Annotated in this window: 44 protein-coding genes; 26 read left to right on the top strand and 18 right to left on the bottom strand. The window is 64.4% G+C overall.

Annotated features, from left to right (window positions below; all coding sequences use genetic code 11):
- Window positions 1–19: 19 nt before the first annotated feature.
- Together ACP151_RS16650 and ACP151_RS16645 are read right to left on the bottom strand one after the other, a co-directional pair.
- Window positions 20–1,324 carry an HlyD family type I secretion periplasmic adaptor subunit gene (locus ACP151_RS16650; protein ID WP_424978016.1) on the bottom strand — a complete coding sequence of 435 codons (1,305 nt, stop codon included), beginning with the start codon at window positions 1,322–1,324 and terminating at the stop codon, window positions 20–22.
- Window positions 1,321–3,054, bottom strand: a complete 1,734-nt coding sequence (locus ACP151_RS16645) for a type I secretion system permease/ATPase (RefSeq protein ID WP_424978024.1) — start codon at window positions 3,052–3,054, stop codon at window positions 1,321–1,323. Before ACP151_RS16645 ends, ACP151_RS16650 begins: the two co-directional genes overlap by 4 nt.
- 230 nt (window positions 3,055–3,284) lie before the next feature.
- On the opposite strand from ACP151_RS16645, the gene ACP151_RS16640 reads away from it, so the two are divergent.
- Window positions 3,285–5,291 (top strand): glycosyltransferase family 2 protein, encoded by a 2,007-nt coding sequence (locus ACP151_RS16640; protein WP_424980024.1) that lies wholly within the window; start codon window positions 3,285–3,287, stop codon window positions 5,289–5,291.
- Here the strand turns inward: ACP151_RS16640 and ACP151_RS16635 are convergent, their stop codons facing one another.
- Window positions 5,292–6,008, bottom strand: a complete 717-nt coding sequence (locus ACP151_RS16635) for a sulfotransferase (protein WP_424980023.1) — start codon at window positions 6,006–6,008, stop codon at window positions 5,292–5,294.
- Between the two features lie 680 nt (window positions 6,009–6,688).
- Here ACP151_RS16635 and ACP151_RS16630 point away from each other — a divergent pair.
- A complete protein-coding gene (locus ACP151_RS16630; RefSeq protein ID WP_424980022.1) occupies window positions 6,689–8,524 on the top strand; it encodes a beta strand repeat-containing protein in 1,836 nt (611 codons plus the stop codon).
- A gap of 137 nt (window positions 8,525–8,661) precedes the next feature.
- On the opposite strand, the gene ACP151_RS16625 is transcribed toward ACP151_RS16630, so the two are convergent.
- Genes ACP151_RS16625 through ACP151_RS16615 form a run of 3 tightly spaced genes read right to left on the bottom strand, consistent with a single transcriptional unit; the run spans window position 8,662 to window position 11,560 of the window.
- Entirely contained in the window at window positions 8,662–9,624 is a 963-nt protein-coding gene (locus ACP151_RS16625; RefSeq protein WP_424980021.1) for a hypothetical protein, read from the bottom strand.
- Between the two features lie 7 nt (window positions 9,625–9,631).
- The gene (locus tag ACP151_RS16620; protein ID WP_424980020.1) at window positions 9,632–10,432 is read right to left on the bottom strand and encodes a hypothetical protein; all 801 of its coding nucleotides are present in this window, start codon (window positions 10,430–10,432) and stop codon (window positions 9,632–9,634) included.
- A gap of 12 nt (window positions 10,433–10,444) precedes the next feature.
- Window positions 10,445–11,560 (bottom strand): polysaccharide biosynthesis/export family protein, encoded by a 1,116-nt coding sequence (locus tag ACP151_RS16615; RefSeq protein ID WP_424980019.1) that lies wholly within the window; start codon window positions 11,558–11,560, stop codon window positions 10,445–10,447.
- Between the two features lie 126 nt (window positions 11,561–11,686).
- On the opposite strand from ACP151_RS16615, the gene ACP151_RS16610 reads away from it, so the two are divergent.
- The 7 genes from ACP151_RS16610 to ACP151_RS16580 all read left to right on the top strand — a co-directional run bounded on the left by ACP151_RS16610 (window position 11,687) and on the right by ACP151_RS16580 (window position 20,095).
- Window positions 11,687–12,607, top strand: a complete 921-nt coding sequence (locus tag ACP151_RS16610) for an NAD-dependent epimerase/dehydratase family protein (protein ID WP_424980018.1) — start codon at window positions 11,687–11,689, stop codon at window positions 12,605–12,607.
- Window positions 12,608–12,625: 18 nt separating this feature from the next.
- On the top strand, window positions 12,626–13,237 hold the full coding sequence (locus ACP151_RS16605) for a sugar transferase (protein WP_424980017.1): 612 nt from the start codon (window positions 12,626–12,628) through the stop codon (window positions 13,235–13,237).
- A gap of 336 nt (window positions 13,238–13,573) precedes the next feature.
- Window positions 13,574–15,454, top strand: a complete 1,881-nt coding sequence (locus ACP151_RS16600) for a polysaccharide biosynthesis protein (protein ID WP_424980016.1) — start codon at window positions 13,574–13,576, stop codon at window positions 15,452–15,454.
- A 302-nt stretch (window positions 15,455–15,756) separates the two neighbouring features.
- Entirely contained in the window at window positions 15,757–17,964 is a 2,208-nt protein-coding gene (locus ACP151_RS16595; RefSeq protein ID WP_424980015.1) for a YjbH domain-containing protein, read from the top strand.
- Window positions 17,961–18,656 carry a YjbF family lipoprotein gene (locus tag ACP151_RS16590; RefSeq protein ID WP_424980014.1) on the top strand — a complete coding sequence of 232 codons (696 nt, stop codon included), beginning with the start codon at window positions 17,961–17,963 and terminating at the stop codon, window positions 18,654–18,656. Before ACP151_RS16595 ends, ACP151_RS16590 begins: the two co-directional genes overlap by 4 nt.
- 196 nt (window positions 18,657–18,852) lie before the next feature.
- Window positions 18,853–19,071, top strand: coding sequence for a hypothetical protein (locus ACP151_RS16585; protein WP_424980013.1), 219 nt, complete (start codon window positions 18,853–18,855; stop codon window positions 19,069–19,071).
- 316 nt (window positions 19,072–19,387) lie between these two features.
- Window positions 19,388–20,095 carry a sugar transferase gene (locus tag ACP151_RS16580; protein WP_424980012.1) on the top strand — a complete coding sequence of 236 codons (708 nt, stop codon included), beginning with the start codon at window positions 19,388–19,390 and terminating at the stop codon, window positions 20,093–20,095.
- A 68-nt stretch (window positions 20,096–20,163) separates the two neighbouring features.
- Here the strand turns inward: ACP151_RS16580 and ACP151_RS16575 are convergent, their stop codons facing one another.
- The 3 genes from ACP151_RS16575 to ACP151_RS16565 all read right to left on the bottom strand — a co-directional run bounded on the left by ACP151_RS16575 (window position 20,164) and on the right by ACP151_RS16565 (window position 22,543).
- On the bottom strand, window positions 20,164–20,355 hold the full coding sequence (locus tag ACP151_RS16575; RefSeq protein ID WP_424980011.1) for a hypothetical protein: 192 nt from the start codon (window positions 20,353–20,355) through the stop codon (window positions 20,164–20,166).
- Between the two features lie 356 nt (window positions 20,356–20,711).
- The gene (locus ACP151_RS16570; protein WP_424980010.1) at window positions 20,712–21,617 is read right to left on the bottom strand and encodes a glycosyltransferase family 2 protein; all 906 of its coding nucleotides are present in this window, start codon (window positions 21,615–21,617) and stop codon (window positions 20,712–20,714) included.
- Window positions 21,614–22,543: a glycosyltransferase family 2 protein gene (locus tag ACP151_RS16565; RefSeq protein ID WP_424980009.1), complete on the bottom strand. Its 930-nt coding sequence runs from the start codon at window positions 22,541–22,543 to the stop codon at window positions 21,614–21,616. Before ACP151_RS16565 ends, ACP151_RS16570 begins: the two co-directional genes overlap by 4 nt.
- A gap of 419 nt (window positions 22,544–22,962) precedes the next feature.
- On the opposite strand from ACP151_RS16565, the gene ACP151_RS16560 reads away from it, so the two are divergent.
- Genes ACP151_RS16560 through ACP151_RS16540 form a run of 5 tightly spaced genes read left to right on the top strand, consistent with a single transcriptional unit; the run spans window position 22,963 to window position 27,938 of the window.
- A complete protein-coding gene (locus ACP151_RS16560; protein ID WP_424980008.1) occupies window positions 22,963–24,411 on the top strand; it encodes a UbiA family prenyltransferase in 1,449 nt (482 codons plus the stop codon).
- Window positions 24,408–24,833, top strand: a complete 426-nt coding sequence (locus tag ACP151_RS16555; protein ID WP_424980007.1) for a GtrA family protein — start codon at window positions 24,408–24,410, stop codon at window positions 24,831–24,833. Before ACP151_RS16560 ends, ACP151_RS16555 begins: the two co-directional genes overlap by 4 nt.
- A complete protein-coding gene (locus ACP151_RS16550; protein ID WP_424980006.1) occupies window positions 24,833–26,164 on the top strand; it encodes an FAD-binding protein in 1,332 nt (443 codons plus the stop codon). Before ACP151_RS16555 ends, ACP151_RS16550 begins: the two co-directional genes overlap by 1 nt.
- Complete coding sequence (locus ACP151_RS16545; RefSeq protein ID WP_424980005.1) at window positions 26,161–26,904, top strand: SDR family oxidoreductase; 744 nt, start codon at window positions 26,161–26,163, stop codon at window positions 26,902–26,904. The genes ACP151_RS16550 and ACP151_RS16545 overlap by 4 nt, the downstream gene beginning before the upstream one ends.
- A gap of 17 nt (window positions 26,905–26,921) precedes the next feature.
- The gene (locus tag ACP151_RS16540) at window positions 26,922–27,938 is read left to right on the top strand and encodes a glycosyltransferase family 2 protein (RefSeq protein WP_424980004.1); all 1,017 of its coding nucleotides are present in this window, start codon (window positions 26,922–26,924) and stop codon (window positions 27,936–27,938) included.
- Between the two features lie 21 nt (window positions 27,939–27,959).
- Here the strand turns inward: ACP151_RS16540 and ACP151_RS16535 are convergent, their stop codons facing one another.
- Window positions 27,960–29,150, bottom strand: a complete 1,191-nt coding sequence (locus tag ACP151_RS16535; RefSeq protein ID WP_424980003.1) for a glycosyltransferase family 2 protein — start codon at window positions 29,148–29,150, stop codon at window positions 27,960–27,962.
- A 250-nt stretch (window positions 29,151–29,400) separates the two neighbouring features.
- Between ACP151_RS16535 and ACP151_RS16530 the strand changes: the two genes are divergently transcribed.
- The 3 genes from ACP151_RS16530 to ACP151_RS16520 all read left to right on the top strand — a co-directional run bounded on the left by ACP151_RS16530 (window position 29,401) and on the right by ACP151_RS16520 (window position 34,046).
- On the top strand, window positions 29,401–30,399 hold the full coding sequence (locus ACP151_RS16530) for a sulfotransferase family protein (RefSeq protein WP_424980002.1): 999 nt from the start codon (window positions 29,401–29,403) through the stop codon (window positions 30,397–30,399).
- Between the two features lie 120 nt (window positions 30,400–30,519).
- The gene (locus ACP151_RS16525; protein WP_424980001.1) at window positions 30,520–32,793 is read left to right on the top strand and encodes a GumC family protein; all 2,274 of its coding nucleotides are present in this window, start codon (window positions 30,520–30,522) and stop codon (window positions 32,791–32,793) included.
- The gene (locus ACP151_RS16520) at window positions 32,793–34,046 is read left to right on the top strand and encodes a polysaccharide biosynthesis/export family protein (RefSeq protein WP_424980000.1); all 1,254 of its coding nucleotides are present in this window, start codon (window positions 32,793–32,795) and stop codon (window positions 34,044–34,046) included. The genes ACP151_RS16525 and ACP151_RS16520 overlap by 1 nt, the downstream gene beginning before the upstream one ends.
- A gap of 52 nt (window positions 34,047–34,098) precedes the next feature.
- Here ACP151_RS16520 and ACP151_RS16515 read toward each other — a convergent pair whose 3' ends face one another.
- Window positions 34,099–35,025 carry a family 16 glycosylhydrolase gene (locus ACP151_RS16515; RefSeq protein ID WP_424979999.1) on the bottom strand — a complete coding sequence of 309 codons (927 nt, stop codon included), beginning with the start codon at window positions 35,023–35,025 and terminating at the stop codon, window positions 34,099–34,101.
- A complete protein-coding gene (locus ACP151_RS16510; RefSeq protein ID WP_424979998.1) occupies window positions 34,994–35,683 on the bottom strand; it encodes a hypothetical protein in 690 nt (229 codons plus the stop codon). Before ACP151_RS16510 ends, ACP151_RS16515 begins: the two co-directional genes overlap by 32 nt.
- Before the next feature lie 229 nt (window positions 35,684–35,912).
- Here ACP151_RS16510 and ACP151_RS16505 point away from each other — a divergent pair, with 229 nt between their 5' ends.
- From ACP151_RS16505 to ACP151_RS16490, 4 genes are all read left to right on the top strand, one after another.
- Window positions 35,913–36,824 carry a glycosyltransferase family 2 protein gene (locus ACP151_RS16505; protein WP_424979997.1) on the top strand — a complete coding sequence of 304 codons (912 nt, stop codon included), beginning with the start codon at window positions 35,913–35,915 and terminating at the stop codon, window positions 36,822–36,824.
- Window positions 36,821–37,777, top strand: coding sequence for a glycosyltransferase family 2 protein (locus tag ACP151_RS16500; RefSeq protein ID WP_424979996.1), 957 nt, complete (start codon window positions 36,821–36,823; stop codon window positions 37,775–37,777). The genes ACP151_RS16505 and ACP151_RS16500 overlap by 4 nt, the downstream gene beginning before the upstream one ends.
- Window positions 37,774–39,006: a glycosyltransferase family 4 protein gene (locus tag ACP151_RS16495; RefSeq protein ID WP_424979995.1), complete on the top strand. Its 1,233-nt coding sequence runs from the start codon at window positions 37,774–37,776 to the stop codon at window positions 39,004–39,006. Before ACP151_RS16500 ends, ACP151_RS16495 begins: the two co-directional genes overlap by 4 nt.
- Window positions 39,007–39,616: 610 nt before the next feature.
- Window positions 39,617–42,706, top strand: coding sequence for a G8 domain-containing protein (locus ACP151_RS16490; RefSeq protein WP_424979994.1), 3,090 nt, complete (start codon window positions 39,617–39,619; stop codon window positions 42,704–42,706).
- A 22-nt stretch (window positions 42,707–42,728) separates the two neighbouring features.
- On the opposite strand, the gene ACP151_RS16485 is transcribed toward ACP151_RS16490, so the two are convergent.
- The 3 genes from ACP151_RS16485 to ACP151_RS16475 form a co-directional block, all read right to left on the bottom strand.
- Entirely contained in the window at window positions 42,729–44,012 is a 1,284-nt protein-coding gene (locus ACP151_RS16485; RefSeq protein ID WP_424979993.1) for an O-antigen ligase family protein, read from the bottom strand.
- A complete protein-coding gene (locus ACP151_RS16480) occupies window positions 44,009–45,664 on the bottom strand; it encodes a GMC oxidoreductase (RefSeq protein WP_424979992.1) in 1,656 nt (551 codons plus the stop codon). The genes ACP151_RS16485 and ACP151_RS16480 overlap by 4 nt, the downstream gene beginning before the upstream one ends.
- Window positions 45,665–45,733: 69 nt before the next feature.
- The gene (locus tag ACP151_RS16475) at window positions 45,734–47,434 is read right to left on the bottom strand and encodes a hypothetical protein (RefSeq protein WP_424979991.1); all 1,701 of its coding nucleotides are present in this window, start codon (window positions 47,432–47,434) and stop codon (window positions 45,734–45,736) included.
- Window positions 47,435–47,797: 363 nt separating this feature from the next.
- On the opposite strand from ACP151_RS16475, the gene ACP151_RS16470 reads away from it, so the two are divergent.
- From ACP151_RS16470 to ACP151_RS16450, 5 genes are read left to right on the top strand one after another with little or no spacing between them, the layout of a single operon-like run.
- Entirely contained in the window at window positions 47,798–48,958 is a 1,161-nt protein-coding gene (locus ACP151_RS16470) for a glycosyltransferase family 1 protein (protein ID WP_424979990.1), read from the top strand.
- Between the two features lie 4 nt (window positions 48,959–48,962).
- The gene (locus tag ACP151_RS16465) at window positions 48,963–49,844 is read left to right on the top strand and encodes a PIG-L deacetylase family protein (RefSeq protein ID WP_424979989.1); all 882 of its coding nucleotides are present in this window, start codon (window positions 48,963–48,965) and stop codon (window positions 49,842–49,844) included.
- Window positions 49,841–50,674 carry a formyltransferase family protein gene (locus ACP151_RS16460; RefSeq protein ID WP_424979988.1) on the top strand — a complete coding sequence of 278 codons (834 nt, stop codon included), beginning with the start codon at window positions 49,841–49,843 and terminating at the stop codon, window positions 50,672–50,674. Before ACP151_RS16465 ends, ACP151_RS16460 begins: the two co-directional genes overlap by 4 nt.
- Entirely contained in the window at window positions 50,671–51,660 is a 990-nt protein-coding gene (locus ACP151_RS16455) for a hypothetical protein (protein WP_424979987.1), read from the top strand. Before ACP151_RS16460 ends, ACP151_RS16455 begins: the two co-directional genes overlap by 4 nt.
- On the top strand, window positions 51,654–53,168 hold the full coding sequence (locus ACP151_RS16450; RefSeq protein ID WP_424979986.1) for an oligosaccharide flippase family protein: 1,515 nt from the start codon (window positions 51,654–51,656) through the stop codon (window positions 53,166–53,168). The genes ACP151_RS16455 and ACP151_RS16450 overlap by 7 nt, the downstream gene beginning before the upstream one ends.
- On the opposite strand, the gene ACP151_RS16445 is transcribed toward ACP151_RS16450, so the two are convergent.
- From ACP151_RS16445 to ACP151_RS16435, 3 genes are all read right to left on the bottom strand, one after another.
- The gene (locus ACP151_RS16445; protein ID WP_424979985.1) at window positions 53,125–54,126 is read right to left on the bottom strand and encodes a glycosyltransferase family 2 protein; all 1,002 of its coding nucleotides are present in this window, start codon (window positions 54,124–54,126) and stop codon (window positions 53,125–53,127) included. The genes ACP151_RS16450 and ACP151_RS16445 overlap by 44 nt on opposite strands.
- Window positions 54,127–54,167: 41 nt before the next feature.
- Window positions 54,168–55,799 carry a hypothetical protein gene (locus ACP151_RS16440; protein ID WP_424979984.1) on the bottom strand — a complete coding sequence of 544 codons (1,632 nt, stop codon included), beginning with the start codon at window positions 55,797–55,799 and terminating at the stop codon, window positions 54,168–54,170.
- The coding region (locus ACP151_RS16435; RefSeq protein WP_424979983.1) for a PKD domain-containing protein at window positions 55,783–57,503 on the bottom strand (1,721 nt) is incomplete at its 5' end. The genes ACP151_RS16440 and ACP151_RS16435, both read right to left, overlap by 17 nt.

Here is a 57,503-nt window from a genome sequence, read left to right as displayed (position 1 = left end):
CCTCCGTGTCTGTTGGCCTTCAGCTTTCGCGGAAGGCTTTGACGAAGTAGTCGGACAGCGGCTTGATGAGGTAGGCCAAGGGTGAGCGGGCGGCGGTGCGGATGTAGCTTTCCACCGGCATCCCCGGGATCAGCACCGTGCCCGCAGGCAGGCGGCCGCGTTCGCCGGGGTTCAATTCAATCTCGGCGCGGTAATAGGAAACCCCGCTGCCCTGGTCGTCAAAGGCATCCGCCGAGACCTGGGTGACATGGCCAAAGAGCTCTGGCGTCGTGCGCTGGTCCAGCGCCGAGAACCGCAGCGTCACCTCCTGGCCGGTGTAGAGCTGGTCGATATCGGTGGGGGCGACCTGTGCCGCGATCACCAGAGGCCGGTCCTGCGGCACCAGGTACAAAACCGGGTCGGCCGCGCGGATCACCGAGCGCGGCGTCTGCACCTGCAGCCCGTAGACAATGCCCGACACCGGCGCGGTGATGTCCAGCCGCGCCAGCCGCCCCTGCAGCGAGCGGCGGTTCTCGGCCAGCTCCAGCTCCTGGTAGCGCAGGTCGCGCAGCCGGCTGATCGCCTCCTCGCGCTGGCCGGTGGCCAGTTTCAGGATCTCGATGTCGATTTCGGTGATACGGCCCTCGGATTGCGCTTCCGAGGCCACCAGCTCTCCCAGGCGGCCCTGCAGGTCGGCCTCGGTGCGGCGCAGGTTCAGGACCGTCGCCGCCTGCGCCAGGCCGCGGTCCAGCAGCGACTGCTGGCTTGCCAGCTCCTCGCCGATCAGCTCCAGCTGCACCGTCATCGACTGCTGCTGTGCCTGGATGCCACGGATCTGCTCCTGGATCTGGCTGCGGCGCTTCTCCAGCTGTTCGATCTCGCGGGCGGTGGTGTCCTTGCGGGCTTCGAACAGGCGGCGCTGGCCCTCCACCAGATCCTTTACATCCGGCAGCTGCTCTGTGGCCTGCAGAAGTTCCGGCTCAAAGGTGATTGCGGCGGCGGTGTCGCGCTCGGCTTCCAGCCGGCCGCGGCGCGCCATCAGCTCGAACAGCTGGCCCTCGATGATCACCAGCTGCGAGGTCAGCTCATTGGCGTCCAGCCGCAGGAGCGTGTCGCCTTCGGCCACGGTGTCGCCTTCGTCGACCAGGATCTCGGCCACGATGCCGCCATCCAGATGCTGCACGATCTGGCGGTTGCGGTCGACCTCAATGCGCCCTGTCGCCACCACCGCGCCGGAAATCGACGACAGCACCGACCAGGACCCGAAGCCGCCCACCAGCACCAGCAGCGCCAGCAGGCCGATGATCAGCGGCCGCCGGGCAGGCCATTTGCTTTCGATGCTCATCGCACGCCTCCTGCGCCGGTTGCCTGGCGGATGTTCTGATGGTTGGCGACCATTTCCTGCAGCACCTTGTCCTTGGGGCCAAAGGCGGTCTGGGTGCCGCCGTCGATCACCAGCAGCATGTCGCATTCCTGGATGGCCGCCGGGCGGTGGGCCATGATCAGCACCGAGCGCCCTTCCGCCTTGATCTGCTTGATCGCCTGGTTGAGCGCGATCGAGCCTTCATTGTCGAGGTTGGAGTTGGGTTCATCCAGGATCACGATCACCGGATCGGCATACAGCGCTCGGGCCAGCCCGACCCGCTGCATCTGACCACCCGACAGCCGCCCGCCGGTGGCGGTGACCCTGGTGTCATAGCCTTCGGGCAGCTTCAGGATCATCTCATGGGCGGCGGCCTTCTTGGCGGCATCCACCACTTTGGCGGCATCCGGCTCTGGCTGCAGCCGGGCGATGTTCTGGGCAATGGCGCCGTCAAACACCTGCACCCGCTGCGGCAGATAGCCGATATGGCCGCCCAGCACATCCGGCGCATATTGGTCCAGTGCGGCCCCGTCCAGCCGCACCGAGCCCGCCGCTGGCGGCCAGACCCCGGTCAGCGCCCGCGCCAGCGTCGACTTGCCCGACCCCGACGGCCCGATCACCCCGATCGCCTGGCCCGGCTGCACCCGGAAGTTGACATTGCGCAGCAAGGGCGTCTTGCCGCCCGGCGGCACCGCCGCCATGCCCTGCACTTCCAGCAGGGCCTTGGGTTTGGGCAGCGCGGTGCGGGTCTCTTCCTGCGGCACCTTGGCCAGCAATTCCGCCAGGCTGTGCCAGCCCTTCATCGCCCGCTGCACCAGCGGCCATTGGCCCAGGCCCAGTTCAATCGGCGCCAGCGCCCGCCCCATCAGGATCGAGCCTGCGATCATCGCGCCCGGCGTCACTTCGCCCTGCAGCACCAGATAGGCGCCCAGCCCCAGCATGGCCGATTGCAGAAACAGCCGCAGCGTCTTGGTCAGCGTGGTGAAGCCACCACCGGTGTCATTGGCTGTCACGCTGTCGCTCAGCGCTGCGTCCCGCGCCTGTTTCCAGCGGCTGAAGGCGGCGCCGCGCATGCCCATCGACTGGATCATCTCCGCCTCGTTGCGGATCTCCTCGGACATCAGATTGGCCTTGTGGCCGGTTATATTGGCCTGCTGCATCGGAGCTCGGGTGAACAGCTGGTTCATCAGCGCAATCACCACCAGCACCGCACCGCCTGCCAGCGCCAGCAGCCCCAGCCAGGGGTGGAACAGGGCGATGCCGGCCAGGAACACCGGCGTCCAGGGCAGGTCAAAGGCGGCGCCGAGCACCGGCGAGGCAATCAGCCGCTGCACCGATTCCAGGTCCTGCAGCCCGGTCTGCGCCACCGGATCCTGCGCCACCGCCGAGCGGCGGGTCATCGCATCAAACACCCGTTTGTCGAGCGCCGACTGCAGCCGCGCGCCGACCCGCGCCATGATCCGGCCGCGGGCGTAATCCAGAAACCCCATCATCGCGTAGAGAAACACCACCAGCAGCGACAGCGCCAAAAGCGTCGCCTCCGACCGGCTGCCCAGCACCCGGTCGTAGACCTGCATCATATACAGCGGGCCGGTCAGCATCAGCAGGTTCACGAAAAAGCTGAATATCCCGGTGAACCAATACAGACCCCGGCTCCGCCGACGCACCTCAAGCAGTTCATCATATCCGTTCTTGTAAAGGCTTTTATTCATCATCAGGAATGCCTGCCTTCTGTCAGGGGATCAGGAGCTGTGTTCAGGATCTGCGACCGGGTCCGGGCGGCTGCAGGACGGTGGCATCTATGCGGCAAACCGGCAGCTATGAAAACCGGTTTTTGCCAGCCCTGCGGTTGCGGGCGGTGGCAGGGCTGGCATTCCGGGGGGAAACGCGGCATTGAACCGGAGAGGGGGCCGGCCCCGGGACGCGGGTCCGGGACGGCCTGATGCACAGCAGACCGGAGGCTGAACCGTTGACATATCCCAAGCTCACGATGACGCTGCTGGTGCGCAATGAGGCGGATATTCTGGAGGATAACATCCGCTTCCACCATGCCATGGGGGTCAGCAGCTTCATCGTGATGGACAATCTGTCCACCGATGCCACGCCGCAGATCACCGCGGCGCTGTCGCAGGAGATCGACATCGAATACCTGCATCAGCCTGCGGATGACTATAATCAGCGGGATTGGGTGACGGCGATGGCGCGCAAGGCCGCGGAGGAACACGGGGCCGACTGGGTGATCAACAATGATGCGGATGAGTTCTGGCTGCCTGCCAGTGGCGATTTACGCAGCTTTTGCGCATTGCTGCCGGAGCGCACCGGCTGGGTCACCGTGCCGCGGCATAATGCGGTGGTGCCGGCGCTGCCGGGCGATGTGCTGGGCGGCGGTGCCGGGCCCCGGCTGACGGATGTGTTCGAGCGTGACAGCCGCAACGGCGAAGGCAAGCCGCTGCCGGGCAAGGTGCTGCACCGGGCATCGGCCTCTGTGGAGGTGGCGCAGGGCAATCACAGTGTGGCCCATGTTGCGGGCCATGCCAGCGCCGGGCAGGGACGAATCGCTATTCTGCATTTTCCGTGCCGGTCGCTGGCACAATACAAGGACAAGATCCGCCTGGGTGGCGCCGCCTACAGCCGCAACACCGCTTTGCCGCCCGGGGCCGGTGCGGCCTGGCGCAGCCAGTATGACGGGCTGGAGACCGGCGCGGTGGAGCGGTTTTGGCGCGATCAGGCGGTGGCGCCGGAAGAACAGGAGATTGGCCTGTTGCGCGGAACCCTGATGCGGGACGCCCGGCTGGCCGGCTTTTTTGCAGACCAGGCGCAGGCCGCGGCGGCACAGGAGCTGCAGGCGGCGCGACGCGGGCTTCTGGCGCAGAGCCGGGCGCTGGCAGAGACGTTTTCGCGTTCGCAGGCAGAGCTGATTGCACGGGTGCCGCGGCTGCAGCGCCGGGAGCGGCCGATGTATTACAACCTGCGCTTTGCAGTGCGCAGCGCCGAAGAGCATGTGGCGCAGCTGGAGGCGCTGACGGATGCAGCGGATGCGACGGCGCTTTGCGCCCGGTTCGGCGCTTTGCGCGATGTGTTCTCGCTGTTTCCCCGCAACAGCCATTTGCCCGCCTTCCTGGCCCGGCTGCTGGAAATGACGGCGGCTGAGGATGTGCAGCGGCTGCGCGCCGATTGCGCGGGCAAGCGGGTGATCCTGCACACCAGTTGCCATCCGCGGCTGCAGGAGTCACGCCGCAGCGTGGCGTCCTTTGCGGCGCTGGGGCAGGGGGACTACCGTCATATCATCCTGCTGGGCGCGCGCACTCCGCGCCCGGAGCAGGAGCTGGGCCTGTCGTTCAGCTATGACGGGGAGGTGCTGCAGGTGCCGGCGCCGGACAGTTATGAAGGGCTGCACCAGAAGCTGTTTTATGCCTATATGCTGCTGGATCTGCTGACGGCGCCGGCGCTGGCGGTGAAAATTGACGACAATATTCTGCTGAAGGATGCCGACCGTTTTGCCGCCTGCCTGGACCGGGTGGCGCGGCAGGGGGCGGATTACGCCGGGCGGCGGGTCGGCACAAGGCGGCATCAGGATCAGTGGCACGGCTGGCATCTGGGCAAATGCGCGGATGCCGGAATGGAGATGCGCGGCTATCAGTACCCGCTGCCGCGCGACTATGCGGCGGGCGGATACGGCTATGTGCTGGGCCCGGAGGGGCTGGCGGCCTGCAGCTACATGTATCTGGCGATGAAAGAATTTTTCGCGATGCCGGCCGTCGGGCTGGAGGATGCCTGTGTGGGCCATGCCATCTATGCCCAGCGGCTGGAGCTGATGGATATCTCCCAGGGGCATGGGCTGCTGGCGATGCCGGGGCTGACCACCAAGGAACGGCAGCGTCTGGCGGCGGACTGGGCAGAGGATGGGGCGGAGGACAGGGTGCCTCCGGAGACCCCGGATCCGGTCTGATCAGGGCTTGCGCTCCGGCTTTTGCCATTTCATGTGCAGCAGCTTGCGCGCCAGCACCGCCTCCACCAGCTCCGGGTCGAAGGGCTCCCCCAGAAAGGCAAACAGCGGCTTCCAGGCTGCCGGGTCTTTGGCATAGCTGTTGTAATGCATCGCCAGGCAGCGGCCGGGATGCGCGGCCTGCCAGCGGGCATAAAGCGTCTCTGCGGTTTCCAGCTGCTCCAGCACCGTGGCGCGTTTCATGCCGCGCCACCAGCCGGAGTGGCGCACCTCCTCATGGTTGCGCGTGTTGAAGAGGAAATGCGCATCCGGCATGTAGCGGGCGAGAAACGCCAGCATCGGCTGAAACAGCGCCGGATCCTCGTGCCAGCGGATCTCCTTGAAGCCCAGAACCCGTGTGTCCGGCTCTGGCCGCAGCACCTGGCGCAGGAAGCTATCGGCAAGATCTTGCCCAAAGCGGTCCGCATCGATGGCCTCGTAGCCGTACCAGGGCTGATGCGGGCCAGAAGGCGTGCCACGCGCCCGCATCGAGGCGGCCTGTTCCGACTGCCGCAGATCGTCCCAGGCGCGTACCAGGGGCGCCAGCAGATTGGCGTTTTCGCCCCGCAAGCTGTAGCCCGGCAGCGCGTTCAGCATATTCTGCAGCAGCGTCGAGCCCGAGCGCCCGTAGGTGATGATGAACAGAGTCTTTTCGACCCGCCCGCACCGGTCCTGTGCCATCTGCCGTCTCCCTTGGCGCCGCCTGTGGTTCCAGGCTCTGTTCCTAGGCGGTGCTGCGGCAAAACCCAAGCCCGGAATCGGCCCCGCCGCCCGGCCGGATGCAGGGCGGCGCACACCGCCGGAAACCCGGCAATAGCCCGCCCCGGCTGTCCCCGCTGCCCTGCAGGCGTGGCACCGGAGCAGGCGCGGGCCCTGCAGGGCAGAGCAAATCTGCAGGCCACGGCCCAGCCCCACCGCGCCATGCCTACCACAAAGGGGGTAGCAGATTCGCGGCAGGCCCGGTTCTGCGGATCAGGTGAGGAAAACCTTACCCCGGTTGCAACGTTATCCACAGGGCAGCGCCCGCGGTCCGCCCCAGGAATCCCGGCCATTCAGGGAGGCGACTAAATAGAGATTCAAACCTTTTCTGCAAAGCCTGCAGTACCCGCGTCGAATCCCTTGAAAACAGGCTGCAAAGCGGTTTTAGTGGCCGCGCGCAATGCCGCCGTAACCTTTATGCCGTCTGCCGGGGACAGCAAAGTGAGCAGTTTGGGTGACAGTCCCTATGCGGGTGCGCGCAACTTTGGGAGCAATGCTTGACATAGAAGCAAGGCCCCTGATAGCGGAGGTGCAAGCGCCCTTTTGGGGTAAAGCGCTTTCTGGATGAACAAAGATAGCTCTCAAGCAGGAGACTAAAGACTATGGCAATTTTCAACGGGACACCTGGTAGCGACCAGATTGCAGGCACCAACGATGACGACATCATCACCGGCCTGGCTGGTGCGGACGATATCAATGGTGCAGACGGCAACGATACCATCGATGGCGGTGCAGATGACGACAACATTCTGGGTGGTGCAGGCGATGATGAAATCACCATTACCACTGGTGAGTTCACCGCCGCAGAAGTAATTGATGGCGGCGACGACACCGACACGCTGATTACTGACCTGGCCGCTGGCGATGATCTGTCTGTTGCTGGTGCTGCTGGTGGTGCGTTCAATCTTGGCGCGGTAGCCGCCCTCGCCGTCACCAGCATTGAACGAGTGCAGGTTTCTAACGCCGGCGACGCTGTGCTCAGCCAGACCAGCGGCGACAATCAGTTCTTCATCTTCGACGACGACGCGGATATTGCTTCCGCCGATTTTACAAATGCGACGGTTACCCTTGAAGGCAACACCTTCAACGGCACCTCCGGCGCGGTCACGCATGATGACGTCACCTTCTCCCAAGCAGCGGGCATCATCATCGATGGCGTCACCTATGAACACGATGACAGCTTCGAAACCGCAAACGGCGGCACCATCACCGTCAATTGGGATGGTACTGACGCTGATTGGCAACTGACCTATGAAGCCCCGACCGACATCGGCACCATCGCGCTGGGTGACACCTTCGAAGATGACACTCTGACTGTTACTGTCGAAGACACTACGGGCAACACCATCACCCGTGATATTGCTGTCGACATCGACTTTGGCGTTAACATCAACGTTAATGGTGGCAATGCTACCTTCACCACCGATGTCCGCATCGAAGGCACCTCTGCTGCAAACACCATCCAAGATGGTGCTGGCAATGACACCATCATTGGTGGTGACGGTGCTGATAACATCGACTTGAACGACGGCGACAACCGCGTATGGGCCGGTGCCGATGATGAAGGAAATGATACAGTTGATGCCAATGGTGATGGCAATAACATCATTGCTGGCGGCGGCGGCGATGATGATCTCGACATCAACGGCAACGGTAACAACGAAGCCTGGGGCGGTGACGGCACCGACACCATTGATATCGGTACGACCCTGACTGCAGATGGTGCTGGCGACAACACCGTTGGCGGTGGCGCAGGAGACGATACCATCACCATCAATGGTGATGGCGCCAACACTGCCTGGGGCGGCACTGGTACCGACACTATCGTGATTGGTACTGCAGATGGCGACGCGGCTGGCAACAACACCACCGGCGGCGGCGACGGCCTGGATGACATCGATGTGAATGGTGACGGCGACAACATCATCTACGCTGGTAACGATGACGATGCGGACACCATTGATATTCTGGCAACCGCAACCGGCAACAACACCATTTTCGGTGGCGGTACCTCCGCTGGCGGCGCTGCAGGCAGCGACAACCAGATCAACATTGCAGGCTCCGGCAATAACATCGTTTATAACGGTGGCGGCAATGACGATGTCGACGTGTTGGCCACTGCAACCGGTGATAACGTGCTGTACGGCGGTGCTGGGGACGATGTCTTCAACTTCGCTTCTGCCGATGCATCGGCAACCATCATCTTCGAAACCGGAAACGGCGCGGATGTAATTGAAGGCTTCATTGCTGGCGATGCAGACCACAAAGTCGACCTGTCCGCTCTGGGCTTCGCTGATGCAGACGATGTTCTGGACAGCATGACCGATGACGGCACCGATGTGACTCTGTTCATCACCGCAGGCCAGACCATCACCTTCGACTCTGTTGATCTGTCCGCTCTGCAAGCTGCCGATCCGGCTGACTGGCTGATCCTGTAATCCAGACAGGATTTTGAGAGAGCTAGAGAAAAGGGCCCCTTCGGGGGCCCTTTTTGCTTGGGAAAGACAAAAAACCGGGGCGCGGCAAAACCGCGGGGCAGGGCCAGAAAGCAGGGCTCCACAGGGCAGGGCGGGCGTCAGACGGTGCCGGCTTCTTCCGCCGCGGCCGCAATGCGGCGCCACCAATAGTCCAGCGACAGCCGCTGGCGCAGCGCGGCGCGCGCCGCCCCGTCCATCCGCGGGCAGGCCCAGGCGTGCCAGCGCTGCAACCGGTCCAGGGTGATGCTGCCCGGCAGCCAGCCCGGCACCTGGATGGCCGGCAACAGCCCGTAAGCGCCGGCCAGGCTGGGCGCATGGATCAGCGGCACCGTGCCCTGGATCAGCGCTGCCCAGGCCTTGGGCGAGGGGTCCAGCCCGCCACCCTGCGCACAGATCACAAAGGCATGGGTGCGCAGCAGCCGGGTGAACTCTGCCTCTGTCACCTCATCCTCCACCACCGTGGTCCAGCTGCGCCAGGGCCCGCGGGCCAGCGCCGTGACCTGGCGGCGCACCTCCCATTGCGGCCCCTCGCGCAGCCGGTGCGCGCACAGCACCCGCACCGGGCGCGTGGCCAGCGGCGGCACATCCGGCCAGTCCAGCGGCTGGTCTGTGCGGCCGTCATCAAACACCAGCCCCAAGGGCAGCGGTGCCATCCGGGGGTGGCTGGCGTCATCCAGGTTTTCGGCAAACCAGCGGATCAGCAGCGGGCTGTCCAGGATCGCTTGGATGGCGGTCTGCTCTGCAGCGTTGTATTGGCGCCAGCGCTGGTCGGTCTGGCGCGGCAGGGTGATATCCTCGGAGCCGCTGACCAGCACGAAAGGCGCGGCAAGCTGCGGCAGCACCTTGTGGGCGAAATGCAAGAGCGCAGGGAAAGGCGCGCGCAGCGACAGGAAGATATGCCGGGGCGCACCGGGGCGCTGCTGCACCAGCCGGATCTGCGGTTTCTGCCAGTCCGACAGCAGCACCCAGTCGCAGCGCGCCGCCAGCCCGGTGATCCGGCAGGCGTCCGCCCCCTGGCCCCTGGGAAACAGGCGGGTGGAAAGAACCTGCCCGGGTGTCATCTGCGTCTCATGCCGCCCGGGCGGCCTCGCGCAGGGCGGCAAGAGTGCGGGCGGCCTCTGCCGGGATTTCCAGCTCTGCCGCCGCGCCGCTGTTGCGCGGAATGCTGGCGTCAAAGAAGGCGGGGCTGTCCGGCGGGGTCAGCCCGGCATGGGCGATCAGCCGGGAAATGCCTGTGCGCATCGCTTCGGGATCGGAGGTGAATTCCATCACCGGCACCCCGTGCTGGCGGTGCAGCTGCAGCAGGCGCTGGTTATAGGCGTTCCAGATGGCAAAGCCCTTGTCCAGTTCAAAGCCGTTGCGCCCCTGGATCGACAGGGCGACTTCGCGGGGGTCGCGGAAGATGCCGGCACCGGTCCAGTCCGGCAGCACGTCGATCCACTCCTGCGCCACCAAGAGGGTGCGCGGCTCCTTGAAACCCCATGTGCCCTGGCCGCGGCGGGAGTCGATGAACAGGTCGCGCACCGATTTGTGCAGCGGCTGCCAGGTGATCTGTTCCGGCGGCTCGTGCCAGGCGCCGCCATTGGCTTCCAGCAGGTTCTCATGCATGTAGACCAGCGCCGAGGGTTCCTGCAGCCCCTTGGGGTTGAGGCCGAAACTATGGTCCAGCACCCGGCCCATATAGAGGCCAGCTTCGCGGAAGCTGCCCGCCAATGCGCTGGTGCCGCTGCGGTGCATGCCCAGGATCAGGACGCAGCGCCCTGGGTGCGGCTCTGGTGCAGAGCCGGTTTCAGGGCTGGTTTCAGGGCCTGGCCCGGAGGCTGGACGGATCTGGCCGGCCCGCAGCCTGGAGAGAAAGTCAAAGATCATTGCAGGCACGGATCAGATATTGCTGGCGCGGCTGAAGACGCCGAAGAAGTTGCCGAAGATATTCGAGATCGTCAGCGCGTCGTTGATCGGCGATTCGGTGGCCATGACCAGATCGCCGGGGTTGATCTGGAACTGGCGCGCTGAAAACAGCCCGTCGGCGGAGGTCAGGTCCAGCGAAAACACCACCCGCTGCTGGCGCGGCCCGCGCACGCCGGGCGCCACCGCGGCCGCGGGATATTCGCGCAGGATCAACAACCCCTGGGGGTCGGCCTTGCCGTCCTGAAAGCCGCCTGCAACGGACATGGCGTCCATCGCCGACATCTCATCCTTGGAGAAAATATGCAGGTCTTCCTCGCCGGTGGCTCCGAAGGAGAGAAAATAACGCTCGTCCTCTTCGACAAACACCCGGTCGCCGCCGCGCAAGAGGGTGTCCAGGCGCGGGTTGTTCAGGAGGTTATCGATCGAAGTGCCGTAAATGCTCTGTCCGCGCACCAGACGGATCTGCGGGTTGTTGAGATTGGCGCTGATGCCGCCGCCTGCGGAGATCAGCCCCATCACCGTGTAATTGCGGTCGGGCATCGGATAGGTGCCGGGCTGGGCCACGCCGGAGACCAGATCAACCGAGTTGTTGCGCCCCTCGGCCATCGCCAGCTGTACCTGTGCCGAGGGCACCACCGGTTCCAGCGCGTCCTGCAGCTTGCGCCGCGCCAGGTCCGGGGTCAGCCCGTTCACGTTCACATCGCCCACATAGGGCATGAAGATGGTGCCGTTGGAGGCCACTTTCATGTCCTGCAGCTGCACCATTTTCTGCTCCGCCGCAGTCAGCAGCGAATTGGCGTTGCTGTCCCAGATGCTGAGGGTCAGCTGGTCGCCAGGCTGGATGATCTGGGTCTTGGCGCCCTGATGGCCGTGCAGCCAATTGAGGCGCTCCTGCTTGCCGGTGGCGGGCCATGCGGCCACGGTGGGCAGCAGTGCCCGGTTCACCGAATAGAGCGCGAAATTGGCATCTGCTTCGCCTGCCTCTTTCAGGATCTCCTCGCTGGCCGGGGCACCGCCGGGCAGGCGGGAACAGGCTGCGGGCAGAAGGCAAAGGCCGGCAGCCGCCAGCCAGGGAAGAAGTTTCAGCATGAGATGTCTGCCATTCAAGCGCTCGGGATCCGCCATGGCCTGCGCCCGGGGGGAACCGCTTTGATTTTTGTCTGCGCAGAGGATACTGGGCTGAGCGAGAGGGTTCAACAGGAACGGGCAGCAGCGATGGCGAAACCCGCCGTATTGGTTCTGGGCGCAACAGGGCGCATCGGGCAGCTGCTGCAGCTGTGCCCGCCCGCCGACCTGTCCCCTGGCCTGTCTGCTGGCCCATCTGCCGGTCTGGCGCTGCGGCTGCAGGCGCGCCGGGGCGCGGCGGACCGCTGGGCTGAAAACGGGCTGGGCGACTGGCGCGTCTTCGATCCGCTGGCGGAACCTGCGGCGCTGGCCCGCGCCGCAGACGGCGCCCATGCCATTCTCTGCCTGGCGGGACCGGTGCCGGGCAGGGGTGCGGGCCGCGGGGCTGGAGATATGGCAGACCATATCCGCCTGGGCGAAGCGGCGGTGCGGGCCGCCGCTGGCGCAGGTGCGGGCTGCCGGGTGCTGCTGGCGTCCTCGGCGGCGGTTTACGGCGCCCGGTCCGGGCTTTTGGCTGAAGAGACCCCGCTGCAGCCCGCCAATGCCTATGGCGAAGCCAAGGCAGAGATGGAAGCGCGCGCGGCTGCGCTAGCGGCAGAGCTGGCGGTGCCGGCCTGTGCCTTGCGGATCGGCAATATCGCCGGCTTTGATGCCGCCTTGGGGGGCTGGCAGCCGGGTTTCACCCTGGACCGCTTCCCGGACGGGAGCACGCCCCGGCGCAGCTATATCGGGGTTCAGTGCCTGGCGCAGGTGCTGGCTGCGCTGCTGATGGCGCCAGAGCTGCCGCCCGTGCTGAATATTGCGCAGCCCGGCACGGTGGAAATGGGCGCGCTTTTGCAGGCGGCGGGTAAACCCTTTGCCCTCCGCCCGGCGCCGCCCGCGGCGATCCCGGAGGTGGCGCTGGATGTCTCCCGCCTGCAGATGCTGCTGGCGGCAAGGCTGGCGGCGGCGGATGCGGCGGCCATGGCCGCCGAATGGGCTGCATTAGAGCCTGATATGGTGAATGAATAACCTGATGAAAGAGACAATATGACCTGGCGCAAACGGCTGTTCGACCTTTTCTTTGCCAGCCTGCTGATTGCGGTTCTGGGTCCGGTCTTGCTGCTCTTGATGGGCTGGCTGTTGTGGAAAGAGGGGCGGCCTCTGTTCTATGTGGCGGAGCGGATGAAGGGGGTGGATCAGCCGTTCAACTTATGGAAGCTCAGAACCATGACGGTGGTGGAGACCGACACCGGTGTGTCCGGCGGCGACAAATCGGCCCGCATCACCAAGACCGGCGCCTGGCTGCGCGGCAAGCGGCTGGATGAGTTTCCGCAGCTGTGGAACATCCTGAAGGGCGACATGTCCTTTGTCGGGCCGCGCCCGCCGCTGCGTCAATATGTCGAGGCAAACCCTGCGCTTTATGCCGAAGTGCTGAAATCGCGCCCCGGGGTCACTGGCCTGGCTTCGATCACCTATCACAAGCATGAGGCGGCGCTTTTGGCGCGCTGCGAAACCTCTGCCCAGACAGATGCGGTCTATTCCCGCCTTTGCGTGCCGATGAAGGCGCGGCTGGACCTGATCTACCAGCGCCATCAGAGCATGTGCTTTGATTTCGACATCGTGTTTCAGACCATTGGCAATATATTCCGCCGGGGATAGCATATAGGGCGTATTCTTTCCCGCCCTGACTGTTTTTGCGGCCCATGCCGGAGGCCGGCCTGCGATTGCAGCGCAAGTGTGGCAATCGCGGGGGAGAAGCGGCGGTTTTTCGCCGTTTCGCGGTTTTTTAGCAGAGGAAAACCGGGTAAGAGAGAGAAAACCGGTTATGATAGGAAATGCGTTTTAAGAACGGTGCGGGAGGCCTCTGCCGCGCTGCATTGGTTTTACTATTTTCCCTGCTGCCTGGGCTTTTGTGGGCAGGCACGACAGGGCCGCAGGATAAACAGGATCATTAAAGTGCAGGCAGCAGCACATGGCAGTTGAGGACGGGCAGGCATGTATAATCTGATCAGTGCGCTATCGCGCAGGCAGAAATCCTATGTCTTCCTGGCGGTGGACCTGGTGCTGCTGCCGCTGGCGCTGCTGTTCACTCTGGAAGTGCAGCCGCTGCCAGATCCGGCGCTTGCGACCCTGGGGGCGCTGCTGCCGGTCCTGCCTTATGTGATGGCGTCTGCAGCCGCCCTGGCGCTGTGGCTGGGGTTGCCGCATGTGCAGCTCAACGCCTATGAGCGCCACGCCGCGGCGCAAAGCGCCCTGCTGGCAGGTGGCACGGCGCTGGGGCTGGCCCTGCTGGCAGCGGGCTTCGGGCCGCCGCTGGGTTTCGGCACCTATGTGGTGTTTGCAATCTGCTATTTCCTGTTCATGGTGGTGACCCGCGCGGCAATGCTGCAGGTGGTGCTGGCGGTTTATCGCCGTGCCCAGCCGCGCTGCCGGGTGCTGATCTACGGCGCCGGCACCACCGGCACCCAGCTGGCCCAGGCGCTGAAATCCCATGACGGCATCGACCCGGTGGCCTTTGCCGATGACAATTCCTCCTTGCAGGGGCTGACGCTGGTCGGGCTGCCGGTTTTTGCGCCCACGCGGATCTCTGAAATCGTGCAGGCGCGCCAGATCCGCCGGGTGCTTCTGGCGATGCCCTCGCAGAGCCAGCAGCGCCAGGCCAGAATCACCCAGCGGCTGCAGCAGCTGGGGCTGGAGGTGCAGGCGCTGCCCTCCTTTGCCCAGCTCATCGGCGAAGAAGCCCTGGTCGACAAGCTGACGCCGGTGGCGCCGCAAGCCTTCCTGGGTCGGGCCGCGCGCGATGTGCCGCTGAAGGAAGCCGCCGGCTCTTATCAGGGCAAATCGGTGCTGGTCTCCGGCGCTGGTGGCTCGATCGGTTCGGAGCTGTGCCGTCAGGTGCTGGCCTGCCGCCCGTCGAAACTGGTGCTGTTCGAGCTGAGCGAACTGGCGCTTTACACCGTGCATCAGGAACTGGGGCCGCTGGCCGAGGCTGCAGGCATCGCGCTGGTGCCGGTGCTGGGCTCGATCACCGATCCGCGCCAGATGCGGATGGTGCTCAATGCCCATGAGGTGCAGGTGGTGCTGCATGCGGCCGCTTACAAACATGTGCCGCTGGTTGAGGCCAACCCCTTGCCGGGACTGGCCAACAATGTCTTTGGCACCCAGACGCTGGCGCGCGCCGCGGCGCGGGCAGGCGTCGAGCGCTTCATCCTGATTTCTTCGGACAAGGCGGTGAACCCGGCCAATGTGATGGGTGCCTCCAAGCGGATGGCAGAGCTGATCGTGCAGGACCTGGCCACCCGCCACGGCCAGAACACCGTGTTCACCATGGTGCGCTTTGGCAATGTCCTGGGTTCCTCCGGCTCGGTGGTGCCGCTGTTCCAGGAGCAGATCAGCCGTGGCGGCCCGGTCACCGTGACCGACCCGAATGTGCGCCGCTTTTTCATGACCATCAGCGAGGCGGTGCAGCTGGTCTTGCAGGCGGGCGATATGGCCCAGGGTGGCGAGGTCTTTGTGCTGGATATGGGCGCGCCGGTGCCGATCCTGCAGCTGGCCCGCCAGGTGATCGAAAGCACTGGCCACACGGTGCGCGATGCGGACAACCCCGAGGGCGACATCGCCATCGAGATCATCGGGCTGCGCCCCGGCGAGAAGATGGAGGAGGAGCTGACCTTGAGCGAGGAGCTGATCCACACCCGCCATCAGAAAATCTTTTGCGCCCGCGAAACCGTGCTGTCGGAGATCCAGGTCGCAGGCTTCCTGCGCAGCCTGCGCCAGGCAGTGGCGGCGGGCGACGAGGCCGCGGCGCTGCAGGTGGTGCGGCATTGGGTCGAGGGCTATTGCCAGCCGCTGGCGCCCGGGCGCAAGACCTCCTGATCCTGGGGACAGTCCGGTATCGGGCCGGTATCGGGCCGGTATCAGGGCCAGTATCAGGACTGGTGCCGGGCGGTCTTTGCAAGACACGGCGCGGGTGCGGCGCCGGCGCTGCAGTGGCCGGGAAACTTCTGGCGCCAGGGCGGTGGCAATTGATCCGGCCCGGCCATTCATGTTCTAAGCAGGGCAACAGGTGAGAGAGCCGGGCAGCAAGACCCGGCGCAGGCAGTTCCAAAGGCAGGTTTCCCGTGACCCCGATCCTCCCCCTTTTGTGCAGGACCGCAGCCCGTGGGCGGCTTTGCGGTATGCGGCTGGCGGCCCTGGCCGCCGCGCTGTGGCTGATGGCACTGCCTGCCAGCGCCCAGCATTGGGCTGCGGGGCCGGAGATCACCCGCGCAGGCCATGACGCGGCGCCAGGAACCGAAGCCGCCGCCCCGCGGCTGAAGCCGCTGCCGCCCCCGAGCCTCAATTTCTATGGCAGCCCCGGCATTATCGACACCCCCAGCGCGGATATGCTGCCGGACGGCCAATATGCAGTCACCTATTCCTGGTTCGGCGGCACCTCGCGTTACAACATCACCTTCCAGGCGCTGCCCTGGCTGTCGGCCAGCTTCCGCTACAACGGCATCCAGGATCTGAACCTGTTCGGTTTTGACACTTATTACGACCGTGGCTTTGATGTGCGTGCCCGGCTCTGGCGCGAACGGCGCTGGCTGCCTGAGGTCACGATGGGGCTGCAGGATTTTGCCGGCACCGGGGTCTATGCGGCGGAATATTTCGTCGCCACGAAACGGTTTGAGGCCGCCGCTCTGGGCTGGGGCCGCGCTCCCGGTCGTCTGAAGGTCTCGGCAGGGCTGGGCTGGGGGCGGCTTGGCAGCCAGGGCGCCATCGGCAATATCGGCGGCAATCGCCCGACATTCGTGGGCGGCAGCACCGGCGGCGAACTGTCCACCGACCAGTGGTTCCGCGGCGATTTCGCGCCTTTTGGCGGCTTCGAGTGGCAGCCCGATGAGCGCTGGAGCCTGAAGGCGGAATATTCCACCGATGCCTATGTGACCGAAACGCAGATCTCCGATGTGTTCGACCGCAAGTCCTCAATCAACTACGGGGTGGAATACCAGTATTCCGACCGGCTGCGCCTGGGCGCCTATTACCTTTATGGTTCGGAAATCGGCATCACCGCGCAGATCCAGCTCAATCCGAATAACCCGCCCACGCCGATGGCGGTGCCCGCCCCGCACCCGGTGCAGCCGCGGGTGCAATGGGCCGGTCCAGCGGATAGCTGGAAACAGGAGTGGATGGCCAGCACCTCCCAGAAACAGAAGTTCCGTGATTTGGCGGCCGAGACGCTCAAGGCCGATGGGCTGGTGCTGGAGGCAATCACCCTCACCGGCACCACTGTCGAGCTGCGCTACCGCAACAACCGCTACCGGTCGGCCGCGCAAGCTGCAGGGCGCGCCGCCCGCGCCCTGGCCCAGTCGCTGCCGGCCTCGGTGGAGACTTTCCGCCTGGTGCCGGTGCGCCGCGGTATCGGCCTGTCCACCATCGAGATCCGCCGGTCCGATCTGGAGGCGCTGGAGTTTGATGCGGATGCTTCGGATGCGCTGTTCGCTGCCGCCGGTGTCCACGCTGCCGGACCGCTGCCTGAGGATGCGATCTTCTCGGGTGAGCTGTATCCGGCTTTTGCCACCTCCATCAGCCCCTATACCCAGCCTGCCTATTTCGATCCCGAAAAACCGTTCCGGCTGGATGCGGGTCTCGATTTTGCGGCCTCTTATGAACCGGCGCCGGGCTGGCGCATTGCCGGCACCATCCGCCAGCGGCTGGCCGGCAATGTGAAGAACGGCCGCGCCTCCAATTCGGTGCTGCCGCATGTGCGCACCGATCAGAACGAATACGCCCAATTCGGCACCACTCTGGAAAACCTCTATGTGAGCCGCCTGTGGAAACCCGGGCGCAACCTTTATGCCCGCGCCACCGCGGGCCTGTTCGAGAGCATGTACGGCGGCGTCTCCGGCGAGATGCTGTGGAAGCCTGTGAACAGCCGCATCAGCTTTGGGCTGGAGGCTAACTATGTGGTGCAGCGCGATTTCGACCAGCGGTTTTCCTTTCGCGACTACCGCACCTTCACCGGCCATGCTTCGGCCTATGCAGAGCTGGGCAAGGGCTATCTGATGCAAGTGGATGCGGGCCGCTACCTGGCGGGCGATTACGGCGGCACCTTCAGCCTGAACCGGGAGTTCGACAACGGTTTCCTGGTCGGCGCCTTCTTCACCCTGACAAATGTGTCCGCCGAGGATTTCGGCGAAGGCTCCTTTGACAAGGGGTTCCGCTTCCGGATTCCGGTCGACTGGCTGCTGGGCAAGCCGTCGCGGTCCGGTTTCGGCCTGACCATCCGCCCGACCCAGCGGGACGGCGGCCAGCGGGTGGCGGTGCCGGACCGGCTTTATGGATCGGTGCGCGCGGCCCACCGCAAGAACCTGGAAGATCAGCGTGCGAGGTTCTGGGAATGAGCATGATCCGTTTCCTGCCCGCCTTGGCGGCGGCGCTGCTGCTGCTGGGGGGCTGTGCCCGTGGCCCAGAAAAGACACCGGCGGAGCTGGAAGTGATACAGGCGGTGGCCGAGCAGTTCCGGGGGCGCCGCAAGGCGCCGCCGCCGCCCAAGCTGACCCGGGCACTCCTGGACGAGCAGACCCTGGCCCATATCGAGGTCACCATCGAGAACCGCGAGGTCACCGCCTTTCTGACCCCGTCACTGGCGCGTCGCGACAGCCATCCCGGCAGCATTGCCATCTGGCGTACCCAGGACAATGTATCGCTTAGCCTGCGCCAAGGCATGGTCATTGCCACCCGGGGCCTGGGCGGTGGATTGTTGTCCGCGCAGGTGCCGGCCGCAGACGGGGTGGCGGGACCGGCGCGCGGCGGTGCCCGGCGCTACACCGTGCGTGCCGACGGCAACGGCCAGACCACGCTTGAAATGGCCTGCAGCCTGCACGACCTGGGGGCCGCGGCCGTGGAAATCGTCGAAGTGACCCACCCCACCCGCCATCTGCAGGAACGTTGCAGTCTGGAAGGCGCAGGCGGCGGCACGGTGGTCAATGACTATTGGGTCGATTCCCGGCCGGGCCGGGCGCAGGTCTGGCAGTCGCGACAATGGGCCGGGCCAGAGATCGGCTACATGCGGATTCGTCTGCTGCGGCTGTGATCTGGAATGGGAGAGCCGTGATCTAAGGCGGATTTCGGCCCGTTTTCCGCGGTTTTGCAGCAACGGAGCTGAAAAATTAACGCCGCAAACTGTATTTCAACAGTTTTGCTGCTATTGCGTACGTTGAAATAGAAACCTGCCTCCCCTAAGGTCGGCTCCGATACCCTCTTGCACAGTTCTCCAAAGGAGTTTTGAGATGAAACAGATCCTGACTGCCCTGGCCCTGACCGCCCTGGCCTCCACCGCATCCGCCCAGACCGCGACAGCACCTGCCGCCACCTCCAAAGCTGGCATTGCAGGCACCGGCCTGACCGCAGGCACCGCAGCGGGTATCGCCGCAGGCCTCGTATTTGTTGCTGTGATTGCCGATGACGGAGATTCCAGCGGCACCACCACCACCACCACTACCAAGTAATTTTGACGGCGCTGCTGGCGCTGACGTGATTGCAGAAAACGGGTCCTTTGGGGCCCGTTTTTTTATGCGTGCCCGCGGCTGCGGCACGAGACCCTGCGGCGCCTCCAGGCAATATTGCGAATGCTGGAAGCCTCGCTGGCGCCGGGATTTTCGGCGGGATTGCAACATCTTTCCCAATGGGCATTTGCTGGAAAGTTTAGGTAAAAATTTACTTTCTGAAGAAACACGCTAAAAATAACGCTTGTCAGGGGGGAATTTCAGTAAGCAGTTCTATGTCGTCCCAAGTTGTCCTGATGTGTTGTTTTGGGTAGTGGGTATGAAAAATGTTACTGAGTATCAGGGCCAACTGAAAAATTTTGAGATTTCGGGGGGCCGCAAGGGGATAGAGACAGCCGAGCGGATGGTCTGGGAGGGGCTGTACCGCAGAGTAGGAAAACGTGTATTCGATCTGTTTCTGGCCGCAGCGCTGCTGCCGCTGATTGCGCCGCTGATTGCCATTCTATGGCTGATCACCAGGTGCGGCGGCGGGACTGGTTTTTTTGGGCACGCAAGGGTCGGCCGGGGCGGCTGCAGCTTCAAATGCTGGAAGATCCGCACCATGGTGCCGGATGCCGAAGAGAAGTTGCAATCTTATTTGGGCGGCAATCCGGATGCGGCAAGGGAATGGGAGGCCAGCCGCAAACTGGCTCATGATCCGCGGATTACGCGGTTCGGGGATTTCCTGCGCAAATCAAGCCTGGATGAGCTGCCGCAGATCTGGAACGTGCTGTGCGGGGACATGAGCTTTGTCGGGCCACGCCCGGTGACCGGCGAAGAGCTGGGGAAATACGGCGGCCGGTCGGGATCCTACCTGGCGCAGAAACCGGGGATCACCGGCATCTGGCAGGTGTCGGGGCGCAACAGCGTGTCTTACGAAGACCGAGTGTCCATGGATCACCGTTATCTGCGCAACATGAGCTTTCCACTGGATCTGATGATCCTGTTCAAAACCTGGCTGGTGGTCATCAGGCGCACCGGCTGCTGAAAGCGGAACAGGAGGTCACCCGGCTGGGTGCAGGCGGGGCTGGTACAAGGCGACCGGGGGAGCCAGCGTTAACGGCGCTGCTTGCGCAGGGCCGGGTCGCAGGGCAGCACGGCGGTGCAGATCACATAGCAGACAGCAACAAAAAACGGGGCGCCCAGCAGCAAAGCCGCGGCGGCCAGCCACCAAGGGGCGCCGAACAGCATCAGGACAACACCCGAGGCAACAGCAAAGCTGGGTGCGCTTACCGGCAGATGTCTCATACAGTGGTCTCCATTCAGAGTTGCAGAGATTCCCCCGCAATCAATTATTGCGATATTTACCGCCATGATCAAATCATATGTGACCACCATCGGTACCGCAAGATATTGTGTATCTTGTTGCTGAAGACACGCTATCTTCCAGGATCAGCCGCAATATGGCGGTGTGCTGCCTGTTTGGGATATCTTTGCGCGGCCTCTTGATCGGCTTTCGAATATGATTCCCGGCTCCGGTGCAATCCGCTTGCGCGGCGGTGACCCATATCAGCAGGATCTTGCTTGCGGCAGGTCGGTTCAGGTAGGCCAGTTCAGGTAGGCTGGTCCAGACAGCCTGGAAGGGCGGCGCAGACCGCAAGCGGCTACGAGGTGCCGTAGAGGGTCTGTTCACGCATGCCGAAGCACTTGCTGGCGGCGCCCAGATGCAGGGCGCCCCGGATCAGCCAGAAGTTGCGCCTGGCCCTGCTGCCGACGGACAGGCCGCTCATGGCCGCGCAGAAACAGCCTTTGGCCAGGGCGGCAAACAGCAGGCTGAGACGTGTTCTGACCGGAACCGGGGACGTCAGGATGCGCGCATGCGCATGGCTTTGGCCGGCCCGCAGCCGACGCTGCAGCAGCCAGCCCAGAGACAGGCGCTGGGGGGCCACGTCTTCATAGACGACCGCCTGCGGGGCAAACCGCAGCTTCCCGCCTCTGACGAACACCTGACGGAAAAAGACCGTGTCTTCACCGCCGCAGCGTCCCAAGGCCGGGTCGAAACGCAGCCCGGCGACGCTGGTGGCGGTACGCCGGATCAAAACATTGGCGGTGCATCCGGTTGTGAGCTCAGCCGGGCCGGGTGGCGGCTTTGTGGAGTGGTAATCGCCATCGATCATCCAGGCTTCGGTGCCCTCGGGATAGACTGAGACTGCGGGACCGAACACCGCATCTGCGCCGCTTCGGACGGCTTCGCCATGCAGCTGCAGCAGCCAGTCCGCCCCGGCCTTTTCGTCATCGTCCAGGAAGGCCAGGAATGTACCCTGCGCGGCCTCCAGCCCGGCGTTGCGGGCAATCGAGATATTGCGAGCAGGCGCATGGATATATGTGACAGGGAAGGGCAGGCAGGCCTGTTCCGCAAGGGCGCGGGCCGATGGCGTGTCGTCATTGTCGACCACCAGGAGATACAGGCTGCAGCCCGGCGGCGGTTCGACCTGGCGCAGCGACTCCAGCGTCTCGGCCAGCATCGGGCGGCGGAAGGTGCAGACACAGATGTCAATTCTGCAGCTCACCGCGCATACTCTCGCCGCCGGGCTCCGAAAAAGCCGGAGATGACCCCGGCGCCGCGGGCGATCAGGGCGATGCCATCCGCCAGCCCGGCCCGGCCCCGGACCAGCCCGCGCGACAGGGCGACCACCCCCAGGCCGACCATGGCTGTACCGCGCAGGCCGCAGTACAGCCCGGCATAGCCGCGCGGCTTGCGCAGCAGCACCGTATTGGCCCGGGTGATGCCATAGCGGTACTGGCGCAATGTGGCCCATTTCCAGGTAAGACGGCTTTTCTTCTGGATCTCATAGACCATCGCATGGGCGGCAAACCGGCCTTCCCCCCCGGCAGCCACAATATCCTGGAAAAACAGTGTGTCCGAGCCGCCGTCGAACTGCAGCGCGGCATCGAAGCAGCAGTTGTGCTTGGCCACAAAAGCGAGATCGATCAGCACATTGTTGGTCCAACTCTCCTGCCGCGGGCTGAGATCCGAAAAGCGCTTCTGGCGGAAGAACCCGCTTTGCAGCCACCAGCGGTCGCGCGCGTCCTCGACGGTCATTGTCAGCGGTCCCTGAACAAAGGCGGCGCCGGTCTTGCGGGCGGCGTCCATCAGCGCGTTCAGCCACAGAGGGTCGACGGTTTCATCGTCATCCACAAAGGCCAGGTAATCATCGCCGCTTGCGGCGCGGAGCGCGCGGTTGCGGGCAAAGGGGATGCCGGCTTGCGGCTCATGGACATAGTCAACCGTCCAGGGCAGCCGGGACTGAAAGGCTGTCACCAGCGGTTCAGCGCTTCTGCCGGAATCATTGTCGACGACGATCAGCCGCAGCTCGATGCATGCATGGACCTGCAAGTCCTGAAGCGACAGCAGCAGCTTTTCCAGATCCGCCTGGCGCGCATAGGTGCAAACCGCGATGGCGACCTTATTGCGAGGCGCAGAGGCAGGCTGCATGGCAAAACTTATTTGAAACTGACATCAACACACCTTTGAGCGGATGAGGCGGCTGCCCTGCAAAGCATGGCGATGTGCCCCTCTCCGCGGCAAACTCATTCCGAAAAAGAAGCAGCACTCCAAACCGGTCCGCCTTCCGGCACCCAAAAGCGCTGCGCAGGTTCCGCTGCGGCGTTCTCATGCTGCCAGCCCCCTCGTTGCACTGCAGGTAACCATACTCATTGTTCTTGCGTCAAGCGCAGGGCCCGGATCGGGCGGCTGGCGTGCCGTGTCGTGCAATTTCCTGAGACAACCCGGACATTTGCCCTAGATTTCTTAATCGTATGCCTGATCCGCCCCTTGGGAGCTGAATTGGGCACCGGACAGTTTTATGTGTACCCCCCCAAATTTGCTGCGGGATTGATATGGATGATTCAGGAATGTTTGGAACTGTTCCGCAGGCGGATACTGCCGGTGCGGTGCTTGTCGTGGACCTTGATGGCAGCCTGATACGGACAGATATGCTGTATGAGACCGCCTGGTCGGCGCTGTCCAAACGCTGGGCCAATGCGCTGCCGATGCTGGGCAGGCTGATCCAGGGCCGGGCGCAGCTGAAACGGTTTCTGGAACAGGCCGGACCGGTGGATGTGGCACTGTTGCCCTACAATGCGGATGTGATTGCCTATGTGCAGACCTGGCGGCAGCAAGGCGGCCGCACGGCTCTGGTCTCGGCGTCGGATCAAAGGATTGTTTCGCGCATTGCAGACCATCTGGGGCTGTTTGATGAGGCCCATGGATCGGACGGCAAGGAAAACCTGAAAGGCGCCACCAAGGCGGCCCGGCTGGAGGCGCTCTACGGGGCGGAAGGCTATGCCTATATCGGCGATTCCCGGGCTGATCTGGCGGTCTGGCGCGGCGCGGACAAAGCCATCACCGTGGGCCTGTCTGCGCGGCTTAAGGCAGAGGCTGCGCGCGCGGCAGAAGAGGTGCTGCATCTCACGCCTGCAGAGCCACGCCTGCGGCCGCTGCTGCGGGCGATGCGGCCGCATCAATGGCTGAAGAATGTCCTGGTTTTCCTGCCGCTGATGGCTGCGCATCAGCTCGACCTTATGACCCTGCTGCAGGCGCTGACGGCCTTTGCCGCCTACAGCCTGATTGCCTCTTCGGTTTATCTGTTGAACGATCTTCTGGACCTGGCAGCAGACCGGCAGCACCGGCGCAAGCGGCAGCGCCCCTTTGCCAGCGGGCAGCTGCCGCTCTCCTGGGGCACGGCATTGGCACCGGGGCTATTGCTGGCGGGGTTTGGCATCGCCTTTGCGCTGGGGCCACTGTTTGCGGCGGTGATGGCCTTTTATTATGGGGTCACCACGGTCTATTCCTTCCTGCTCAAGCGCCGTCTTGTGGTGGACATCTGCACTCTTGGCGGGCTTTATACCCTGCGCATCATTGCCGGCGGCGTGGCCACGGGAATCCCGCTGTCGGTCTGGCTGCTGGCATTTTCGATGTTCTTCTTCTTTGCGCTGGCGGCGATGAAGCGGCAGGCCGAACTGGTGGCCGAAGGCGATGCGCAGAGCAAGAAGGTGGCCGGGCGCGACTACCGGACATCGGACAAGCCGCTGGTGGCCAATATGGCTGTTTCCTCCGGCTATATGTCGGTGCTGGTGATGGCGCTATATCTCAATACTCCCGGTGTGCGCGAGCTTTATGCTTTTCCCGAGGCGCTGTGGGGCATCTGCCTGGTGCTGCTGTTCTGGCTGAGCCGGATGGTGATGATCACCCATCGCGGCTGGATGCATGATGATCCGGTTGTCTTTGCAGCCAGGGATTACATTTCTATTATCTGTCTTGGGCTGATTTTCCTGTTTGCCCTGGGAGGGACGATGCTGTGACACGCACGGCGCTTGTCTTGCGCTATACCGTCTTTGCGGTGCTGGCGACATTTTCCAATCTGGCGGTGCAGCGGCTGGTGCTTGTTGTGGCGGGCAGCACCGGGGCAGGCTTTGCTGCGGCGGTGCTCTGTGGCACGGCTGCCGGGCTGGCGCTGAAATACATCCTCGACAAGCGCTGGATCTTTGCCGACACATCGCGGGGGCTGGCGGCACATGGGCGGAAATTCACCCTGTATACCGCTATGGGCCTGATCACGACCGCGATCTTCTGGGGCAGCGAGACCGCATTCTGGCTGGCCTGGGGTACTGATGCGATGCGCGAGACGGGCGCGGTGCTTGGGCTGGCAGCAGGCTATGCCATCAAATATCAATTGGACCGGCGCTACGTATTCAACCAGGCGGCAGCGGAGCGGCCTGCCTGATGGGGATGCAGGAAATCTCGGGCTGGGGCCGCTTTCCCCGCCGTTTTGCCCGGGTTGCGGCGCCGCGCGGCGAGGCGGCCTTGCGCGCGGCGGCCGGCGGCGGCGGCGCGGTGGCGCGCGGCAACGGGCGGGCTTATGGCGACAGTGCCATTGGCAGCGCGGCAACCATAGAGATGCGTCGCTTCAACCGGATACTGGCGTTTGACAGCAGCAGCGGTCGGCTGGTGGCTGAGGCCGGAGTGCTCCTGTCCAATATCATTGATGTTTTCCTGCCCCGGGGCTGGTTTCCCTATGTGACGCCAGGCACCAAATTCGTCACCCTTGGCGGTGCCATTGCCGCGGATGCGCATGGCAAGAACCATCATTGCGAGGGCAGTTTCGGCGCCTTTGTCGACTGGATTGATGTGCTGGGCGCGGATGGCTCTGTCACCAGAGCAAGCCCGGCCAGCAACTCCCGGCTGTTTGAATGGACGCTGGGTGGCATGGGGCTGACCGGCATCATCCTGCGCGCCGCTATCCGCCTGCGCCCTGTCGAAAGCGCCTGGATCAGCCAGAAGACCCTGCCGGCTGCCAATCTGGACGCCGCGCTTGCTGCCTTTGAGACCGCCCGAGAGGCGACCTATTCGGCGGCCTGGATCGATTGCCTGGCCAGCGGAGACTCGCTGGGGCGGTCCCTGCTGATGCTGGGGGAGCACGCCCGGGCTGCAGACTTGCCACCGGCGCAGCGCGCAGCACCGCTGCAGGCCCCGCTGCGCCGCAAGCGGCGGGTGCTTTGGAATGCCCCTTCTGCGCTGCTCAATCGCTGTACGGTCAAGGCGTTCAATGCGCTGTACTGGCGCCAGGGCCTGCGGCGGGCAGGGGAATCCCTGGTGGATTGGGACAGCTTCTTCTATCCGCTGGACGCGGTTCTGGGCTGGAACCGGATCTATGGGCGCCGGGGCTTTGTGCAGTTTCAATGCGTGCTGCCGACGCAGAGCGCCCGCGCGGGACTGGTGGCGTTGCTGTCTGAGACGTCGGCGGCGGGGCAGGGGTCATTCCTGGCGGTGCTGAAGCAGTTCGGCCGTGGCCGTGGCGGCCTGTCTTTTCCGATGCCCGGCTATACGCTGGCACTGGATTTCCCGGCCACGGCGCGGGCGCTGGCGCTGCTGGACAGGCTGGACGCGATCACGTTGGAACATGGCGGCCGGTTTTATCTGGCCAAGGATGCGCGGATGGCGGCGGCTTCGCTGCACCGGTCCGACCCGCGTGCCGCCCGGTTCCAGGCCATGCGGCGCAAAGAGGGACTGGATACCGCCTTTGCTTCCGCTCAATCTGAAAGGCTGTTGCTATGAATGAACCCAAACCCGGCGTGATGATCCTGGGCGGGCGGTCGGATATCGGGCTGGCGGCAGCGCATGCCTTTGCCCGCGCGGGCCACCCGGTGATGCTGGCGGCCCGGGAGGCGCAGAGCCTGGCGGCGGATTGCCAGGATATTTCCCTGCGGTACGGTGCCGGGGCACAGGCGGTTGAATTTGACGTGCTGGCGTCATCGGCGCTGCCGGAATTCGCCGGGGCAGGCGAGGCGCCGCCGGGGATCGTTGTCTGCGTTGTCGGCCTGATGGGCGATCAGCGCGAAAGCGAGCTGGATCCGGCGGCGGCGGCGCGGGTCATGCGCAGTAATTTTGAAGGGCCGGCCTTGATCCTGGGGCTTTATGCGGAACGGATGGCGGCACTGGGACGGGGCACGATTGTCGGGGTCAGCTCGGTTGCGGGTGATCGCGGGCGGGCATCGAATTACGTTTATGGCGCCGCCAAGGCCGGCTTTACCGCGTTTCTGTCCGGGTTGCGCAACCGGCTGGCGCGGCAAGGGGTGCAGGTGATCACGGTCAAGCCCGGCTTTGTGGCCACCCGCATGACCGAAGGTCTGGACCTGCCCAGGGCGCTGACCGCCGCGCCAGAGGAGGTGGCGGAAGCGATCCTGCACGCCGTTGAACGCGGCCGCGATGTGGTCTACGTGCGCCCGGTTTGGCGGATGATCATGGCGATTATCCGGATACTGCCGGAACGGCTGTTCAAGAAAACCAGCCTGTGAGTGCGAGAGAGCAAGCCATGGGCGCGAGGCCGGACCACACAGGACAGCTGACAGCAGAGGCGCCGCGCGCAGCGATCGTGATTGCCGCTTATAATGCTGAAGCCACGCTGGAGCGGGCGCTGCGCTCGGCTTTTGCCCAGACGGTTCCGGTCGAGGTTCTGGTGGTCGATGACGCTTCGCAGGACGGCACTGCAGAGCTGGCTGAGCGGCTGAGCGGCCCGGTGCCGGGGGCCGTGGTCCTGCGCCAGCCCCGCAACGCCGGACCTGCCGCCGCCCGCAACCGCGCGATTGCCGCCGCTGCTGCGCCCTGGATCGCGGTGCTGGATGCAGATGATCATATGGCGCCGGACCGGATTGCCCGGCTGGTGCAGGAGGCTGAGGCAAAGGGGCTCGATTTCCTGGCAGATGATATCTACCAAGTCTCCGAAACGGCCCCGACGGCAACCGGGCAGCGGCTGTGGAGCCCGCAGGATTTTGGCCGAATGCAGGTCTCGCTGGCCTTTTTTGCCGAGGCCAATACCCATGGCAGCCGCGGACGGCGGAGCGAGCTGGGCTTTGTCAAACCGCTGATGCGGCGCGCTTTTTTGCAGGCGCATGGGCTGCGCTATGCCGAGACCCTGCGGCTGGCCGAGGATTACATGCTGTATGCCCAGGCGCTGGCCGCCGGGGCTGCGTTCCAGCTGGTGGATCCGCGGGGGTATTTTGCAGTGCACCGGGAAAACTCCCTGAGCGGGCAGCACAGCACGGCAGATCTGGGTGCGTTGGTGCAAGCGGACCGGGCGCTGCTGGGGCGGCCGGATCTGGAAGCTGCCGCCCGTGCAGCCATCCGCCGCCATTGCCGCCAGGTTCACAAGGAATGGGCCTGGCGGCGGATGATCGACGCGGTGCGGGCAGGCGATCTGCGCAGTATCGCGGCGCTGGGACTGGAGCCGCCTGCGGTAACGGCGGCCCTGATGGGAAAACTGCTGCAGCAGGCCTGGCTGCGCAGCAGGCGCAGGTTTGCGCCGGGTGGCGACAGGGCCCGGCGCAGCTAGGGCAGTGGCCCTAGCTGCGTCTCACCAGGTATAGGCGGCGGCCGACAATATGCTGTTCTCGCGCAGCCTGCTGTCCTGTGCGCCGCCCCGCAGCCGCAGCCCGGTTGCGGCCAGCATCCGGGCCAGACGCAGAGTTTCGGCCGGATTGCCACGGCCGGCCGCCCGGCGCAGGGACCACAAGAGGCCGCGCCCCAGGCTGGCGGCAATGGCCCGCCCGGCCGCGCCGCTGCTGCGCAGACGGTTCAGGCGGCGGCGGTCATCCGGGCCGAAGGCAACCCCGTGCTTGCCCGAAACCGCCCGGCGGCAGATGGCGGTTTCAACCGCTGCCAGCGGCGCTGCAGGCTCTGCCGCAGCGGCGGCTTCGAAATCACTGAGGGCGTCCTGCCACAGATTGTGCCGGGCAAAGGCGCCGCCGCGCTGCAGACAGGCGGCGCGGCGCAGATGCGCCCTGGATGCGCCGCTGAACATCGCCTCCATCAGGGACAGTGGCAGATGATCCCGCAACCCCTGGAACACAACCTTGTCCTGTTGCGCCCAGACGCTGTCAGCAGCACTGGCCGCATGCCGGTGGCCGGCCGGTCCGCGCAGCCCGTCATGCTTGCGCTGCAGGAACAGTTTCTGGCTGGTCATCCGTATTGGAAAGCGCACCGCCAGCCGCACGATCATGTCATAATCGATCGAGCGCGGCAGGTCTTCGCGGAAAGGGCCCGTCCGGCCATAGCACGCGCGCCGTACCAGGGTGGCATTCTGGAACAGGAAGATATCTTCCAGCAGATGGCGCAAAGGGGTGCCCGTGCTAAGATCGGGCCAGTAGCCAGGGCCGGTGACCTCGCGGCCCTCCGGCCCGTCACGGAACCGGTTGTAGCACCCTCCTGCGACCCCGGCTTCAGGATGCGCATCCAGCAGCCCCGCCAGCTGCTCTGCAGCATCGGGCAGGGCAATGTCGTCATCGTCGCAGATCCAGATGTAATCGCCGTCGGCCAGTTCCAGCGCCGCATTCAGGGCAGCTGCCTTACCTGCATTTTCCGCCCGGCAATACTGCAGCCGGGGATCGCTGAGCGCAGCCACCGCCGCATGGGTGCCATCCGAGGAACCATCGTCCCAGACAATGATCTGGCTGACCGGCCGTGTCTGCTGCTGCAGCGCAGCCAGGGCTTCCAGGAGGTAGTCTTTGCGGTTGAACGTCGGAACGATGACGGAAATTGCGGACACAATGCAGCCTGCTGAAAAGAGTACTGCAGCCACTATCCGGGCCGGGCGGCGGTTTGTCCACAGCGGATCCCTGCAGGGGGGCCGGCGTTCAGGCGCGCCAGCGCCGCGTTTGCAGTTTGAAACGGCTTCCAGGCCGAACACCGTTGCCGCGCCCATCCGGCGCCCTAGTCTTCTATGGCAATGATGTGTTCCTGCGGCTCCGGCCGGGAGGGAAGCACAGCGTAAAGGTTTATTCCGGGGACCGGTTGCGGTGAAACAGATTGTTCTTGACCCAGAGGAGGCACAGGCCTCCTTTGACGGGCTTGCGGCCCGCCGTGGCCCCGATTTCATTATCGGCGGCGCCCCCAAATGCGGCACGACCTCGCTGCATTTCATTCTGGACCAGCATCCGGCGATTTCGCTTCCACAGGATGAGGTGCATTTCTTTGACGCAGACGATCCGGTTGCGCATCCTGATTTTCTGAGCGTGCGTGCGGGCATGCTGCAATGGTGGGATCCGCGCCCAGGCGCAAAGGCGAACCAGAATTGGTATGCCGGTCGTTTCCCGTCGGCCGTGCCGGGGGGGCTGACCGGGGAGGATTCAACCACCTATCTGATGTCGGAGCTGGCGGCGAGCCGCATTGCGGCGCAGCTGCCGGAGGCCAAGCTGGTGTTCATGCTGCGCCATCCGGTGCAGCGCGCGTATTCGCAATACTGGCATCTGATCAAGACATCGCGCGCCACCGAAAGTTTCGAGGCCGCGATCATCCGCTATCCGCATATCCTGCTGGGGTCGAGCTATGCAGCCGGCCTGCAGCGGTTTTTCAGCGCGCTGGGGCGGGAGCGCGTGCATGTCTGCCTGTTTGAGGATTTCCGTGCCGATATGCAGGGCTGTGTGGATGCGGTGACGCAGTTTCTGGGAGCCAGCCCGATGCCGGTGGATCCGGCGCGGGCCTGGTTTAACCGGACCAGATACCCGGCCCGGCCCCGGCTGCACCGGGCGGCAAACCGGCTTGGGCGACAGCTGGTCCGGGGCCGCTACCGGCGGCATATGGGCGGGCCTGCCAGCCTGGCGCGGCGGCTGGAGAACAAACTGCATTACTGGTGGTTCGCGCATATCAACCCGCGTTTCATGACCGCAGACCGCCCACCGCCGATGCAGCCGCAGACACGGGCCTATCTGGAACAGCATCTGTCGGCCCGCAATACCGGCCTCTCGGCGCTTTTGGACCGGGAGCTGGCCGCGGTCTGGCCCGGCATGAGGTGCTGACATGGCAGACTGGCCTTCTGCATACGGCGCGCCGCATGCCTGTCTTAACAGCAGGCCCTGCGGGCATCGCCGGGGTTTCCATTCTCAGGTCTCAGGACCTGCTTTCCAAGGAGTGCTGTAGTGAACCGGAACAATGGGCTTCTCAGCTTTATGGTGGATGATCCGCTTGATGCCCAGCCGCGCAGGGACGGGCTCAGGCTGGGGGACATCTATTTGTTTTTCTGGCGCCGCTGGCTGCTGATCGGGACGGTGTTCATTGCCGTTACCGCAGTAAACACTGTTCTGCTGTCCCAGATTCAGCCGCGGTACACGGCAACCGCGGAAGTGACACTGGTGGACCCGCGCCAGAACAGCACTCCGATTGCCGACCTGCTGACCGGCGTGCCGCTCAGCCGTCAGGTGGTGGAGCAGGAAATCACCACCATGCAGTCCAAGGCCTTTATGATCGAGGTGGTCAAGAGCCTGGGCGCGGAGACCAGTGCGTCGATGCTGGCAAGCAGCGGGCCGCCGCCGCTGCCGCTGCGCATGCTGGGGTCGTTCAAAAACTATGTTTCCGGCCTGATCCGTGCCAAGCCGGTGCCTGAGACCGCGGACAGTTCTTCGGTCTCCAGCGTGCCGCTGCCAAAGTCCGTGCCGGAAGCGGCGGCGGCAGAGGCCCTGGCCGAAGACATGCTTCAATACGGTGAGGCTGCGGATCGTCTGGCCTCTGTCTTGCGGATCGAGCAAAGCGGCAACGGCTATGGCATTAGCCTGTCGGCAGAAGCCGCCACGCCATTGTTTGCGGCCGCCATCGCCAATACCGTGGCTGCCGAATACCCCAAGTTCAGCCTCGGCATCCGCAGCCAGGCCATCGAGGAGCAGGTGCAGCTGCTGAGCGGCCGGGTCGAGGAGCTGGGGCGCAATCTGGAGGGCGCGGAAACCGCAGTGGTGGATTTCCAGGCCCGTGTGGCCGGTGTCAATCAGGACAATGCAGACCGGCTGAACCAGCAGATCGAAAATCTCGGCCGGTCGCTGGTTGCGGCCCGGACCGAGATTGTCACGGCCGAGGCGCAGCGCAACAAGGTGCGCGAGCTGGTGGCGGCCGCCGGCCCGGTGGCCGCGTCGCAGGTGCTGGAATCTCCTATTCTGAATGACCTGCGCCAGCAGCTTTCCGGTCACCGGATCGAGCGCAGCCGTGCCGCAGAGCAATTCGGCGCAGACGCGCCGCAAGTGGCAGCGCTGGATGCGGTGATCGCCCGCGTCGAGGAGGAATCCGCACTGGAAACCAATCGGATTGTGTCCGAATTCGCGACCCGGGCCAGTATTGCAGCGGCGGTTGTTGCCTCGATCGAAGCCCAGCTTTCAGGTCTGGAGGAGATGGTGAAGGCCCGGTCGCGCAATATGGTTGAACTGGCCAAGCTGCGCCGGATCGCCGACGCCAACCGGATTGCCTATGAGGAATTTCTCAAGGTCGCCACGGAATCGGCACAGCTCAAAGCCCTGCAGCAGCCCACGGTGCGGCTGCTGTCCTTTGCTGAGGCGCCAACGGATCCGAGCTCTCCCAGGACGCTGTTGCGGCTGGCCCTTGCCGGGGTGGCAGGGCTTGCGATCGGACTGGGGATCGCGCTGCTGATTGAGCTGACCAGCAACAGCATCAAGACCGGGCGCGAGCTGCGCAGGGCAGCCGGGCTGCCGGTGATCGGAAGCCTGTCGTCTCTGCGCAAACAGCGGGCCGCGCGGCTGCTGAACAATCTGGGCACTGCCAGCCCGCTGCCAGGCCCGGAACGGACCCTGGTGGAAGAGGGCCGCAAGCTGGCGCTGTTCCTGTCCAGGGTAACCGGCCAGGGCGGCGGCACAACCCTTGTCTTCACCTCGGCGGTCCCGGGCGAAGGCAAGGCAATGGCGGCGGCACTGGTGGCAGCGGCGCTGGCCGCGCGGGGCCGGTCGGTCATTCTGGTCGATGCCGCGCAGAACAATTCCGGCAGGCCCCGGCCGGTGCCCGGTCCCGCCGATACCGGGACGGAAATCGCCGGCATCACCCGCGCGCGGGCCGGCTACTGGCAGCTGCTGGTGGCAGAAACAGCGCAGACGGATCTCAGCTGCCTGCCCGACCGGTGGCTCGAAACGCTGATGGAAAATCTGACCGCGGAATATGATTATGTGATCATCAATACTGCGCCAGTTCTGTCCCTGGGCAATGTTTCGAGCTTCCTGCATCATGCCGATGCGCTGGTGATGGTCACGCGCTGGAACGCCACGGCGCGGCAAACCGTTGAAGCCTGTATCGAGCGGCTGCGCGATTTGCGCGCCCAGAACATCTATGCGGTGATGACCGGGGTTAAGCGCCGGGCCGAACGCAAATATGAATATCCCGGCTTCATGCAGACCGTCAAATCCGGGTGGAAGCAATCATGATGAGAACGCATGTATCCAGGCTGGTGCCTGTTATGGTGGCGATGGCGGCTGTGGTGTTTCGGGCGCTGCCGCTGTGGGGCCTTCTGGCGGCGGCAGCCGCGGCCGGAGCCTACCGGCTGGGGCCGGAGGATGCGGTTGTCCTGAGGGTGGTGGCCTGGAATGACGAAACTGGGGCCTATGAGACGATGGAAGCGCTATCCGGGGAATACGCAGTCGCCTTGGATGGCTCCCTGGCGGTGCCGATTGCGGGCCGGATTACCGCCGGGGGGGCGACAACCTCTGAAGCCGCTGCCGAAATCGCTGCCAAGCTGCAAGCGGCCGCTGGGCTCTATCAGCCGCCGGAAGTCTCGATGCAAATCCTGCGCTACCGTCCCTTTTATATTGGCGGCGATGCAGCGGCTCCTGGCGCCTATGCCTGGCGCCCCGGGATGACCGGCAGTAAGGCGCTGGCACTGGCCGGCGGCCTGTTTCGCAGCCGCAGCCAGGCACCGGGCGATGAGTCTGAATACCGGCTGGTGAGCTCGCTGCGGGGGACCCAGGTGGAGCTTGTGCGCCTGCGGGCCAGGGAGGCCCGGCTGATGGCGGAACAGGCGGGCGCTGAAGCCATCGCCTTTCCGGATAATCTGCGCCACCCTGACGGCGCCGACGCCGTAGACCGGATTCTCTCGGAGGAGACGGCTCTGTTTGATATCCGGCAGGAATCCCAGGTCCGCACGGTGGAATCCAACGAAGCGCTGATTGCGCTGTACCGCACCGAACTTGCAGCGCTGGACGGCAAGCTGGTCGGGCAGCAGCGGCAGGTTGAGCTGGCCCGGGATCAAGCGGAAAAACTGCGCGCGCTGGTGGACCGCGGTGCGGTGGTGGCCAGCCGTCTGGTGGATGCCGAACGTGTCCTGACCAATCTGAATGCCGAGGAACTGGATCTCGACACCGCGATCTACCGGGCACGCCAGCGGATCGGCGAAACCCGCCGTGACCTGCTGCAGGCGGTGGACAACCGGCGGCACGAAATCGTTTCCCAGCTTCAGGACACCCGCCGCAAGATCGAACTGGAGACCAAACGTGAGGCGATGTTCCTGGGCCTGGCCACGGTGCAGGGCGCGGCGCCTGCGGATCTGCCGCTGCGCACCGGCATGAAAATCCGCCGCAGGACGGCGGCAGGGACCGAGGTATTTGCGGTGGGGCCTGACGATCCGGTGCTGCCGGGCGATGTCTTTGAAGTCTCGCTGGAGTTCACGCTAACCACTCAGTGAGCGCCGGCCTTGGCCATTGCCTGCCGCCGTGCGCGTCAGCTGCAGACACCGGTTACTCGGCAATGATCAGATCACTGCACGCCGGAGTGCCGCCTTCAGGCGGCGTATAAGAGGCGCATTGAACCAGCGCTTCGGCGCGGGTGTCCTTGGGGGCAACGCCCGACCAATGGGCCTGCTCCTGGCTGCCGGCCCAAAGCTCGAAATAGATCTTCATCGGAGGTTTCGGAACCTGCTCCGCACCGGTCAGGCGGAACAGCTCGGTCCCGTCGGCGGACCAGATGACGGCCTCCTCGGACCAGTCGATTGTATAGAGCCGCGGTGCTTTGGCAGCATCAAAGCCCAGATCGACCCAGGGCGGCTGCTCCAGCGGTTTGCCGCCGCGGAACCGGTTGACATGCGCCTTGGCCGTATTCTTGCCGAGGATCTCAAGAGAAATTTCCTCGTGGCTGTGCCCGAAATTAGGACCGGTATAGAGGTAGAAGGCGGAAATCAGACCTTTGCCGCCCGCCGCCTGCAAGATGATTTCATAGCGTCCATACCCGTACCACTTACGTCGCTGGACCTGACCGCTTATAAACTCCTTTGAGGTCTTCCCTGCTGCGAGCAGGCTTCCGTCATCCGATTGCAGCGCTCTGATTTCCACCCGGTTTTCTGCTGCAGAAGGCACCAGAAGCATACGGACACCGGCGGTGCCGTATTCTACGGCATCTTTGCGCCAGGCGGTCTGCAGCCAATTGGCCGGGTGGTCGTATTCTGCCCGCCACCAGTTCACGCCTGGCCCGCTCAGAGGAAAGACGCTCCGGAACGGCGCTCCTGCGGGCTTTCCTTCGATCTGGCCCGCTGCAGCCCCTGTCATCAGCAGGCTGGACAGCCCGAGAAACGCCGTTGTGAAGATGCTCTTTCTGACAGCGCCGGAACGCTGGCCCGGATTCTTTGTGACAACCACGTCAATACTCCCATCCATGTAAGGTGATTTCATGTGCGAACGCCTCGGCGATGATGCGGGTTTGCCGCGGATCAAACACCTCGCGGTAGGGCCGCCTGTCTGTGCGCAAGCCGGATTTTGCCTGCGGCAGCCCGTCAAACGGCAGGCCGAGTTCGCTGAACAGGGTGGCAAGCTCTTCCTCCAACCGGTCATACCGCAGGATGCGGTCAACAATCGGTGCGCCGTCGGCGTCGCAATAAAACGGTGCGTTGTGGCAGAAGATCCGGTTCTCAAGATATCCATCCAGTGTCAGCCCGGGATCATGGCGGCGGTGCCAGGCCGCATTGCGGAACATATGGAAATGCGACAGCGTCTTGTCCCATGGGTTCCGTTCAACGCAGACTTTCAGGTAGCTGTCCCAGATCTGCGCCGGCAGCCGGGCGCGGGCAAAGCGGGCGGGGATATGGTTGTAGATCCTGTCGCGGCGCAGGCATTCCACAATGTTTTTACGCAGATCCTGTCGGCTGCGCACTTCGCGCCATGGGGCGAACCAGCCCCGCCAATTGCGCGGCGCATGGGCCGGGATGGCGGGAAAGATTGGGGTCACGATGTCATCCGGCCCGCAATGATGCGCCAGGGCCAGCTCAATGCTTGTACCTGCAGACTTCAGCGTCTTCACAAAAATAACCTTGTGACGATGCGAAACGATCATTCGCGCGAACCTATTAACCAAACCATCGGTGCCTTGCGGCTTCCCGTTTCCTAGATAACTATGGCTGTAGGCCCGTTCGGCGAGTTTTTTTCATATCAGGCAACCGTCTCCGCCGCCTGGACGGCCTGAGGCTTTATCTCTTGCAACGGCCTGATCACTCGTAAATACTTTCCCGGCGATCAGGGGGTGCCGGCCTGGCCCGGAATGTTACAAAGCCCCTTTGCGGAGTGTGTCTTTGAAGATTTTCGTTTGTGCCTGCACTTTTAGGCGCCCTGAGGGGCTTGCAAAGCTCCTGCGCTCCTGCCGCCTGCTGGATGTACGCGATGATATGGAATTATCCTTTATCATCGTGGACAATGACGACACCCCGTCTTCTCAGAGTGTATTCCAGCGCGAAACCCACGATTTTCCCTGGGCGTGCCGCTATGTGCATGAGCCCCAGCCTGGCATTCCCATGGCCCGCAACCGGGTTCTCAGCGAGGCTGGTGAAGAAGGCTTCCTGGCCTTTGTGGATGATGATGAGACCGTGACCCCCTCCTGGCTTGTTGAACTGGTGCAGATGGCAGAGCGCACGGGAGCAGCCTTTGTGCAGGGGCCGGTGCGGATGCTGGTCGACGATGCGCGCGACAGATGGTGGCTGCACACGCTGTTCTTCGAACAGCGGCGCTATGCGGATGGCGAGACACGCAATGAGAGCTGGACCAGTAATGTGCTGCTGGATCTGAGCTTCACAGCCCGGCACCGCTGCCGGTTCGACAAAAGGCTCAGCTTCACCGGGGGCGAGGACACCCTGTTTTTTCAGGATGTGGTGCGGGCAGGCGGGCTGGGCGCCTATGCGCTGAATGCCTGGGTCTGCGAGAAGCAGCCCGCCCACCGCCTGTCCTGGCGGTGGGCGGTGGGTCGGCAATTCCGCTTTGGCAACACACGGGCGCTCACGGTGCTGCTGCGCCGGTCCCGCCTGCATTCAACGGCCTATTGCCTGGTGCGCGGCGTGGGGATGACCGTGGTGGGGCTGGGCTGGCTGGCCAGTTCGCTTCTCAAGGGCAGGCGGGGTTTTGCCAATGGCATCGCTCTTTTGGCCCGGGCTGCAGGGGTGTTTTCCGGCTTGGCTGGCGCCCGCATGCTGGGCTACCCGCGGTGACAGACCTGCCCCGGATCACGGTGGCTATTGCGGCGCATAATGCGGAAACCTGCCTGGGCGCCGCCATCCAATCGGCTCTGGTCCAGGCACATGTCGCTGTCGATGTCATCATTGCTGACGATGCATCACGCGATGGCACTGCGCAGGCAGCTGCCCGCACCGCAGCCTGCGATTCCCGGGTGTCTCTGATGCAATCTCCGGTCAACTTGGGGCCGGGTGGTGCCCGCAATCTGGCGTTGGCCGCCGCGCGAGGGGACTGGGTTGCCGTCCTGGACAGCGACGATCGCTTTTTGCCCGGCCGTCTGGCCCGCATGCAGGCCCATGCGCTGCAGCAGGAGGCCGATATCGTGATTGACGATTTCATCTCCGTGGATGCGGAGGGCAGCCTCCTGCCGGGGCCGCGGCTGGCAGACCGGCATCCCCCGGGCTTTATCGGTCTGGCGGATTGGCTGCGGCTGAACGATATGGCCCGCGCCGAACTCAGCTTTGGCTATGCCAAGCCGCTGATCTGCCGCCGTTTCCTGTGCCGGCACGGGCTGCGCTATAATGAGAGCTTGCGCAACGGCGAGGATTTCCATCTGATCCTTGAGGCTCTGGCGGCGGGCGCGCGGCTCTATTTCAGTGGTGAAACGGGCTACAGCTACACCCGGCGGGCAGGGTCTGTGTCTCGCCGGGCCCAGGGCAGCCATATGCGTGCCCTGCTGGCTGCGGACCGCGTCATGGCTGCCAGGCTGCCTGCTGCACAGCATGCGGCAGTCACCGGCCTGCTGGCAGCACGGCAGCGCAATCTGCAGAACCTGATCACCACCGAAGAGGTCCTGTCCGCACTCAAGGCCCGGCGGCCCGCGACTGCCGCAGCCAGCCTGCTGCGGCGGCCGGGCGCCTTTGCCCGGGTGGCCGGGCATCTGGCGGAGGCGCTGCACAAACGCATTGCTCGCGGCGGCCGCAGATGACCCGCCGCGCCGAACAGAAACGGCAGGCGGTTTTGATTGTCGCCCGACGGCTGGACGCAGCCCGGTCCGGCAGCAACACGTATCTGAAGGCATATCTGCGCCTGTGCCGGGAGGCCGGGCTGGCCACCCGGATTGTCTTTGCCCCCAGGCGCTCTTTCGGCAATCTGGCCTGGGCCCGCCTGGATCCGGGGTTTGTGGAACTAGCAGAGCGCATCGACTGGGGGCAGACGCTGCGCATCGGCCGCACCCGGATCTCTCTGGCGCCCGGGGTCTGGCTGCGCATGGTCCGGCGCCTCGGGGCCGAGGTCAGGCGGCGGCTGACGGGGCAGGCGGGCAGTGCCTATCCAAGCCTGCTGGGCGCAGAGCTTGCGCCGCGGGAAAGCAAGGACGTGCTGGCCCGGGTGCGGAAGGCCGGAGCCGGGATTGTGACCGCGGAATACAGCAGCCTGGCACCGCTGCTGGAACAGGTGGAGGCGCGCAGGCGCATTGTGCTCCTGCATGACCTGTTTTCCCTGCGCGCCGAAAGTTTTGCGGCCCAAGGATTGGAACCGGACCATACTGTGATCACTTTGGAGGCCGAAGCGCAGCGCTGCCGGGCGGCAGATCTGCTGATTCATGCCAGCTGCACCGAACGCGACCGCCTGCAGCCGCTGCTGCCTGAGACCCGCCACGAATGGATGCCGCCTGCCTTCCGCCCCGGGTCGGCCTGCGCAGACACCGGGCGTAAGCCGCACGGGCTGTTTGTCGGCTCCCGGCATAGGGGCAACGCCGAAGCGCTGGATTTCCTGCGCAGGAAGATATGGCCGGCGGTGCGTGCGAAAATCCCGGACGCGGAACTGTGGGTCGCCGGCGCAATCGCCTCCGGGATCTCTGCGGGGGAGGCCCAGGCCGAAGGGCTGGTTCTGTTGGGGCCAGTGGAAGACCTGGCCGCCCTCGGAGGGCCGCAGGCCATTGGCCTGGCCCCGATGAAATCAGGCAGCGGAATCCCGATCAAGGTGGTCGACTACCTGTCCCTGGGTATGGCTGTGGCGGTGACCTGCGGCACGCTGGATGCATTTGGCGGCGCGCTTGAGGGGCTGGTGGCCGAAGCCGCTTCGGATGCTCGATATGCAGCCCTGATCTGCGAGCTGCTGCGTGACGATTCGGCGCGCGGCGCTCTGGCAGCGGCTTCGGCCCAGGCGGCGTCCCGCCTCAGCAATCCGGCACTGGCGGCTCTTCTGAACGACTAGGCCTCTGTTTCAGTTTGAAAATCTGGCTTTTCCCACCTGAAATGCAACATTTTTCCCAAAAACCGCGAAACATGTCCGTGGACTCGCGCAAAGGTTAACTTAGCGTGAATGCGGGGGCTGAAACCGCAGAAACCGGGTGTTTCGGCGTAATCCTGCCAGCCTTTGCAGGGCGGACGCTCGGATTTTTGCTCATGCGGAGGTTAGCTTTGAAATCCAATTCAATCGCGCTGGAAATGAATGGCGCGTTGGGGCACGTTCTCGCAAAACAAAGTTAACGAGGACAAATCGATGCAGTTCCAATGCAGCGCTGCGGCGTTTCGCGTGCGGCTGAGCCCCACAGCAGTTCAATGGTTGCCGAGTTAAAGGAAGCCGCTCCGTCTGCCTGCGCCTGGTCTTGCACGGGCGCCCATTTGGCAAGGCGTGCTGCCGATCTTTCCTGTCATATTCCCCGGCGGCGCGGTCAGCTCGACCGCAAGCACCGGTCCGTAAACCGTCCCGAAGATGCCGTGAAAGAAACGTAAATCTTTCCACCCCACGGCCTTTGCGAAACACAATCATATGCCAGAACCGGTGAGCACTGTCTGACCGGTCGGCCTGGAGAACCAGTTCCATGAATACGATGACCCACGACACGATGATGTCCACCGACATGACAATGTCGATTGCGAATCCCGATGACGCGACCCACGTCGCAATACAGTCCGGCAATTGGAACGACCCGTCAACCTGGAAAAACGGTAAGGTACCGGGAACAGAGGCAAAAGTTCTTATCCCGATGGGGGTTTCGGTGGAATATAATTCCACGTCCAACGCCAGGCTGGACTGGGTGCGGGTGGACGGCGGGCTGGATTTCGCCACCGATCAGGATACCCATATCCGGGTGGAAACCTTCGTCACCGGCCTGCATTCGCATCTGACCGTCGGCACGGCAGAGAACCCGGTGCAGGCGAATGTGACCACCTCGATTGTATTTGCCGATGGCCCGATCGACACCTCGATTGATCCCGGCTTGCTGGGTCATGGCCTGGTCGCCCAGGGCAAAGTCGAAGTGCATGGTGCCACGAAATACGCTTATGCCGCCCTGGACGGCGACGCCAAGGCCGGCACCAAGGTCCTGAATTTCACCGCCGACACCGATGGCTGGCAGGTTGGCGACACGCTTGTCGTCATGGGCACCCAACAAGGCCAGTTCCAGGACGAAAATCGGGAAATCGTTGCGATCAAAGAGACGTCAAAGGGGGTGGAGATTACCCTCGACAAAGCGCTGAGCTACGACCACACGACCCCGGCCGGATATGATCTGGATATCTATGTCGGCAACGAAACCCGCAATGTTGTCTTCTCTTCCGAGAACCCCGAAGGGGTGCGCGGGCATGTGATGATGATGCACACGCCGGATGTCGCGATTCAATACGCCGAATTCAGCGAACTTGGCCGTACCGACAAATCGCTGCCGCTTGACGAAGGCAGCAATGTCGCGGGCCGCTATTCGCTGCACCTGCATGAAACCGGTGCGGCCGCGGGCAGCCAGCTGGCGGTTTTGAACGGCAACTCGGTGCATGGCGCCCCAGGCTGGGGCATCGTGCAGCACTCCAGCCACGCGGCCGTCGATTTCAACTTTGTCCATGACATCGCAGGCGCCGGCATCGTGTCGGAAGACGGCAATGAAACCGGCCAGTGGATCGGCAATTTTGTCACTGGAATTCCTGGCGCAGGCGAGGATTTCTCAATCAAGCGCGACGAACTGGAGGCTGATTTTGGCCACAGTGGCGTCGCCTATGAAAACCAGGCCCGGCAGATCGTTCAGCAGGGCAATATTGCGGCCAATGCCAATACCGGCTGGATGTACCGCGCGGCCGAAACCAGTGTCGAAAATCCTGACCGCGACGCGCTGCAATTCGACCCGATGCCGCTCAAGGATGTTCTGAACAACGAAGAGCCCGCCATTCTTGGCTTCCATGACAATACCGCAATTGCGGTGCACACGATGATCGACACCGGCCATCGCCAGAGCATGGCCACCACCACCGACCTGCGCAGCGACATGCTGCGGATGACGGCCTGGGAAGTGGACCGGGTGTTTGATGTCTTCAACTACACCGGGCAATACGTCATCCGTGACGGTCTGTTCATCGCCGATGATGACGGCGCCGGGCGGGCCATTTACCTGCCGAACAAACATGAAAGCACATCGATCATTAACTCCCATTTCGACGGGTTCAATACCGCAGTCTACGACAAGGGGGTCAACCATGAGGGTGTCTATATCGGCAACACCTTCGCAAACGTGGGGAAGAAGATTGACAGCGCCTATTATAATGACAGTCGGCTGCAGTCTGGGGACGCCGCCGCACTTGAAACGCTCGACCGGCCGATCCTGAATCTGGATGCAGATGCGGATCTCACCCTGGGTCCGCGCAACCACGAGGTGCTGATCTCCGGGACCATCACCGACAACGCCGGCACCATGCGATTGGGGTCGAACCTGTGGGCCGAAGTTTCCGTTGCCACCCGTGACGGCATCAGCAGCAATGACAATGATCTGGGCCAGCCCGATCCCGAAGATATGCTGGCGCTGAACGGTGCCTTGCGCGACGGCGATGGCGGCTGGGTCATGCCGCTTGCAATCTGGATCACCGACCGTGTCACCGGGGAGCATTTCGCCTACCGGATTGACATCACGCTGGAAGGCTATGCCGATGATTTCCTGAAGCCGTATGAAATCACCGATTTCAAACTGCCCTCCAACAAGATTGACCTGTTTAACGGCTATACCGACGCAGGTGGTTCCGGCGGCACAGATACTGGCGGCACAGGTGGCACGGACACCGGCGGTACTGGCACTGGCGGCACAGACACTGGCGGTACGGGCACTGGCGATGCGGACACTGGGAACACAGCTACGGCGGTGCTCGAAGCCGGCACCGCGACCTTCAGCCAGGGCGCGCGCAGCAGCTGGACCAGCACGGGTTTTGAAACCTCCATCGACGATCCGGTTGTGATCATGGGCCCGCTGACCTCAAAGGGCGGCCAGCCGGCTTTTGCCCGGGTTAAGTCGGTCACGGATGACGGCTTCAAGATGCAGATCGAAGAGTGGGATTATCTCAACGGCAAGCACAACGCGGAGTCGGTGGGCTGGGTGGCCATGCCAAGCGGCACCTATGAACTGGCGGATGGCCGCCAGATCACCGCGCTGCAGGTACAGACGGATAAAAATGGCAAGGCCTCGGTTGATTTCTCCGGCTTCAAAGGCGAGATCGCGGTGTTCACGCAGATCGGCAGCCACGCCGCTTCCGAGGCAATCACAGTCCGCAACGAGGTAACCGGCAACGAGTCCGTCGACATCATGCTGCAGCGGCAGGAAAAGAACAGCGACGGCAGCTTCAAGGCGGAAACGGTTTATGTCCTGGCCATGGAAACCGGCACCGGCGGCGGCCTGCAGGCAGGGACCATGACAGGCGTCAACCATAAGGACACGCAGGTGAATACCGATCCGGGGGCCTTCGATGACCTGGCCTTCCTGGCATCGATGACATCGGTCAACGGCAATGATCCCGCCGCACTGCGGCTGCGCGACTTTGACAGCGATGGCATTTCGCTCTTTGCCCAGGAGGAGAAATCCGCAGACAGGGAAATCTGGCATAACCCGGAGGATGTCAGCTGGCTGGCAGCTGAAACCGGTGTCTACGACCTGTTCTGAAACATCCGCTTTGCGGCTCTGATTAAGGGGTTTCGACCCTAAGGGCAGCCGCCGGTTTCTGTGGATCCGGCGGCTGCATCAGCGGCATCGGCCTGCTGTTCTGCCGGTGTTTGGACAGGAAGCAAGCGCCGATCCAGATCAGCATATGCGCCAGAACGAAGGGACGCATCAGCTCGCTTTCGACCATGGCGCGGATCAGCTCGACGCCGGCCACTGCCAGAAAGAAAATAAATGGCATGCCGCCATGCTGCAGCAACTGAGCCGACAGGCGGCCAAAGGCCCACACCAGCGTCCAAACCGTCAGCACCAGCCCGATCAGGCCGAAATGGACGGTGTTCTCGTAGAACGAATTATGGAAGGAGAAGACCTGGTTGGGGCTCTTGTGAAATTTCGCAAAAATCTGCCGGACCAGATCATTCTCCTGATACCGCCAGAAACCGCCGCCACCATAGCCGGTGACCGGGTGCTGGCGGATCACACCCTCGGCATAGGCCCAAAGCTGGGTCCGCCCCGTGAGCGTGCGGCTTTTGCCCAGCCGGTCGAAAAACGCATCGACCAATGTGTCAGGCCCGCTCAGCAGGGCCGGCAGGGCAATGGCCAGCACGCCGATGGTGATCAGGCCCGCAGCAATCCGGTCAGCCGGCGTCCTGCGCCCGTCTCCGGCAAAGAAACTGAAGCCGCCGATCATCGCTATGATGGCCAGGCTCAGCACCAGCGCCGTGGCTGAGTGGCTGCGCAGGATCAGCATAAATGCCAGCGCCGCCAGCATCAGGGCGGCCCCCCGCAGCCACAGCCGGAACCAGGGATCAAAAGCCACACATAGCGCCGCGGCCCACAGCAAGAGCATTTTTGCCCCCAGCATGTTCTTATGCGCGAAGATACCGGTCATCGCCCCATCATGATATGACGTGAAGAAAATGCTGAGCACACCACAGACACCAGTGGCAAAAAACGCTGTCAGAACAATTCTGCGGGGGCTCATCCAGGCGGCGAAGAGCACACAGATGAGCCCCGACAGCAGCATCTGAACCCCGGTCCGGAATGCCTCATCGGGCACCACGCCCATGGGTGAAGACAAGATTGCCCAGACCGGTAGCAGCAGCAGCGGCCAGCTGCCCGCAAGGATCGGTGCCGTCGCGCGGCGATCGCGCCAGACCGCATAAGAGAAATAAAGCGCCAGCGGATAGAGAAGATACTCGTCCTTTTGGAACACGGTGAAGGTGACCAGGAACCACAGCACCGCCAGCCCCAGCTCAACCGGCCGCGCCGGTGTGGGCATTGTTGCGGCTGACCGGCTCCTGCTCATTGCGCGACCTGGGCGCTGCTCAGAGTTTTGGCAGCCGTGCAGGACGGGGCGGCAGCCCGCAGCAGATGGTGGGCCAGCCGCATGGAAAAGGCCGCAATGGAGTGCGTCGGCTGCGCTGCGCCGCTGCTGCGGAAAATCGCAGAGCCCGCCAGGTAAAGCCCTTGCACGCCATGCACCCGGCAGTCCCCATCCGTAACGCTGTCGCGCGGATCCCGCCCCATCCGGGCCATGCCAGTCTGATGATAGCCGTCCAGGGCGCTGGCGCGGATGACCGCGGCCTGGTCTTCGCGGGGCACATCATAGCGCAGCCTGGCCAGACCGGATGCCGCCAGCTCCTGCGCCAGCATCTCATGCCCGCGGGCCACCCGGGCGGTATCAGCCTGTGAGAAGTCAAAATGGATCCGGATCTCAGGCAGGGCATCCGGTTCAACAGGCCCGGCCAGTTCGATACGGTTGCTGGCCAGCGGCGCCTGTTCGGCATGATAGCTCAGCCGGTAACAATTCGGCCCGTTGGGGATCAGATGGTCAACCGCCTCCCGCCCGGGATCCCGGCGGGCGCGCAGGATGCCCGGCAGCGCCCGCAGGCTGGCCCCGGTGTCCCCTGCCAAATTGCGCATATGGGACCATGCCGGGCTTTGCAGCTGCGGTTCCGGTGCACCAGGACCCGGCGCGGTCGGCTCTTGCGTGCTGTGCCCGCGCAACCGCGCAAGCAAATGCTTGGCAGACAGGATTCCCGAGCCATGACCGGCATCGGCAGCGGCCCTGTTGCGGGCCCAGAAAAACATATTGACCCCTTCAGCCATGGCCTGCGGCGTGCTGCGGAAAACCCGGCGGCCAAGCCCGCCTGCCCCCTGGCGGCGCCATCCGTACGCGCGCACATCCGCAGTGGGCGGAAACACGATGCTGGCAATGCTGCCCGTCAGATGCCCAGCGTAATACTGTCCCAGCGCGGCCAGATGACCGAGCCCCGCAGGGTTGCGGGCCCGCTCTGCCAGCAGCAGCCGCGCGGTCTCGATACCGCCTTGGGCCAGGACGGTGGCGCGGGCCCGGATGCTGACCGCCGGCGCCCCATCCGGCGGTCGGACGCGGGCGCCTGTGCAGCGCAGGGCGCCGTCAGAACCGGTTTCCAGCACCAGACCCGTAACCGTGGCGTCTAACACTGTATCCGGCCCCTCGGTGGCCTCAATCCGGCTGCGGTGCCAGCGCAGAAGCGAGCCGGAATCCGCCAGGGCTTCCTGAGCCTCCAGATCAAAATACCCCTTGGCGCCAGGCTGCAGGAACGCATCCTGCGGCATGTGGCCGCCCAGGAAAGCTGCCGCCGCATCGAAATGCGGTGCCAGCCCGCTGAACGGCAGGGGCCAATCGAATTGCTGGAAATCATGGGCTGCAAGCGGCACGATCCGGCCGCCCCAATAAGAGGAGGTCCCGCCAAGCCCCCGGCAATGCGTCTCGGCGGTATCGGCATGGGCATCCGGGTATTCAAATACCGCGCCCGGGCCGGGGCGCGGCGTATGCCCGCCTGCTTCCAGCACCAATACGGCCAGACCGGTCTCTGCCAGTGGCAGCGCCGCCGCCAGCCCGGCCGGTCCGGAGCCCGTGATACAGATGTCATAGCGCCGGTTCTGTGCGGTCTGAAGTGTTACCAATGGCACTGTTCACAATTCCCCATGGTGTCCTGCTCTAAAGACTAGGCGCAAAACCGGCAGCGACCATGAAAACCTCTATCTGTTGCCGGACAGGATGACTTTCTCCCAGCCAGCGGCAATGATCCGACTGTCCGCAGCCTGCGCCAGCCAATGGTTTGCAGCAAAGGCATTGGTGCATCTGCCACCGCGCATCTCCAGCAGCACCGGCGTATACCGGGCCTGAAACTGCGGCTGCGCAAACAGCTGTTTGACCCCGCTGGCAGCCCCCTGCGCTGCTTCGGTCCAAGTGGCCCGCTGGCAGCCGGATTTGTGGAACTGTGGCAGCAGATCCGGCGGATGCTTCCAGAAGGTGTCCGCATCAAAGCTGGCATGGTTGCGAAAGCCGGTCTTGATGGGGTTTGCATGGGCCATTTCGACCCAGTTCAGCCCCATCAGATCGCGCAGCTCTCCTTCATAAGTCAGGGCGATCCCCCCTGCGGCCGTCACTCCCAGGCTGGGCCGCGGAGAGAAACTGTTCATATAGGTGCCAAAGGCCTCGCCGCGGGCGGACAGGGCAAATTCACGTACGACCCGGAACCGTTCCTGCCGATAAGAGACGGCGTTGACCGAAATCCAGACCAGAAGCGCCGCCAGCCCCAGCCCAGCCGCGACAGGGCCCGGCACCGGCTGCAGCACCCGCCAGAGCGCCAGCCCGCCCAGCACCAGCGGCAGCGCAAAAACCGGCATCACTGGCTGGTAAAAGCGCCAGAGCGCGAAATGATCGCCGCCAAGCATCACATAGGAAAACAGGATGCCAAAGACCGCTGCCGCCGCCAGAACCGCCGTGCGCTGGCCCGGAGCCGGACGCCGCAGCATCCCCCACAGGCTGACGACGGCCAGCAGCAGCCAGGCAGGCACCAGCACCTCGGCAAAGGGCTGTCCGGTCAGGAAGCTGATGAAATACTTGGCACCGTCGTACATATTCTGCAGCCGATCCGCAGAGACTTTGGCGTAATAGGTATTGGGGAAGGGAAAGCCGAAATAGGCCAGCCGCCCCAGTGCCAGCAGCGCAAAGGCCGCCGCTGCCGCCAGCACAGCCAGCCCGGCCGGCCGCCAGACCGCAGGGCGCAGGGCAATGGCCAGCAGTCCCAGCCCGGCGGCAACCGCAATGCCTTCGGGCCGGGTGAGCGGCAGCGCCGTTGCGGCCAGCAGCAGTGGCAGATCCCGGCGCGGCAGCGGCGCAGAGGCCTCTGCCAGCCAAGACAGCCGGTCAAGCAGCAGCAGGATCAGCGCCGTCCACAGCGCGATTTCCATCATCGACCAGACCGACCAGATGAAGAATGACGGCAGCCCGCATAGCGCCAGCGCCGACAGCAGCTCTGCCCGTCGGCCATCCAGGCTGCTGGCTCCGCCGGCGGTGCGGCCTGCAATACGCAGACCGCACCAGATCGCCGCCACGGTCAGAAGCGCCGCAACCGATAGGATAGGGATCTCGGGATTGCCGCCCAGCAGATAGGGCACAGCCAGAATGAGCGTCCACAGGAGAGAGGTCGCGCCCTCCACCCGCTCGCCGCCGATATTGTACACGAACCCATGCCCATTTGCGATATTTTCGGCATAAGCGCGCGTGATCGCCGCATCATCGATGCCATTTGTGCCCGGCGCCCCTGCCAGAAACCAGGAAAGAAACGCCATCACAGCCACCACCCCGGCTGCGATCAGAAGGCTGAACCTGCCGCGCTGTTCTGCCGCCATGCGGCCCACCCGCGGCTGTTCCGGCGCCGAAAAATCTGTCATATCCTATCCAGACCTTTGCAAAACCCACTAAAACACCATGTGCCCGGATGTTTGTGCCATCCTTGGCGCTCCCCGGATTGCCGCTCTCGCGCGGGCCTTGATTTCCCGGTTCGGCCCTCTACCATTTTCGCAGCAGAAACAGGATTTTGGTCCTCCCGGCCCGCTGCGGCCACTGTCCTGCTTATGTCTGCGGCTGGTGTTTGTTGAGAGTAAACTAGTGTCATATCTATTAGAAACAAATGCCTGGAGACGCGCGCTACGGGAGGGTCCGGCATCCGGAGCAGCTGCCGTCGGCTGGCGCAGATTTCCCCGCGCGGCCCGGCCAGCAGGCACAATCGGCGCCGCACAGCAGGAGGGCAGCTGATGCTGGACATTGCCTGCGTGATTGATCCGCGGTTTGCGGGCGGCACCGCCGCCGCCCTGGCCTACGACATCGACGCCTTTCTGGCGACTGGGCTGCGCGTCGGCTTGGCCGAGGTCCACAGTTCCTATCTGGACGGGGCACCGGATGCCCGGAGCCGGATTGCCACCGCGCTCTATGAAGATCGCCGGATTGAGCGGCTGGACCCGTCAGACGGCCACCCGATCAAGGCCCGCACGGTATTCCTGCATCATCCCATGACCTTTTTCTACGGCATCCGCACGCCGCTCCGGCTGCAGGCGGACAAGGTGTTTCTGGTCGCCCATCACCTGCCGTTCCGCGGCGACGGCTCGCTGCAGTATGATCCGGCTGCCACGGCGCGCCGCGTGGCGCGGGCAACCGGGGCGCGGACCCAGTGGTTGCCGGTGTCGGGGCTTTGCCGCCAGCAATTGCGCTCTTTCACCCCGTTCATCCGGCTGGCGCCGCTGGACTGGCCCAATGTCTTCAGCCTGGACAGCTGGACGCCCCGGCGGCAGGCGTTTTCCGGCAACCGGCTGATGATCGGGCGCCATGGCCGGGCTGATCCGCTGAAATGGCCCGATACTGCGGCCGGGATCGCTGCCAGCCTGCCCGATCTCCCGAACTGCGGGATCCGGGTGATGGGCTGCCCGCGCGCCGATCTGGAGCGGCTGGGCGCGGATCTGTCGGACTGGACAGTTCTGGACTTCGACAGCGAACCGGTTCCGCACTTTCTCGATGGGCTTGATGTCTTTGTCTATCATTTCCACCCCGCCTCCAGCGAAAGCTTCGGTCGCACGGTGGCAGAGGCGATGCTGATGGGCGCCGTCTGCGTGCTGGATCCGCGCCTGGCCCCCACCTTTGGCGATCTGGCGCTTTATGGCCATCCGCAGGACACCGCCGGGATCATCGAAACCCTGCGCCGGGACCCGGCTGCAGCGCGGGCGCGGGCAGACCGGGCACGGGCAGCCATTGCGCAGCGCCACAGCCTGGACGCTGTTCCGGCCCGGCTGGACGCCCTGCATGCCGCAGGCCCTGCCGAACCCGGCCCCCGCTATGCCTCGCCCATGGCGGTGCTGCGTAAAACCGCCGGAATGATCCGGCGCGGCGAATATTTCCCCTCTCACTTGGCAACACGGCGGTGACCGGATGACAGAACTGGCCCCGCAGGCGACCCGCCCGTCCGCTTCCCGGCCGCTGCGCCAGCGCGCCTGGCAGCAGGCCGAAGAGACAGCATGCCGGCTGTTTCACACTGCCCTGCACCTGAAGGCACGGGATATGACCGCCCGCACGGCGCTGCGGCCTGCCCTGGTTCTGGCGCCGCATGCGGATGATGAAACCCTGGGCTGTGGCGGGTTGATTGCGCTCAAGCGGCAGGCCGGAACGCCCGTCACCGTGCTGATGGCAACCGATGGCTCTGCCTCGCACCGCTATGAACGGACCCTTCAAACCAGCCCAGACAAGCTGGCGGCGCTGCGGGAAACAGAGACCCGCCGCGCCTGCCGCAGGCTGGGGCTGGACGCGAATTCACTGTATTTCCTGGGGTTTCAGGATGGCAGCCTGGAGGCCAGCGAGCGCCGGCTCAGCGCCGCAATCCTCAGCTCGGTGGCGCAGATGCAGCCGCAGGAAATTTATGTCTGTGCGCGCAGCGACGGCCATCCCGACCATCAGGCGCTGGCCCGGGCGGCCCGTCAGGCCGTAGCGGCCTGCAAGGAGCCTGTGCCTGTGCTCTATGAATACCCGGTCTGGAGCTACGATTTCCGCTCCTGGCGCAGGCCGGGCAGCAATACAGCCGGTTTTCTGCACGGAACTGCGGCAATGCTGCGGGCAGCGCTGGCCTGGCGCATGTTCGCTGTCGGGATCGCGGACTTGCGGGTGCAAAAGGCGCATGCGCTTGCGGCCCACCGTTCGCAGCTTGGGCTTTACGACGCAGAGCCGCACTGGTCAGGGCTGCCAGAGAGGTTCCTCTGGCACTTCCACACCCGGCATGAGCTGTTCCGCAGAATAGACAGGAAGGAGCTGACGCCATGACCGGGTCGGCTGCCACTGCGCGGATCATTCTGATCTGCCACAATGTGCCCTTCGGGCGCGCCATGGCTGCCGCGATGCGGGCGCGGTTCGGATCCGCATTGCATGGCATTCTCGCAATTGAACGCCCCGTGTCCCTGCGGCAGAGACTGCGACGGACGCTCGCCGCAGCCTGGCGCGCAACGCCTCTGGAGCGCCGGGTCAAGCGCCTGGAAGCCCGGCTCGCCCGGGAGGCGGCCCGGGCTTTTGACTGCGCGGCCGCTCCGCCCCGGGACTGGCCGCCGGGTGCAGCCGTGCATATCTGCGCCAATCCCAACGCCTCTGCCAGCGCCGCCTGGCTGGCAGCGCAGCACCCGGACCTGATTGCCGTGACGGGAGCCCCGGTGCTGAAGCCGACCGTGTTCACCCTGCCGCGGCTTGGAACGCTCAACATGCATTCCTCGCTGCTGCCTGCTTACCGCGGCACCCAAGCGGAATTCTGGCAAGTGCTGGAACAGGACTGGCAGAGCTGCGGCATCACCGTGCATTTTGTGGATGTCGGCGTCGACACCGGCCGGATTGTCCTGCAGCGGCGCACCGAAGGGGCGGCGGGGCTCAGCCCGCAGATGCTGCGCACCCGCAATCTGCTGCAGGCGCTGCATCTGGTGCCGGATGCCGCCGCTGCCGTGCTTGAGGGCCATGCGCACCCCGTGCTGCAAGGCCCCGGGCCAAAGGCGCGCCGCAGCCGCGACCGCACCCTGGCCGCCCGCGCAGCCCTGCTGCGCCGCCTCGGCTACCTGCCCGGTTCCGGCACCCCAGGCCCGGTGCCTCACTCCGCCGGGAGGCAGCCATGAAACAGCTTGCCCGCGCCCGGCTGATAGAAACCGCACTCAGGGTGCGCGGTTTCTGCGCCGAAGATGCGGTGCTCTTGTCCTGTGATCCGCGCAGCGGCTCCACATGGCTGAGCGAGGTCCTATGCGCTGCAGAGCCAAGCGCTGTCATCTGGGAACCGTTCCATCTGGAGCATGCGCCGCGGGTGCGTGCCTTCGGCTTTGCCTGGCGCCAGATCATCCCGCCCGATGCGGACTGGCCCGAGGCCGAAACCCTGGTGCGCGCCATTCTGGCAGGTCGGCATATCAACAGCTGGACCGGCTGGGCCAGCCCGGCGGCGGATTTCCTGCGCGCCCGGCAACTGCTTGTGAAATGCTGCCGGGCCAACGGATTCCTGCCCTGGATGCTGCGCCGGATCGCGTTCCGGCGCGCGCCGATTCATTTCCTGCGCCACCCTTTTGCCATTGCCGCCTCGCAACTGCGCATGGGCAACTTCAGCACCGGCGGCATGGACGCTGATCTGGCCCGGGGTCGCTATGCGGGCGCGGGCACAGACACCGCCCGCTACATCCGTTCCCTGACATCCGACGAAGAACGCATCGTTGCCATGTGGTGCCGGGTGCAGCAGCCCGCACTGGAGGATCCGCTGACACAGGCCCAGGCCGTGCGGATGCATTATGAGACGCTCATTGCAGAGCCTGCACAGGAAATCGGCCGCCTGTTTGCCGCCTGGGACAGGCCTGTGCCCGCCGGGGTTCTGGCCCATACCGGCAAAGCCAGCCGAATGACCATGGACGCCAGCCAGCTGGGCAATCCGGCCGCCCAGGCCGGCAAGTGGCAGCAGGCCTTCAGCGACCGTCAGGTCAGCCGCATGTCCCGGGTGCTGCGGCATTTCGGGGTGACGGTCTATGACGAGAGCATCCTGCCGAAGGAGACAGCGCCCGCGGTCTCCGGGCTGTCGGCAGCCAAGGGCAGGCATCCGGCCGCCGCAGGCGGGCCTGCATGCTGAGGCGGCGCGCAATCCTGCCCCTGTCCAAAGGCCGCAGCAGCGCCGCCCCCCCGGCGCAATTCTTTGCCAGCGTCCGCGCGCTCATCGGCGCCCGGGCCTTTCTCACGCTGCTGCAGCTGTTCAGCCTGCCGCTTCTCACCCGTCTGCTCGATATGCGGGATTTCGCGTTGATGGCGCTTGGCATGGCGGTTCCGCTTTTTGCCAACGCCTTCAGCGATGCCGGCATGGGCCGGTCGCTGGTGCGGCGACCGCATCTGGGACCGGCGGAATGGAGCAGTGTGTTCTGGTTCCTGTTTCTGACCGGCGCGGCGCTGGCTGGGCTGACCGCCGCCGCGGCTCCGATTTTTGCCAAAGTGATGCAGGAACCGGATCTGGTGCTGGTTGTGCTGGTGCTATCCTCTGTGCCCTTTCTGCAATCGCTCATGTCTGCCCATCAGGCAGCCCTTGAGCGGGCCTACCGGTTTGACCAGATCTCAAGCGTCACAGTCTCTGCCGGGATTGCCGGCCTGCTGGCGGCCATGGCGCTGGCAGTTGCCGGAGCAGGCGTCTGGGCGCTGGTCGCGCAGCAGGTGGTCACCGCCCTGCTGCGGGCAATCGGCTTTGCCTGGTTTTCCGCATATCAGCCGCACTTCGCCTTCAGCCTGCCTCTGCTGCGGCCGCATTTACGGTTCGGAAAAAACACACTTCTGTTTTCCGGCGTCATGACCTTGCAGAACCAGGCGCCGGTGCTGGCCTTCGGGCCGGTTTTCGGCACTCTGGCGGTCTCGCTCTGGTCCATGTCCGAGCGGGCCGCACGACTGAGCCGGACCGCATTGGCGGGACCGGTCTCGCAGGTAACGCTGGTTTCAATGTCACGACAATGGCGGGAAGGCGCAGGAGCGCCAGAGGTCGCCGGTCTGTATCTTGCGTCGACCCGGCTGCTGGCCACAGTGCTGTTTCCCAGTGTCCTGGTGATCGCCCTGGCCGGGGAGGCGGCATTTGTCTGGCTGCTCTCGGACCCCTGGCGCCCGGTCGCCACCGTGTTTGCACTGGCTGTTCCCGGCCTGCTGACCGATGCGCTTGCCTCCAGCGGCGCCCGGGTTTTCATGGTCGCCGACCGAACCGATCTGCGGCTGCGGATGGCGGTGGAACGCTGCGCAATCGGACTGCTGCTGTTTCTGGCAGCCCTGCCGCTGGGATTCGAGGCGGCAATCCTCACCCGCAGCCTGTTCGCCGTCGCCTATCTGCCGCGGTACTGGGCATATATCGGACGCTGCATCCCGCTGGACCGGCTTGCCGCCGCCCGCCAGCTCCTTCTGCCGGTTGCCGCCGGAGCCGGGGGCGGGCTGGCCTTCAGAACCTGGATGTCACCGATGATCCCAGGCACTGCCTTGGAAGCGCTCGCCGTTCTTGCCACCGCAGCGGCTGCGACCGGCCTTGCCGCGCTGCTGTCCTGGCGCCCGCTCAAGGCCGATATCAACCGGCTCAGAGCTTCGGCGCATAAGTCGGCGCCTGCCGCCGTGTCATGATCCAGGGCAGCCAGATGCGCAGGAATCCCAGCCCCCAGGCCGTATGCATGATGCCAAGCGCTGCCCCCGCCCACAGGCCGGCCCAGCCGCGCAGCCGCAGAGCACCAACCAGCGACACTGCCAGCAGCGCTGCAACATAGGCCGCAGGCCAGATCAGCGCAGGCGGCCAAAGCGCAGCGCCGGCCAGGCCGCCTGCCAGGCCCAGAACATTCAGCACCGGCACAAGCTGACGCAACCGCGGCCGCATCCGATGCGTCAGCACAGTGCGCGCCCGGCCGCGACCATAGTTCCAGTACTGCCGCCGCAGCCCCCCGGGCGTGCGCCGCACCTGATAGGTCAACCGGATATCTGCAGCCAGCCAGATCCGGCCCCCGGCCTGTGCCAGGCGCCGGTCGTATTCCGCATCCTCATTATGGCTGAAGCTGGGGTTATAGCCACCGATGCGCCGGAACCAGCTCAGCCGGAATCCCGCATGATGGCCATGGTCCACCCATTGCGGCCGGGTGCCGCCGCGATGTTGCGAGCCGCCCGAGCCAAGCGGCGTATCCATCACCCAGGCGCAGGCCCGCGCAAAACCGCTGTCCCCTGCGGCATCCATGACCGTGGCCACCGATGCGGCCTCTGGGCGGCAGGCCAAAGCTTCAGCCACCCGCCGGACGTAACCCGGCGGGTAAACTGCATGGGCATCGCAGCGCACCAGAATGGCATGCTCCGGCTTGGCTTCCCGCTTCACCGCCAGATTGATGCCCGCAGACTGCAGTCGGGCGGGATTGTTCAGCAGCCGCAACATCGGATCATCTGCAGCCATCCTCTTCACGATGTCCCGGGTGCCATCGGTACTGCCGCCATCGGCCACAACAATGCAGACACGCTCCATGAAACGGTCACCCACCCGCAGAGAGGCAATGCAGGCCTCAATCGCCGCGGCCTCATTCAAGGCCGGGATGACAACCAGCACCTGCTCCGGGCTGCAGGCTCTGGCAGCCCCCGGCGGCGGCATCACACGCACACTCTCACATAGAAGGTAAACGGAATAGGGCCTGCCCCCGGACGGAACCGGGCCATGTCCGCAGGCACCTCAAGGGCGACAGTCCGCTTGCGGTAGCATTCGGAAAACTCAGGCAATTGGCTCAACTCCACGCCTGTCAGGAACCAGTTGCGGGCCTCAGTAACGGCGATGCCCTCAGCTCCTCCCAGGATGACGTAACCAGGCGCGCGGGACAGGACATAGGCCCCATCCCCTTTGCCGTGACCGGGCATGGCCTGGCGGCGCGCAAGCTTCGGCACATTCGCCCGTGTGGCAATCGTCCGGTCATTCAATCCCAACATGTCGATATACCTATGGGACGGGGCAAAGAACGGTGTCGAACCGGCTGTGTTCAGGGCAACCAGAGAATCCTGCGGCCAAGCCTGCTCGATATACCGGCCCACAATGATCCCGTTGAACGCCGCCCAATCCATCCGGAACGACCGGGCATTGACCGCCGCCGCAACAAGAAGCCCCAGGCACAGGGCCGCAAACCCGCGTGCATAGGGCGGGCGCATGGCTGCCAACGCAGCCGCCGCCAGCAACGCCGCCGGACCGGACACCGGCAACAGAACGCGCGCGGCCGCCATATGATCTCCGCCCGACCAGACGACATACAGCAAGAAGGCAGCGCAGACCGTGGCCAGAACACAGATAACCCGGGTCAGCCTGCCTTGCGCTGCGGCCGCCAGCAGCCCCAGGCCGCCGCAGGCCAGCACCGGCAAATAGAGCAGAGCCGATTTCAAGAGATACGCCCCGACCTTGCCAAGCCGGTGTGCCAGGTCCAATCCCACTTTGGCGTGAAACGTATTCGGGACCAGATCACCATAATAGGCCATCCGCCACCCCATGTGGACCGCCGCCACCGCAAAGGGAATGCCGGCAATCACCAGCGCCTTCAGCAGGCGGCTGCGTCCGCTGCCGCGGGCTGCCACAAGGAACGCCACAAAGGCCGCAGCAACCACAACCACCCCGTCTGGCCGGGTGAGAACGGCAAGCGCAAAAAACGACCCTGCCAGAATGCTGTCGCTGACTCCGTGTCCCGTTTCATGTTCCGTTCCGCGCCCGTTGCCGGTGTCGCTGCCGTCATCCGCCATCGCCTGAAGCAGGAAAACCATCCCCCAGGTCACAAAGCCTGCCGCCAGAGGGGCTTCCAGCCCGCCAACCAGCCAGACTGCAGCCGACACATTGCCCAGGATCAGCGCCAGCCCGAACGCCTGCACACCGCGGCGCTCAGGAAACAGCGCCCGCAGCCCGTAGACCACCCCGGCAACCAGAAGAGCCACCGCCGCAGCATTGATCAGCCGCAGCGCCAACACCGGATCCAGACCCAGCTGCAGCAGCCCAGAGCTGATCAGCACATAGAGAAAATTGGTATAGCCCTCGACCCGGTCGCCAAGATTCCAGGACAACTCCCCATACTCTGCAAAATTCCGGGCATAGCGGAGCGAAATGAACGCATCATCATGCAGGAAGAAACGGTTGCGCCACAGGTTCACTGCAAACAGCACCGCCCCCAGAGCCAGGATGGCGGCAGGCACCATCCGCGCCAGGCCCGCGCCCGAAGCGCGGCCGGGCGCGTACGCCTCAGAAGATGAAAACATCGGTATCGGCCCAATCCGCACCAGCAACCGCCGCATAGGCCAAGTCTCCCTGCGCTTCCCCATTGCCGGTGGAATCGATCACATCATCCATGTCATTGAATTGGTAGTAGCGCAGCAGACCCTCTGCCGCCGGATCAACCGCCTGCATGTAATTCCCCATGATTTCGGCTGCACTGCGTGCATCATCCCAGATCCGCAGCTCGTCCAGGCTGCCGCCAAAGGCATTTTGCTGCCGGACATTGCTGGCGATGCTTTCAATGACCAGATCTGCGGCCAGGGCATTGGTGGCAGAGGCATCGAGATCGCCGTTGACATAGATGAAAAAGTCATCGCTTTCCCGGACCAGGGCGAAATGGTTCCAGGCTCCGTCGGAAGCGACGGCGGTATTGGCAACGATGACATCCGGGCTGCCGGCCGTCTCCGTCGAATACAGGCGCATCTGGCCGGCATGGAAGTTCAGGTCATTGCCAAAGACACCGTCGGTGGCGGGGTCATCGCTGCGCAGGCTGTCATAGCTGCCGGCCGAAAGCACGGCATCATATTTGTTGACCGTGCTGCCAGGTGCAAAGGCAGCCCAGAACTCGACCGTATAGTCGCCGGTGACGGTCAGATCCTGAACATCGACACCGCTGCCGCTGTTCTGCGACAGCAGCGCCCCCGGCGATCCACCTGATCCGCCTGACCCACCTGATCCGCCGGAAGACACCGTGATGGTTGCGGTGGCCGCATTCGACCATTTTCCCTCATTGTCCTGCACCCGGTAGGTGAAACTGTCGGTGCCCTCAAAACCCGGGTCATCCGGCACATATTCCGCATGCCCGTAGTGGCCCGCCATCAGCCCGCGGTCCAGCAGCTCCTGCGCCGTGTCGATGATTTCAACAGTGCCGAAACCGGGACCGGAGAGAACCTCCACAGCCTGCATGTTCAGCGTGCCGTCCGGATCATGGTCATTGTCCAGAATATGCAGATGGCTTGCCACCGGATCAAACCCGGTGGTCAGGCTGAAGCTGTCATCCGCCGCAACCGGCGCCGCATTGCCGACATCGATCTCTGCCGTCGCAAAACTGGTCGCCGCCCCCAGCTCGTCGGTGACGGTCAGCGAGACCGTGAACAGCCCCTCGCTGCTGTAGGTGCGGGAGGGCGCTGCCAGATCCGAAACCGTGCCGTCGCCAAAGTCCCAGGCATAGGTCAGCATATGGCCTTCGGCATCGCTCACATCCGCCTCAAAGGTCACCGTATGCGGTGCGGCGGCGGCGGTCTCCTCGCCCGGATCCAGCAGGATGCCGGCGCCGGAGGGGGCCGTGTTGGCGGGGCTTGTGTCCCCATTGCTGATCGTCAGGGAAATCGGGGCGGCATCTGTGCTGACACCGTCGCCGATTTCATAACCGATGGAGACGGTCGCGCTGGCGCCCGCCGCCAGGCCTGCGAACTGGCCGTCGCGGTCCTTGAACTCAACGCTGCCGTCGCTGCTGATCCGGAACAGCCCGCCGCCATCCGACCAGGTCTTCAGCCGCCCGGACGAGTCAAAACTGCTCACCGTGACCGGCTGGCCATTGCCTTTGTAGCCCTGCAGAGCCTCCAGAGCGAGGCCGGCACCGCTGTCATTGGCAAAGATATTATAGGGCAGGGCGGCCCAGGAGCCGTCCGCAAGCTCTGCCAGATCAACCGAAAGCGTATCCCCAGCCGCATCCAGAGACGGGGTGC

The organism is Leisingera sp. S232, from assembly GCF_049800895.1.
Lineage (GTDB): Bacteria > Pseudomonadota > Alphaproteobacteria > Rhodobacterales > Rhodobacteraceae > Leisingera.
Note: the sequence above shows the minus strand (reverse complement) of the source record. Positions and strands in the feature narration are given on the sequence as shown.

What these genes read in the sequence shown, in the direction of transcription:
- ACP151_RS16630 (WP_424980022.1), top strand. Translation starts at nt 6,689, where the DNA reads ATGGCAATTTTCAACGGGACACCTGGTAGCGACCAGATTGCAGGCACC.
- ACP151_RS16540 (WP_424980004.1), top strand. Translation starts at nt 26,922, where the DNA reads ATGGGCGCGAGGCCGGACCACACAGGACAGCTGACAGCAGAGGCGCCG.
- ACP151_RS16565 (WP_424980009.1), bottom strand. Translation starts at nt 22,543, where the DNA reads ATGCAGCCTGCCTCTGCGCCTCGCAATAAGGTCGCCATCGCGGTTTGC.
- ACP151_RS16470 (WP_424979990.1), top strand. Translation starts at nt 47,798, where the DNA reads ATGCTGGACATTGCCTGCGTGATTGATCCGCGGTTTGCGGGCGGCACC.
- ACP151_RS16595 (WP_424980015.1), top strand. Translation starts at nt 15,757, where the DNA reads ATGCGGCTGGCGGCCCTGGCCGCCGCGCTGTGGCTGATGGCACTGCCT.
- ACP151_RS16510 (WP_424979998.1), bottom strand. Translation starts at nt 35,683, where the DNA reads ATGATCGTTTCGCATCGTCACAAGGTTATTTTTGTGAAGACGCTGAAG.
- ACP151_RS16460 (WP_424979988.1), top strand. Translation starts at nt 49,841, where the DNA reads ATGACCGGGTCGGCTGCCACTGCGCGGATCATTCTGATCTGCCACAAT.
- ACP151_RS16440 (WP_424979984.1), bottom strand. Translation starts at nt 55,799, where the DNA reads ATGTTTTCATCTTCTGAGGCGTACGCGCCCGGCCGCGCTTCGGGCGCG.
- ACP151_RS16545 (WP_424980005.1), top strand. Translation starts at nt 26,161, where the DNA reads ATGAATGAACCCAAACCCGGCGTGATGATCCTGGGCGGGCGGTCGGAT.
- ACP151_RS16615 (WP_424980019.1), bottom strand. Translation starts at nt 11,560, where the DNA reads ATGCTGAAACTTCTTCCCTGGCTGGCGGCTGCCGGCCTTTGCCTTCTG.
- ACP151_RS16495 (WP_424979995.1), top strand. Translation starts at nt 37,774, where the DNA reads ATGACCCGCCGCGCCGAACAGAAACGGCAGGCGGTTTTGATTGTCGCC.
- ACP151_RS16520 (WP_424980000.1), top strand. Translation starts at nt 32,793, where the DNA reads ATGAGAACGCATGTATCCAGGCTGGTGCCTGTTATGGTGGCGATGGCG.
- ACP151_RS16645 (WP_424978024.1), bottom strand. Translation starts at nt 3,054, where the DNA reads ATGAATAAAAGCCTTTACAAGAACGGATATGATGAACTGCTTGAGGTG.
- ACP151_RS16585 (WP_424980013.1), top strand. Translation starts at nt 18,853, where the DNA reads ATGAAACAGATCCTGACTGCCCTGGCCCTGACCGCCCTGGCCTCCACC.
- ACP151_RS16450 (WP_424979986.1), top strand. Translation starts at nt 51,654, where the DNA reads ATGCTGAGGCGGCGCGCAATCCTGCCCCTGTCCAAAGGCCGCAGCAGC.
- ACP151_RS16475 (WP_424979991.1), bottom strand. Translation starts at nt 47,434, where the DNA reads ATGACAGATTTTTCGGCGCCGGAACAGCCGCGGGTGGGCCGCATGGCG.
- ACP151_RS16610 (WP_424980018.1), top strand. Translation starts at nt 11,687, where the DNA reads ATGGCGAAACCCGCCGTATTGGTTCTGGGCGCAACAGGGCGCATCGGG.
- ACP151_RS16635 (WP_424980023.1), bottom strand. Translation starts at nt 6,008, where the DNA reads ATGGCACAGGACCGGTGCGGGCGGGTCGAAAAGACTCTGTTCATCATC.
- ACP151_RS16600 (WP_424980016.1), top strand. Translation starts at nt 13,574, where the DNA reads ATGTATAATCTGATCAGTGCGCTATCGCGCAGGCAGAAATCCTATGTC.
- ACP151_RS16625 (WP_424980021.1), bottom strand. Translation starts at nt 9,624, where the DNA reads ATGACACCCGGGCAGGTTCTTTCCACCCGCCTGTTTCCCAGGGGCCAG.
- ACP151_RS16485 (WP_424979993.1), bottom strand. Translation starts at nt 44,012, where the DNA reads ATGAGCAGGAGCCGGTCAGCCGCAACAATGCCCACACCGGCGCGGCCG.
- ACP151_RS16620 (WP_424980020.1), bottom strand. Translation starts at nt 10,432, where the DNA reads ATGATCTTTGACTTTCTCTCCAGGCTGCGGGCCGGCCAGATCCGTCCA.
- ACP151_RS16490 (WP_424979994.1), top strand. Translation starts at nt 39,617, where the DNA reads ATGAATACGATGACCCACGACACGATGATGTCCACCGACATGACAATG.
- ACP151_RS16580 (WP_424980012.1), top strand. Translation starts at nt 19,388, where the DNA reads ATGAAAAATGTTACTGAGTATCAGGGCCAACTGAAAAATTTTGAGATT.
- ACP151_RS16590 (WP_424980014.1), top strand. Translation starts at nt 17,961, where the DNA reads ATGAGCATGATCCGTTTCCTGCCCGCCTTGGCGGCGGCGCTGCTGCTG.
- ACP151_RS16605 (WP_424980017.1), top strand. Translation starts at nt 12,626, where the DNA reads ATGACCTGGCGCAAACGGCTGTTCGACCTTTTCTTTGCCAGCCTGCTG.
- ACP151_RS16515 (WP_424979999.1), bottom strand. Translation starts at nt 35,025, where the DNA reads ATGAAATCACCTTACATGGATGGGAGTATTGACGTGGTTGTCACAAAG.
- ACP151_RS16575 (WP_424980011.1), bottom strand. Translation starts at nt 20,355, where the DNA reads ATGAGACATCTGCCGGTAAGCGCACCCAGCTTTGCTGTTGCCTCGGGT.
- ACP151_RS16560 (WP_424980008.1), top strand. Translation starts at nt 22,963, where the DNA reads ATGTTTGGAACTGTTCCGCAGGCGGATACTGCCGGTGCGGTGCTTGTC.
- ACP151_RS16465 (WP_424979989.1), top strand. Translation starts at nt 48,963, where the DNA reads ATGACAGAACTGGCCCCGCAGGCGACCCGCCCGTCCGCTTCCCGGCCG.
- ACP151_RS16550 (WP_424980006.1), top strand. Translation starts at nt 24,833, where the DNA reads ATGGGGATGCAGGAAATCTCGGGCTGGGGCCGCTTTCCCCGCCGTTTT.
- ACP151_RS16640 (WP_424980024.1), top strand. Translation starts at nt 3,285, where the DNA reads ATGCACAGCAGACCGGAGGCTGAACCGTTGACATATCCCAAGCTCACG.
- ACP151_RS16455 (WP_424979987.1), top strand. Translation starts at nt 50,671, where the DNA reads ATGAAACAGCTTGCCCGCGCCCGGCTGATAGAAACCGCACTCAGGGTG.
- ACP151_RS16650 (WP_424978016.1), bottom strand. Translation starts at nt 1,324, where the DNA reads ATGAGCATCGAAAGCAAATGGCCTGCCCGGCGGCCGCTGATCATCGGC.